General features: G+C 72.8%; 40 protein-coding genes, 1 tRNA gene and 1 pseudogene. 23 read left to right on the plus strand and 19 right to left on the minus strand.

Features of this window, described 5'->3' with window-relative positions:
• Positions 1-135 precede the first annotated feature (135 nt).
• The 3 genes from ACIQWR_RS35290 to ACIQWR_RS35300 form a co-directional block, all read right to left on the minus strand.
• Positions 136-1638 (minus strand): serine/threonine-protein kinase, encoded by a 1503-nt coding sequence (locus ACIQWR_RS35290; protein WP_404018297.1) that lies wholly within the window; start codon positions 1636-1638, stop codon positions 136-138.
• The gene (locus ACIQWR_RS35295) at positions 1635-2252 is read right to left on the minus strand and encodes a hypothetical protein (protein WP_404018299.1); all 618 of its coding nucleotides are present in this window, start codon (positions 2250-2252) and stop codon (positions 1635-1637) included. The genes ACIQWR_RS35290 and ACIQWR_RS35295 overlap by 4 nt, the downstream gene beginning before the upstream one ends.
• A gap of 100 nt (positions 2253-2352) precedes the next feature.
• Positions 2353-4407 carry an N-6 DNA methylase gene (locus tag ACIQWR_RS35300; RefSeq protein WP_404018302.1) on the minus strand — a complete coding sequence of 685 codons (2055 nt, stop codon included), beginning with the start codon at positions 4405-4407 and terminating at the stop codon, positions 2353-2355.
• A gap of 163 nt (positions 4408-4570) precedes the next feature.
• On the opposite strand from ACIQWR_RS35300, the gene ACIQWR_RS35305 reads away from it, so the two are divergent.
• The 3 genes from ACIQWR_RS35305 (at position 4571) to ACIQWR_RS35315 (ending at position 6374) form a co-directional block, all read left to right on the plus strand.
• The gene (locus ACIQWR_RS35305) at positions 4571-5269 is read left to right on the plus strand and encodes a hypothetical protein (protein ID WP_404018304.1); all 699 of its coding nucleotides are present in this window, start codon (positions 4571-4573) and stop codon (positions 5267-5269) included.
• A gap of 64 nt (positions 5270-5333) precedes the next feature.
• Complete coding sequence (locus ACIQWR_RS35310; RefSeq protein WP_404018306.1) at positions 5334-6059, plus strand: hypothetical protein; 726 nt, start codon at positions 5334-5336, stop codon at positions 6057-6059.
• A gap of 141 nt (positions 6060-6200) precedes the next feature.
• Entirely contained in the window at positions 6201-6374 is a 174-nt protein-coding gene (locus ACIQWR_RS35315; RefSeq protein ID WP_404018308.1) for an Rv0909 family putative TA system antitoxin, read from the plus strand.
• 54 nt (positions 6375-6428) lie between these two features.
• Here ACIQWR_RS35315 and ACIQWR_RS35320 read toward each other — a convergent pair whose 3' ends face one another.
• Positions 6429-6674, minus strand: coding sequence for a DUF397 domain-containing protein (locus tag ACIQWR_RS35320; RefSeq protein WP_404018311.1), 246 nt, complete (start codon positions 6672-6674; stop codon positions 6429-6431).
• On the minus strand, positions 6671-7540 hold the full coding sequence (locus ACIQWR_RS35325; protein WP_404018313.1) for a Scr1 family TA system antitoxin-like transcriptional regulator: 870 nt from the start codon (positions 7538-7540) through the stop codon (positions 6671-6673). The genes ACIQWR_RS35320 and ACIQWR_RS35325 overlap by 4 nt, the downstream gene beginning before the upstream one ends.
• Positions 7541-7658: 118 nt before the next feature.
• Between ACIQWR_RS35325 and ACIQWR_RS35330 the strand changes: the two genes are divergently transcribed.
• From ACIQWR_RS35330 to ACIQWR_RS35340, 3 genes are all read left to right on the plus strand, one after another.
• The gene (locus tag ACIQWR_RS35330; protein ID WP_404018316.1) at positions 7659-8084 is read left to right on the plus strand and encodes an ATP-binding protein; all 426 of its coding nucleotides are present in this window, start codon (positions 7659-7661) and stop codon (positions 8082-8084) included.
• A 129-nt stretch (positions 8085-8213) separates the two neighbouring features.
• Positions 8214-9128 carry a phosphatidylinositol-specific phospholipase C gene (locus tag ACIQWR_RS35335; RefSeq protein WP_404018319.1) on the plus strand — a complete coding sequence of 305 codons (915 nt, stop codon included), beginning with the start codon at positions 8214-8216 and terminating at the stop codon, positions 9126-9128.
• 383 nt (positions 9129-9511) lie between these two features.
• A complete protein-coding gene (locus ACIQWR_RS35340) occupies positions 9512-9742 on the plus strand; it encodes a hypothetical protein (protein WP_404018322.1) in 231 nt (76 codons plus the stop codon).
• 40 nt (positions 9743-9782) lie between these two features.
• Here ACIQWR_RS35340 and mfd read toward each other — a convergent pair whose 3' ends face one another.
• Positions 9783-13346, minus strand: a complete 3564-nt coding sequence (gene mfd, locus ACIQWR_RS35345; protein WP_404018323.1) for a transcription-repair coupling factor — start codon at positions 13344-13346, stop codon at positions 9783-9785.
• Positions 13347-13563: 217 nt separating this feature from the next.
• On the opposite strand from mfd, the gene ACIQWR_RS35350 reads away from it, so the two are divergent.
• From ACIQWR_RS35350 to ACIQWR_RS35360, 3 genes are read left to right on the plus strand one after another with little or no spacing between them, the layout of a single operon-like run.
• Positions 13564-14052 carry a SigE family RNA polymerase sigma factor gene (locus tag ACIQWR_RS35350; protein ID WP_404018326.1) on the plus strand — a complete coding sequence of 163 codons (489 nt, stop codon included), beginning with the start codon at positions 13564-13566 and terminating at the stop codon, positions 14050-14052.
• A complete protein-coding gene (locus tag ACIQWR_RS35355; protein ID WP_404018329.1) occupies positions 14045-14668 on the plus strand; it encodes a hypothetical protein in 624 nt (207 codons plus the stop codon). Before ACIQWR_RS35350 ends, ACIQWR_RS35355 begins: the two co-directional genes overlap by 8 nt.
• Positions 14665-16158, plus strand: a complete 1494-nt coding sequence (locus ACIQWR_RS35360; RefSeq protein WP_404018331.1) for a DUF2079 domain-containing protein — start codon at positions 14665-14667, stop codon at positions 16156-16158. The genes ACIQWR_RS35355 and ACIQWR_RS35360 overlap by 4 nt, the downstream gene beginning before the upstream one ends.
• A 144-nt stretch (positions 16159-16302) precedes the next feature.
• On the opposite strand, the gene ACIQWR_RS35365 is transcribed toward ACIQWR_RS35360, so the two are convergent.
• Positions 16303-18879, minus strand: coding sequence for an ABC transporter permease (locus tag ACIQWR_RS35365; protein WP_404018333.1), 2577 nt, complete (start codon positions 18877-18879; stop codon positions 16303-16305).
• Positions 18876-19664 (minus strand): ABC transporter ATP-binding protein, encoded by a 789-nt coding sequence (locus ACIQWR_RS35370; protein WP_404018336.1) that lies wholly within the window; start codon positions 19662-19664, stop codon positions 18876-18878. The genes ACIQWR_RS35365 and ACIQWR_RS35370 overlap by 4 nt, the downstream gene beginning before the upstream one ends.
• Positions 19665-20005: 341 nt before the next feature.
• Here ACIQWR_RS35370 and ACIQWR_RS35375 point away from each other — a divergent pair, with 341 nt between their 5' ends.
• Complete coding sequence (locus ACIQWR_RS35375; RefSeq protein ID WP_404018338.1) at positions 20006-21631, plus strand: MDR family MFS transporter; 1626 nt, start codon at positions 20006-20008, stop codon at positions 21629-21631.
• 105 nt (positions 21632-21736) lie between these two features.
• Positions 21737-22732, plus strand: a complete 996-nt coding sequence (locus ACIQWR_RS35380; protein ID WP_404018339.1) for a hypothetical protein — start codon at positions 21737-21739, stop codon at positions 22730-22732.
• Positions 22733-22818: 86 nt separating this feature from the next.
• Here the strand turns inward: ACIQWR_RS35380 and ACIQWR_RS35385 are convergent.
• Positions 22819-23150, minus strand: a pseudogene (locus ACIQWR_RS35385) (MerR family DNA-binding transcriptional regulator).
• A gap of 101 nt (positions 23151-23251) precedes the next feature.
• Between ACIQWR_RS35385 and ACIQWR_RS35390 the strand changes: the two are divergent.
• Positions 23252-23962 carry an SDR family oxidoreductase gene (locus ACIQWR_RS35390; RefSeq protein ID WP_404018342.1) on the plus strand — a complete coding sequence of 237 codons (711 nt, stop codon included), beginning with the start codon at positions 23252-23254 and terminating at the stop codon, positions 23960-23962.
• Between the two features lie 43 nt (positions 23963-24005).
• On the opposite strand, the gene ACIQWR_RS35395 is transcribed toward ACIQWR_RS35390, so the two are convergent.
• Positions 24006-24572, minus strand: coding sequence for a CGNR zinc finger domain-containing protein (locus ACIQWR_RS35395; protein WP_404018345.1), 567 nt, complete (start codon positions 24570-24572; stop codon positions 24006-24008).
• Positions 24573-24667: 95 nt separating this feature from the next.
• Here ACIQWR_RS35395 and ACIQWR_RS35400 point away from each other — a divergent pair, with 95 nt between their 5' ends.
• Complete coding sequence (locus ACIQWR_RS35400; protein ID WP_404018347.1) at positions 24668-25597, plus strand: alpha/beta fold hydrolase; 930 nt, start codon at positions 24668-24670, stop codon at positions 25595-25597.
• A 30-nt stretch (positions 25598-25627) separates the two neighbouring features.
• Here ACIQWR_RS35400 and ACIQWR_RS35405 read toward each other — a convergent pair whose 3' ends face one another.
• From ACIQWR_RS35405 to ACIQWR_RS35415, 3 genes are all read right to left on the minus strand, one after another.
• Entirely contained in the window at positions 25628-26509 is an 882-nt protein-coding gene (locus ACIQWR_RS35405; protein ID WP_404018349.1) for a cellulose-binding protein, read from the minus strand.
• 249 nt (positions 26510-26758) lie between these two features.
• The gene (locus tag ACIQWR_RS35410; RefSeq protein ID WP_404018351.1) at positions 26759-29119 is read right to left on the minus strand and encodes an SUKH-4 family immunity protein; all 2361 of its coding nucleotides are present in this window, start codon (positions 29117-29119) and stop codon (positions 26759-26761) included.
• 7 nt (positions 29120-29126) lie between these two features.
• Entirely contained in the window at positions 29127-30110 is a 984-nt protein-coding gene (locus tag ACIQWR_RS35415; RefSeq protein WP_404018354.1) for an SMI1/KNR4 family protein, read from the minus strand.
• A gap of 252 nt (positions 30111-30362) precedes the next feature.
• Between ACIQWR_RS35415 and ACIQWR_RS35420 the strand changes: the two genes are divergently transcribed.
• Positions 30363-30950, plus strand: a complete 588-nt coding sequence (locus tag ACIQWR_RS35420) for a YwqJ-related putative deaminase (RefSeq protein WP_404018356.1) — start codon at positions 30363-30365, stop codon at positions 30948-30950.
• Between the two features lie 10 nt (positions 30951-30960).
• Positions 30961-31467 (plus strand): SUKH-3 domain-containing protein, encoded by a 507-nt coding sequence (locus ACIQWR_RS35425; protein ID WP_404018358.1) that lies wholly within the window; start codon positions 30961-30963, stop codon positions 31465-31467.
• Between the two features lie 5 nt (positions 31468-31472).
• Here the strand turns inward: ACIQWR_RS35425 and ACIQWR_RS35430 are convergent, their stop codons facing one another.
• Both ACIQWR_RS35430 and ACIQWR_RS35435 read right to left on the minus strand, forming a co-directional pair.
• The gene (locus ACIQWR_RS35430) at positions 31473-32012 is read right to left on the minus strand and encodes a hypothetical protein (RefSeq protein WP_404018361.1); all 540 of its coding nucleotides are present in this window, start codon (positions 32010-32012) and stop codon (positions 31473-31475) included.
• A complete protein-coding gene (locus tag ACIQWR_RS35435) occupies positions 32009-33322 on the minus strand; it encodes a sensor histidine kinase (RefSeq protein WP_404018363.1) in 1314 nt (437 codons plus the stop codon). Before ACIQWR_RS35435 ends, ACIQWR_RS35430 begins: the two co-directional genes overlap by 4 nt.
• A 205-nt stretch (positions 33323-33527) precedes the next feature.
• On the opposite strand from ACIQWR_RS35435, the gene ACIQWR_RS35440 reads away from it, so the two are divergent.
• The 5 genes from ACIQWR_RS35440 (at position 33528) to pth (ending at position 37785) form a co-directional block, all read left to right on the plus strand.
• Positions 33528-33599: transfer RNA gene (locus ACIQWR_RS35440), tRNA-Gln, on the plus strand.
• Positions 33600-33710: 111 nt separating this feature from the next.
• Positions 33711-35159, plus strand: coding sequence for a bifunctional UDP-N-acetylglucosamine diphosphorylase/glucosamine-1-phosphate N-acetyltransferase GlmU (glmU, locus tag ACIQWR_RS35445; protein WP_404018365.1), 1449 nt, complete (start codon positions 33711-33713; stop codon positions 35157-35159).
• Between the two features lie 135 nt (positions 35160-35294).
• The gene (locus ACIQWR_RS35450; RefSeq protein ID WP_112451977.1) at positions 35295-36272 is read left to right on the plus strand and encodes a ribose-phosphate diphosphokinase; all 978 of its coding nucleotides are present in this window, start codon (positions 35295-35297) and stop codon (positions 36270-36272) included.
• A 224-nt stretch (positions 36273-36496) separates the two neighbouring features.
• The gene (locus ACIQWR_RS35455) at positions 36497-37069 is read left to right on the plus strand and encodes a 50S ribosomal protein L25/general stress protein Ctc (RefSeq protein WP_404018368.1); all 573 of its coding nucleotides are present in this window, start codon (positions 36497-36499) and stop codon (positions 37067-37069) included.
• A gap of 125 nt (positions 37070-37194) precedes the next feature.
• A complete protein-coding gene (gene pth, locus ACIQWR_RS35460) occupies positions 37195-37785 on the plus strand; it encodes an aminoacyl-tRNA hydrolase (protein WP_404018371.1) in 591 nt (196 codons plus the stop codon).
• 75 nt (positions 37786-37860) lie between these two features.
• Here pth and ppc read toward each other — a convergent pair whose 3' ends face one another.
• Positions 37861-40623, minus strand: coding sequence for a phosphoenolpyruvate carboxylase (gene ppc, locus ACIQWR_RS35465; protein WP_404018374.1), 2763 nt, complete (start codon positions 40621-40623; stop codon positions 37861-37863).
• Positions 40624-40957: 334 nt separating this feature from the next.
• Here ppc and ACIQWR_RS35470 point away from each other — a divergent pair, with 334 nt between their 5' ends.
• Both ACIQWR_RS35470 and ACIQWR_RS35475 read left to right on the plus strand, forming a co-directional pair.
• On the plus strand, positions 40958-41941 hold the full coding sequence (locus ACIQWR_RS35470) for an acyl-CoA desaturase (RefSeq protein WP_404018376.1): 984 nt from the start codon (positions 40958-40960) through the stop codon (positions 41939-41941).
• A complete protein-coding gene (locus tag ACIQWR_RS35475; protein WP_404018404.1) occupies positions 41941-42612 on the plus strand; it encodes a TetR family transcriptional regulator in 672 nt (223 codons plus the stop codon). The genes ACIQWR_RS35470 and ACIQWR_RS35475 overlap by 1 nt, the downstream gene beginning before the upstream one ends.
• Positions 42613-42719: 107 nt before the next feature.
• On the opposite strand, the gene ACIQWR_RS35480 is transcribed toward ACIQWR_RS35475, so the two are convergent.
• Both ACIQWR_RS35480 and ACIQWR_RS35485 read right to left on the minus strand, forming a co-directional pair.
• Positions 42720-43088, minus strand: coding sequence for a VOC family protein (locus ACIQWR_RS35480; RefSeq protein ID WP_404018379.1), 369 nt, complete (start codon positions 43086-43088; stop codon positions 42720-42722).
• 4 nt (positions 43089-43092) lie between these two features.
• Positions 43093-43935 (minus strand): trans-aconitate 2-methyltransferase, encoded by an 843-nt coding sequence (locus ACIQWR_RS35485; RefSeq protein WP_404018381.1) that lies wholly within the window; start codon positions 43933-43935, stop codon positions 43093-43095.
• Between the two features lie 174 nt (positions 43936-44109).
• Between ACIQWR_RS35485 and ACIQWR_RS35490 the strand changes: the two genes are divergently transcribed.
• Complete coding sequence (locus tag ACIQWR_RS35490; protein ID WP_330330854.1) at positions 44110-44607, plus strand: MarR family transcriptional regulator; 498 nt, start codon at positions 44110-44112, stop codon at positions 44605-44607.
• Here ACIQWR_RS35490 and ACIQWR_RS35495 read toward each other — a convergent pair.
• Positions 44566-45348, minus strand: a complete 783-nt coding sequence (locus ACIQWR_RS35495) for a LuxR C-terminal-related transcriptional regulator (RefSeq protein WP_404018382.1) — start codon at positions 45346-45348, stop codon at positions 44566-44568. The two genes, ACIQWR_RS35490 and ACIQWR_RS35495, sit on opposite strands and share 42 nt — an antisense overlap.
• Between the last annotated feature and the right edge of the window lie 763 nt (positions 45349-46111).

Here is a 46111-nt window from a genome sequence, read left to right on the forward strand (position 1 = left end):
CAGGGCCGGGTCGGGCTGTGGTGGATGGGGCGGGGGGGGGGCGGCGGGGGGTTGGCCCGGGCCCCGCGCCTCAAACGCCGGCGAGGCTGACTTTGGCTCCGGGCGAGGCTGAAGCGGGGCAGGGGGCCCGGGGGCTCAGCGGACCTGGCTCAGCCACTGGAGGGTGCGGCGCACCTCCGTGGGGAAGGGGTGGGCCGGCCCGTGCAACTGCTCCGCGTCGAAGAGCAGCCGGGCCAGCGTGTCGTGGGCGGCGGCCCGGTCGCCGAGGGAGAGCAGCAGGTGCGCCATCCGCCGGCGCACCTCCAGCGGCAGGCCCGGGTCCGGGTTGGCGTAGTGGTTCTCGAAGAAGGGGAGCAGCGCCCGGTACTCGGCCAGGGCCGCGGCGGCTTCGCCGAGCTGCTCCAGGCACTGGGCGGCGTCGTAGCGAAAACGCAGGGACTGCGGGTCGCCCGCCGGGAACTCCTCGGCCAGTCGGCGCAGTTCGGGCAGGGCCCGGCGGTACTGGCCGTCGTCCATCAGCGTGGCCGCGTACTGCTTGCGCAGCGAGCGGACCACCGGCGAGTGCTCCCCGTGCTGCGCGACGGCGGCCGGCAGGATCTCGCCGAGGACGTCCACGGCCTGGGTGAGCCGGCCCTCGTCCAGCAGCGCCCGGACCTCGTCGACGGCCCCCGGGATGTCCCGGCGCGGGGCGACCGTCGGCGGGACCTCGGGCCGCGGCGGGGCACTGACCCGGTCGGGCCAGGGGGCCATCGGCCGCAGGAAGGGACGGGTGGGGTCCAAGGGGCCCGCGGGGGCGCCGTGCGAGGGCAGCAGCGGGACCAGCGCCTCGTACACCTCCTGCGCGGAGCCGGGCCGGTCCTGCGGGTCCTTGGCCAGCAGGCGCAGCAGCACCGCTTCGAGCTCGGGCGGCACCTCGGGGCGCAGCTGGCGCACCGGGAGCGGGGGCTCGTAGAGGTGCCGGTGGAGCACGCCGAGGGCGGTGGACCCGACGAAGGGGACGTTCCCGCTGAGGAGTTCGTAGAGCAGCACGCCGAGCGCGTAGAGGTCGGTGTACGGGCCGACGGCCCCGCCCATCGCCTGCTCGGGGGCCATGTAGGCGGGGCTGCCGATGGGTGAGCCGGTGTGGGTGAGGCGGGTGGTGTCGGTGTCCATGACGGAGGCGACGCCGAGGTCGAGGACGGTGATCGTGCCGTCCGGGCGGACCATCACGTTGCGCGGCTTCAGGTCCCGGTGCACGATCGGCACCGCGTGCACGGCGGACAGCACCGAGCACAGCTGCGCGACCACCGAGACCGCCCACGGCCAGGGGTACGGGTCGTGCTCGGCCAGGTGGTCGGCGAGGTCGGCGCCCTCGACGTACTGCATGACCAGGTACAGCTCGTCGCCGTCGCTGCCCGCGTCGTGGACGGTGACCAGCCCCGGGTGGTCGACCTGGGCCGTGACCCGGCATTCGCGCACGAAGCGGCGGCGCAGCTCCTCGGCGACGGTGCCGGGGCCCGCGACCTTGTCGGGACGCAGCAGCTTGACGGCCACGCGGCGGTCGAGCCGCCGGTCGTACGCCGTCCAGACCTGGCCCATGCCGCCTTGGCCCAGGACGGTGGCGAGCTGGTAGCGCTCGCCGATGGTGCGTTCGGTCACCGGCCGTGCCCCTGGCCGTCGGCGCCGCCGCCGTAGCCGCCGCCGTTGCCGTTGCCGTTGCTGTCGCCCTGCTTGCGCAGCAGCTCGCTCAGCTCGTCGAGTTCGGCGCGCACCTGCCCGATCCGCGGCGGCCGCGGGCTGTGCGGGGGCTGGGGCAGCGGCGCGGCGGGCGCGGCGGGCTGCGGCGGGTAGCCGTAGCCGTAGGGCTGGGCGTGCGGTTGCGCTTGCGGGGGCAGCGGCGGCGGGTACCAGGCGGTGACCGGGGGCCGCTGGTGGTGGCGCAGGTCGGCGTAGAGGAAGTAGGCCAGGCTGGCCACGCCGGTCGCGAGCGCCAGCACCATCCCGATGTCGGTCCGGGTGCCCTTGGCGTCGGGAACCGGGTCGGAGCCGACCAGCCAGAGCCCGAGCAGGCCGCAGGTCGCGGAGAGCACGAACAGCGCCCAGTCCTTGCCCGCCCGGGTGACGATCGCGAGCCGCAGCATGCTCGCCCAGGCCAGGAACCCCCAGCTGAACAGCGGTACCAGCGTGAAGATCACACGCAGGGCGATCACGTAGCTCTGGCTGCGCTGGTTTGCGTACCGCTCACGCGGCGGCGGGAGGCCGGGGCCGTGCATCGCTGCTCCTGACGGCGGAAATTCGGATGTGCTCGGGTGCGAGCGTATACACCGGCCCGCCCGCCCGGTCAGGGGATGTGCACAACCGTTGCGGTCCGGCTCACTCCGCGCGGACCGTGCCGTCCGCGAGACCGTCGTAGAGCCCCTGCACCAGCTGCTCGCCGAGCCGGCCCGCGAGCCGCAGCGCGTCCTCGAACTCGGCGAGCGCGCGGAAGCGTTCGCCGTAGCGGCGCTGGTCCTCCAGCGGCAGCCGGGGCAGCTGGAGGCGGCGCACGTCGAGCCGGGTGGCGGTGGAGGCGTAGCTGGAGGCCTGCCGGTTGTTGGCGGTGCCGCGCAGGAATCCGGCCAGGAACCAGGGGTCGATGGCGGCCGGGTCGGGGCGCAGCAGTTGGAGGTTGCGGCCGAGGGCCGCGCCCGCGTCGGCGGGGCCGACGACCCGGGCGACGGCGGCGGCTCCGACGACGGGGACGACGATGTCGCCGGTCTCGGTCAGCACGGGCTCGTCCGCGGAGTCGACCAGGGTGCCGGAGGGCGCGGTCCCGGCGTACACGTCGTGTTCGGTCAGGACGGGGATGTCACCGGCGCCGCTGCCGGTGCCGCTGCGCAGCAGCAGGGCGCCCGCGCGGGCGAGTTCGCCGATGGTGGTGCTGGGCAGCCGGGCGGGCCCCTCCGCCGGTTCGGCCGGGGGCGGGGTGAGCCGGGCGGCGCGCTGAAGGGTCTCGTCGAGGCGCGCGCGTACGGCGCCCAGCTCGGCCGCGCCGCCGCCCGCGGTGGCGGGCGGCAGGTGCCGGGCGGGGGTGAGGTCCACGTCGTCGTCGAGGAGTTCGATGACGGGCACGCAGCGGCTCAGGCCCGGCGCGTCGGGGACCTCGGCCGCGCCGGTGGCGCCATCGTACGCCGTCCAGGCGGCCAGTACCGCGTCGTGCACGGCGGGCCAGGCGGCCCGCTCGCGCCCCTCACCGCCGCCGAGTTCGGCGGTGTCGACGAGCAGCAGCCCGGGCGGGGCCGGGGCGTGCGCGGCGGGCTTGCGCAGCACCCACAGGTGCAGGGGGATCCCGTACGGGGGCGCGGCGCCGGCCGGGAGCGCGACGACGGCCCGCAGCGCGCCCCGGCGCAGCAGGTCGGCGCGGATGCGGCGGCCGGAGCGGCGGCCGGCGACGGCCGGAGGCATCAGCAGGACGGCGGTGCCGCCCTCGCGCAGGTGCGCCAGGGCGTGCTGGACCCAGGCCAGTTCGGATTCGGTGCGGGCGGGGAAGCCGTACTCCCAGCGCGGGTCGTAGGCGAGCTCCTCGTGACCCCAGTTCCGCTCGTTGAACGGCGGGTGGCAGAGCACGGCGTCGACGGCGGGCCGGGGGAAGGCGTCGGCGCGCAGGCTGTCGGCGGCGGCGGTGCGCACCTCGGCGACGCCGTGCAGGGCGAGCCGCAGCGCGGTCAGGGCGGCGAGTTCGGGCGCGCAGTCCTGGCCGTACAGGGCGACGGGCGCGGCGACGGCGCGCAGCAGGCTGCCGGTCCCGCAGGCGGGGTCGAGGACGCTGCGCGCGCCGGACCCGGCCAGCGCGGCCATCAGCTCGGCGGGGCCGGCCGGGGTCAGCGTGTACTGCCGCGGGTTCGCGTCGAGGTGGCGGCCCAGCAGGAACTCGAAGGCGTTGCGGGCGCCGAGGCCCGCGGCGAGCTCGGCGGCGGCGCGCAGCAGCGGCATGGACGCGGGCGCGGCCGTCGTGGCCCTCGCGGCCGTCGCTTCGGTCAGGGCGTGGCCGGGGCCGAGCCGGGCGGTGAGCACCTGGGAGAGGACGGGCCGCAGCAGCGCGGCCATCCGCTCGTCGGAGACGGCGCTCAGCTCCAGCCAGTCGGTGGGCCGGTCGTGGACGACGAGCAGCGCGCAGCCCGCCTCGACGAGCCCGGCGACGGCGCCGGCGGGGTGGGCGGTGATCTGCTGCCAGACGCGCTCGCGCGGCGGGACCTCGGCGAGCTTGCCCTGGGCGCGCAGCCATTCCTCGACCTCGGGGAGGGCGAAGGAGGGGCTGGTCTCGCTCCCGCCGACGGGCTTCGGGAAATCGGCGTGGCGGCGCCGCCAGTTGCTCACCGCCGCGCGTCCGACCCCGGCGAGGCGGGCGATCTCGGCTGCGGTCACCTCAGTGGGGGGGGTCTCCGACATGCGCAGAGCATACCGATACACACGCGAGAGATCGCTTCACAGTGTGAACGAGATCATTTCCTTGTTTCGTGTTGACTCGGTTCACAGTCTCTGTTGTGATTACTCCCGTCACACCAACCGGGCCGGTTCCGGCCGGACAGCGAGAGACGAGAGAGGCATTCCCATGTCGCACCACGCCCCGCGCACCAGCTGGACCGCCGCCCGACGCCAGGTGCTGGCCGGAAGCGGAGCCGTGCTCGCCCTCGCACTGGCCACCGCCTGCGGCCCGGTCGAGGACACCAAGGGAGCGACCGGCAAGACGGACCCCAAGCCCGCCGCGAGCAGCAGCGGCAAGGAGCAGCCCAAGCAGGACGAGGCCAAGAAGGTCGCCATCAAGGGCGACGGCACCGTCCAGGTCGGCAAGGACGCCCAGCCCGGCACCTACCGCACGAGCGGCAACACCAAGTCCCGCTGCTACTGGGAGCGACTCAAGGACACCAAGGGCGAGATGGACTCGATCATCGCCAACGACAACGTGACGGGCTCCAGTTACGTGACCCTGGCGGCCGGCGAGTACTTCAAGTCCTCCGGCTGCAAGGGCTGGGAGGCCGTCGCGAAGGACGCTACGGGCACCCCGAAGGCGGAGATCGCCGGCGATGGTGGCATGCTCCGCGTCGGCGCGGACATCGCGCCCGGCACTTACACGTCCGAGGGCCGCGCCAAGGGCAGCCTCAACTGCTACTGGGAGCGCACCAAGGACGCCGAGCACGGTCTCGACTCGATCGCCGCCAACGACAACCCGACGGGCGCGGCGATCGTGACGATCGACGCCGAGGACGCGTACTTCAAGTCCTCGGGCTGCGCCGACTGGAAGAAGTCCTGACCCGCCGCGCCACCGCTCGCACCACCAGCCCCACCCCTCCCCCTTACCCGTAAAGAGAGTCCCCGTGCGCCCTGCCCGCCTCACCGCCGCCGCGATCGTCGCGACCACCGCCCTGTTCACCCTCACCGGCTGCTTCCCCTTCTCGGGCGGCGACACCGAGAGCGGCCCCTTCCCCGGCGAGTCCGGGTCGAAGGTGGCGAACAAGTCGCTCGACAGCCTGCGCGGCGCCAACTCGCTGACCATCACGGGCACCGTCCGGGACAAGGGCAAGCCGATGAAGATCGACATGGCGATCAGCAAGTCCGGTGACTGCAAGGGGTCGATGGCGGTCGAGGGCGACGGCTCCTTCGAGCTGATCCGCAACTCCGAGTTCGTCTTCCTCAAGGCCGACGCCGCCTTCTACCGCACCCAGCTCAAGGACCTCCCGAAGGAGCAGGCCGACGCGGCGCTCGCGCAGTTGGCCGGGCACTGGGTCAAGACGAAGGCCTCGTCGCCGGACTCCAAGGAGCTCTCGGCCCTGTGCGACCTGGACGACCTGCTCAAGGAGTTCGACAAGAGCCAGGGCGCCAAGAAGGACGGGGTCGTGCAGGTGAACGGCGAGAGCGCCCAGAAGGTGACCACCAGGACCACGGACGGGACCGAGGACCTCTACATCGCCACCAAGGGCGAGCCCTTCCTCCTCAAGGCCGTGGAAACCGGCAAGGACCCTTCCGACGTCTCCTTCTCCGGTTTCAACCTGCCGGTCGACGCCGCGTCGCCGACCAAGGACGTCGTCGAGACCGACGGCTGAGGCCCGACCCGCTCCCGTCGCGCCCGGTAGCCGCCTCGCAGGGGAGGGCGGCTCCTGGGCGCGGCGGGTCCCACGGCCTCGGCGCGCGGACGGGATCAAAGGCGCGTACCGTCTCAAACGGGATGACGGAAGGAGCCCCGCATGGGGATTTTCGACAAGTTCCGGGACCAGGCCAAGTCCAAGGGCAAGGAGATCTCGGACAACCTCGAACAAGAGGTCAACGAGAAGACCGGCAACAAGTACGCGGACCAGGTCGACAAGGCCCAACAGCAGATGGAACAACGCACGGGCATCGACGACGACCCGAACAAGTAGCACCGCACCGGCCGCGGCGGGCGGACCCCAAGGTCCCCCACCGCGGCCGTCGCGCTATGCGGAGACGACTCCGTCGAGGAACGTGACCCAGGCCCCGGGAGCGACGGCCAGCTGAGGACCGGCCGGGACCTTGGAGTCCCGGACGTGGACGGCCGTGCCGCATCCCGCGACCTCGACGCACTCGCCACCCTCGCCGTCGCTGTAGCTGGACTTGCGCCAGTCGAAGGCGACTTCGAGGCACTCGCCGCCCTCGCCACCGCTGTAGCTGCTCTTGAACCAGGCCAGGTCTGTGGTGTTCATAGTTCTCCCAGCAACTTCTCGATCAGGGCCAGTGACTCGTGGGGCGTGAGTGCCTGTGCCCGGATGATCCCATAGCGCTCGGCGTAGATCCGTACCCGTTCCGGGTCCGTGATGAGGTTGGGGTGGCCATAGCTCTCGGTGTAGGCGACCTGCGCACGCCCCTTCGGGTTGAGAAGGGTGAACGATCCGCCCATTGCCGCGTGTTCACCGCGGTCGAAGGGCATCACTTGAAGTTCCACGGTCCGCAGCCGCCCGATCGAGACGAAGCGGCGCAACTGGTCTTTATGGACCTCGTCTCCGCCCACCGGACGCAACAACAGGCTGTGGTCAAGGACAAAGCTGAAGGTGGGGGACGGCCACCGGTCAAAGACCAGCTGTCGGGCCAGTCGGTCCGCCACTCGCTTCTCGATCGTTGCTTCGTCCAGCAGAGGGCGTCGCTTCGCGAAGACGGCCCGTGCATGGCTCTCTGTCTGAAGCATCCCCGGCACACCCTGATAGCCGAAGTAGTGGAGTGCATTGGCGCTGGCCTCCGCCTGGGCGTAGTCCCGGAACCAATCCGGGTGCCGCGTCCGCGCCCGCTTCAACGCCTCCTTCACGTCCGGGATCGCCGCCAGCAGCACCCCGGCCGCCCCCATCGCCCGGTCCGCGTTCTCCAGGAAGTCCGGCTGCGGGGTCCGTACGCCCCGCTCGATGGCGGAGACCAGGTCCTCCCCCACGTGCACGAGTGCGGCGAGTTCCTTCTGCTGGAGCCCCGCCCGTTCCCGTAGCACCTTGATGATCTTGCCGAGTGCCCGGAAGAGGTGGGCCGTGCCGTCGACCTCCACGGGCCGCTCCGGCTCCTCTTCGCGTTCCGACAGGTCGTTCATCCGATGAACCGCCCTCGCCCGTACCGCACGTACACGCAACCGCGGCCGGCCCTACGGGAGTTCTCCGTAGCGCCGTCGCTCCTGGAAAGCGTACGGCGGCCCCGCCACGCTCGGTGAGGTGACGACCGAAAAGAGTGACATGGCACCGGAGTTCCGGCAGCTCCTCTCCGCCACCCCCCGCGGCGCTCGCCTCGCCCGGTACCTCGCCGGGGCGCAGCTCGCCGCCTGGGGCGTTCCGCCGGGCTGTGCGCTGATGGAGGACGTGGAGCTGGTGGTCGGGGAGCTGGCCGCGAACGCCGTGCTGCACGGGCGGGTGCCGGGGCGGGACTTCGAGGTCCGGCTCGGTTTCGACGGCCTGCGCATCCGGGTCGAGGTGAGCGACGCCCGGGGCGACGCGCCCCTGCGCGAGGTGCTCCCCGAGGCGGACCCCTGCTGGGCGGAGAACGGGCGAGGGCTGGCGCTCGTAGCGGCCGTGTCCCGGGAGTGGGGCGTACGCCCGCGCGGCACGGGTGCGCCTGGCAAAACGGTGTGGGCCCGGCTGTGAACCCGGCGCCCGGGGCGCTGACGGCGGGCTCCCGCGCACGTCAGCGGCGCGGCAGCGGAACGTTAGCGGCGGTGCCTAGCGTCGGCCCCCGCGGTGACCCGACCACCACCGCAGAATGGGAGACCAGCCATGAACCCCACCCGTCGTGACGTCTTGAAATGGGGAGTCGGCGCGGGCGCCGCGGCGGCGGCCACGCTCGCCCTGCCCGGCACCGCCCAGGCCGCCGGCTTCTACGCGTTCGACTGGATGGGCAAGCTGCCCGGCAGCACGCCCCTCATCCGTCTGACGATCCCTGGAACGCACGACTCTTGGTGCACCGACCCCGCCAACGGCACCAAGTGGGCCCAGACCCAGAACTGGGGCGTTCCCGAGCAGCTGGAGCGCGGGATCCGCTTCCTCGACATCCGGCTGAACGGCCTCCAGGGCGCGCCGAACGAATTCGGCCTCTATCACGGCTCCGCCTACCAGGGACACCGCTTCCAGGACGTCCTGGAAGCCTGCCGAAACCACTTCAAGAAGTACCCGGGTGAAACCGTCATCATGCGGGTGAAGAACGAGAACTCGGGCGGGCAGGCCCTCTCGGACGAAGAGTTCCGGCGCCGCTTCAACTACTACCTGGACACCATGGGCTACCGGAGTCTGGTGTGGACCGCACCGTCCTGGCCCACGCTGGGCCAGGTGCGCAGCAAGATCGTCATCGCGGCGGACTTCGCGAACGACTGGGGCATCCTCAGCTGGGACAGCAACAAGGCCTTCAACATCCAGGACGACTGGAACACCACCAACTTCACGAAGTCCGCCACCATCATCAAGCAGTTCGACAACGCCTGGTGGAACCAGGACTCCTCGCAGATGTTCGTGAACTTCACGAGCTACTCCGGCGGGAACTGGCCCCAGCAGAACGCGAAGCTCACGCTTCCGGACGTCCTCAAGTACGTGGACGCCCGGAAGACCGAGAAGATCCATTTCGGCATCGTGCCGATGGACTTCCCGGACTTCTACCCGGACATCGTGCGCCTGCTGGTCCAGAAGAACTTCCTCTAGGCCGACGGGCCCGCCGGGGTGACCAGGACCAGGGGGATCTTCCGGGTCGTCGCGGTGCGGTAGGCCGCGTACGAGGGCATCGCGGCCACCACGACCGGCCACAGGCGGGCGGACTCGGCAGCAGGCCGGACCTGCGGCCCCGGGTGGTCAGCAGGAGGTCGGCCACCCCGGGGCGGGGGTGGCCGCCGGTCTCCTCGAAGCGGCGGATGTGGTCGGCGATCCAAGGGGTCGGGCTGTCGTGGACCACGCTGGTCGTGTCGCCCATGCGGCGGACACCCCCGCGTGGGTCCCGAAGATGATGATCCTGCCGCTGTTCGTCTCCATGGGCGGGAGCGTAGGTCGGGAGCTGGCTTCCGATCGGATACCGACCTACGGTGTGGATCATGACGAAGCCGCCGCCGCAGTGCGTCCACTGCGGACAGGACTGGGTGCGGCGCTATCGGCGCAAGGATTGCGGCCAGGTCTTCTTCATGTGCCCGGAGTGCGAATCCCTCTGGCTGGACGAGGCAGACGTCCACGACGGGACGGACCTGTACCTGAGCGAGTTCCTGCTCACCGGGGACTCCGCCGCGGACTGGGCAGCGATCGAACCCTGCGCCGGACCCACGCCCTGAGGTGACGTGACGGGGTCCGGCTTCGCGCGCGGCGACGGCGTCAGGACCCCAGGATCGTGGTGAGGAACTCCCCCGTCCAGGCCAGGAGTTCCCGCCCGACCAGCGGCTTGCCGCCGACCCGGGCGGTCTTCGGGCGCGGCACCAGCACCTGCGAGGTGGCCGGCTTGAGGACCGTTCCCGGGTAGAGCCGCTTGAGCCGCAGCTCCTGCGATTCGCGCAGCTCCACCGGGCCGAAGCGGATGTTGGTGCCCGCCAGGGTGATGTCGCCGACCCCGCAGGCGCGCGCCAGCATCCGCAGGCCCGCCACGAGCAGCAGGTTCTCCACGGGCTCGGGCAGCTTGCCGTAGCGGTCGGTCAGCTCCTCGCGCACGGCCTTGACGTCCGCTTCCGAGGAGGCGGCCGCGATCGAGCGGTAGGCCTGGAGGCGCAGGCCCTCGCCCGGCGCGTAGTCGTGCGGGACGTGCGCGTCGACCGGCAGCTCGATCTTCACGTCCAGCGGCGCCTCCTCCTGCTCGCCGCCCTCGACGGCGGACCGGTAGTCGGCCACGGCCTCGCCGACCATCCGGATGTAGAGGTCGAAGCCGACGCCCGCGATGTGACCGGACTGCTCGCCGCCGAGCAGGTTGCCCGCGCCGCGGATCTCCAGGTCCTTCATGGCGACGTACATGCCCGCGCCCATCTCGGTGTGCTGGGCGATCGTCGCGAGCCGCTCGTGCGCGGTCTCGGTCAGCGGCTTCTCCGGCGGGTAGAGGAAGTAGGAGTAGCCGCGCTCGCGGCCGCGGCCCACGCGGCCGCGCAGCTGGTGCAGCTGCGAGAGGCCGAAGGTGTCGCCGCGCTCCACGATCAGGGTGTTGGCGTTGGAGATGTCGATGCCGGACTCGACGATGGTCGTGGAGACCAGGACGTCGAACTTCTTCTCCCAGAAGTCGACGACGACCTGCTCCAGCTGGCTCTCGCCCATCTGACCGTGCGCGGTCGCGATCCGCGCCTCGGGCACGATCTCGCGCAGCTTGGCGGCCGCCCGGTCGATGGATTCGACCCGGTTGTGGATGTAGAAGACCTGGCCCTCGCGCAGCAGTTCGCGCCGGATCGCCGCGCCGATCTGCTTCTCCTCGTAGGGACCGACGAAGGTCAGCACCGGGTGCCGCTCCTCCGGCGGGGTGGTGATCGTCGACATCTCGCGGATGCCGGTGACCGCCATCTCCAGGGTGCGCGGGATCGGGGTCGCGGACATCGTCAGGACGTCGACGTTCGCGCGGAGCTTCTTGAGCTGCTCCTTGTGCTCCACGCCGAAGCGCTGCTCCTCGTCGACGATGACCAGGCCCAGGTCCTTGAACCTGGTCTCCTGCGAGAAGAGCCGGTGGGTGCCGATGACGATGTCCACCGAGCCCTCCTTGAGGCCCTCCAGGGTGGCCTTCGACTCGGTGTCCGTCTGGAAGCGGGACAGCGCCCGCACCTTGACGGGGAACTGCGCGTAGCGCTCGGAGAAGGTGCCGAAGTGCTGCTGGACGAGGAGCGTGGTCGGGACCAGGACCGCGACCTGCTTGCCGTCCTGGACCGCCTTGAAGGCGGCGCGCACGGCGATCTCGGTCTTGCCGTAGCCGACGTCGCCGCAGATCAGCCGGTCCATCGGGACCGACTTCTCCATGTCCTCCTTGACCTCGGCGATCGTGGTCAGCTGGTCGGGCGTCTCGGCGTACGGGAAGGCGTCCTCCAGCTCCCGCTGCCAGGGGGTGTCCGGGCCGAAGGTGTGGCCGGGGGCCGCCATGCGGGCGCTGTAGAGCTTGATGAGGTCGGCGGCGATCTCCTTGACCGCCTTCTTCGCCTTCGCCTTGGTCTTGGTCCAGTCGGCGCCGCCGAGCCGGTGCAGGGTGGGGGCCTCGCCGCCGACGTACTTGGTGACCTGCTCCAGCTGGTCGGTGGGGATGTAGAGGCGGTCGCCGGGCTGGCCGCGCTTGGCGGGGGCGTACTCGACGAGCAGGTACTCGCGGGTGGCGCCCTGCACGGTGCGCTGGACCATCTCGACGTAGCGGCCGACGCCGTGCTGCTCGTGCACGATGTAGTCGCCGGCCTGGAGGGTCAGCGGGTCGATGGTCTTGCGGCGCCGGGTCGGCATCCGGCCGAGGTCCTTGGTGGCGGTGCGCTGCCCTGTCAGGTCGGTCTCGGTGAGGACGGCGATCTTGAGGTGCGGGTCGACGAACCCGTTGTCCAGGGAGCCGCAGGCGACGTGGACCAGGGAGGGCTCCAGCACCGCGAGGTCGGCCTCCAGCCGGGCCGCGATGCCCTCGCCGCCGAGCACCTCGACGGTGCGGGCGGCCGGGCCGTGGCCCTCGGTGACGTAGACGGTGTGCCAGCCGTCGGCGATCCAGCCCTTGGTGTCGGCCAGGGCGCGGGCGGTGTCGCCGCGGTAGGCCTCGGGGGCGTGCATGCCGAGCGTGAGCGTGTCCTCGCCCCCCGCCGCGGCAGCGGCATCTGTCAGCGTCGCGTCCGCGGCGAAGGGCGAGACGGACCACCACATGGTGCCGAGCTCCCGGGCCCGGTCGCGGACGTCCGCGATCCCCCACAGCGAGGCCGCGTTCAGGTCGATCGGGGCCTCGCCGCCGCCGGCGGTGGCCGCCCAGGACGCCTGGAGGAACTCCTGGCTGGTGGCGACCAGGTCGGCGGCCCGGGTGCGGACCCGCTCGGGGTCGCAGACCACGGCCATCGCCCCGGCGGGCAGCACGTCCAGCAGCAGCTCCATGTCGTCGACCAGGACCGGGGCGAGGGACTCCATGCCCTCGACGGCGATCCCCTCGGCGATCTTGTGCAGCAGCTCGCCCAGCTCCGGGTGCTCCACGGCCAGCGCGGCGGCGCGCTCGCGCACCTCGTCGGTGAGCAGCAGCTCGCGGCACGGCGGGGCCCACAGCCCGTGCTCGGCGATCTCCAGGGACCGCTGGTCGGCGACCTTGAAGTAGCGGATCTCCTCGACGTCGTCGCCCCAGAACTCCACCCGCAGGGGGTGCTCCTCGGTGGGCGGGAAGACGTCGAGGATGCCACCGCGGACGGCGAACTCGCCGCGCTTCTCCACCAGCTCCACCCGGGCGTACGCCGCCGCGGCGAGCGCCTCGGTGATCTCGCCGAGGTCGGCGCTCTCGCCGCCGCGCAGGGCCACCGGGACGAGGTCGCCCAGGCCCTTGACCTGCGGCTGGAGCACGGAGCGGATCGGCGCGACGACGATGGAGATCGGACCTGCGGCCGGGTCGTCCTTGCTCGGGTGGGAGAGCCGGCGCAGCACCGCGAGGCGGCGGCCGACGGTGTCGCTGCGGGGCGAGAGGCGCTCGTGCGGCAGGGTCTCCCAGGACGGGAAGTCCACGACGGCGGCGGCCTGCTCCGGCGGCATCAGCGAGCGCAGCGCGGCCGCCAGGTCCTCGGCCTCCCGCCCGGTCGCGGTGACCGCGAGCACGGTCCGCTCGGTCCGCCGGGCCAGCGCCGCGATGGCGAAGGGCCGCGCCGCCGCCGGACCGACCAGGTCCAGCTGCATCCGGTTCCCGTCCGCGGCCGCCTTGACCGCCTCGGTGAGCGCGGGGTCCCGGGTGACGGCGTCGAGCAGTCCGTACAGGCTCATGAAGGCGGCTTTCCGTCCGGTGAGGGGGCAACGCGAAGGGCCCGACACGTCAGACGGGCCGGGGTTCCCCACCTTACGGCGCACCCCGACACCGCGCGCGGGGGATTGCCGCCCGGGGACCGGCCCGGCCTGCGCCGAAGATCTTGGTGCGCGACGTCAACCTGGACGGGGGGCCGGGGCGTATACCCATCGAAATCTGTCCAGCACCGGGAGCCGCATGACCGTCGAGGAGTTCGAGGAGTTCTACGCGCACTCCGTGAAACACCTGGTGGGACAGGTCTATCTGATGATCGGCGACCTGCACGAGGCGCAGGACGTGGTGCAGGAGGCCTTCGTACGGGCCTGGGCCAGGAGGTCCCGGCTCTCCCGGGACGCCGGGCCCGAGGCCTGGATCCGCACGGTGGCCTGGCGGCTCGCCGTGAGCCGCTGGCGCCGGCGCGGGCGGGCCGCCGAGGCCTGGCGGCGCCACGGCGCCCCGGCACCGGCCGCCTCCGATTCACCCGATCCCGCGACGGTGGCGCTCGTCGGCGCCCTGCGCACGCTGCCCGAGCGGCAGCGGCGGGTGGCCGTCCTCTTCTACGTCTGCGACCTGTCCGTGCAGCAGGTGGCCGCCGAGACCGGCATCGCGGAGGGCACCGTCAAGACCCACCTGTCCCGGGCGCGCGCCGCGCTCCGGCCGCACTTCGAGGAGGCGCGCGGTGAGTGATTCCCCGGAGCCCCAGGAACCGCTCGGCTACGAGGGCCCGCCCGGCTACGAGGACCCGCTCGGCTACGACGACCTGCTCGGCGACGCGTTCAAGCGGGCCGCCGGGGAGGGCGGTGGCCGGGTGCTGCCCGCCCCGGTCGCACTGGTCGAGGAGCGCGGGACCCGGCGCAGACGGCGCCGGCTGGCGGCCGTGTCCGCCTGCGCGGTGTGCCTGCTGGGCGCGGGCGGCGCCTTCGCCGCCGTCGGCCTCGGTACGGGCCCCGGGCAGCGGGAGGTGCCGCCGGCCGCGCCCTCCGCGCCCCGGATCAGCGGGCCGCACGCCGACCGGTCCGGGCCGCAGGGCCTGACCCCGTCGACCGCGGTCGGGTCGGTGTTCCCCTCGGGCCCGCCCTGGAGCGGCGGCCCGGGATCCGGGTCCGCCCTCCCCGGCACCGCTCCCGGCACCGGCGACGGGGCGGGGATCACCGTGACCCCCTCGGCCCCGGACCCGGGAACCAGCGCCTCCGGGGACCAGGGGATCACCCCGAGCCCCGGACCCGGGCGCTCGGGCTCCCCCGGGCCCTCCAGGTCACCGGGTGGCTCCGGCGGCCCGGTCAGCGAAAGCCCGCGCCGGTGACCGCGCTGTACGCCCCGGGCCGGGCCCGGGGCGACGCCGTACTGACGCCCCCCGCGCCGCCCGCTCCCGCTCCCGCGCCCGCGCCCGGCGGCGCTGCGGGAGCGGGTCCCGGGTCGGCGCACCGGCCGCCGGGGCACTGGGCCCCGTACCTCCTGGCCGCGGTCCTCTTCGCCCTCTACGCGCTGCTCTCGGTGCTGCGCTTCGAGCGCCTGGAGACCATGTCCTGGGACCTCGGGATATTCGAGCAGGCGGTCCGCTCCTACGCGCACCTGCGCGCGCCCGTCGTCGACCTCAAGGGGCCGGGCACCAACGTCCTGGGCGACCACTTCAGCCCGGTCACCGCGCTGCTGGCGCCCTTCTACCGGCTCTTCCCGACCCCGGTCACCCTGCTCGTCGCGCAGGCCGCGCTCTTCGCCCTCTCGGCCGTGCCCGTCGCCCGGGCCGGGGTCCGGCTGCTGGGGCGGGCGCGCGGGCTCGCCGTCGGGGCGGCGTACGGCCTGTCCTGGGGGATGCAGCGGGCCGTCGAATTCGACTTCCACGAGATCTGCTTCGCGGTCCCGCTGATCGCCTTCGCCCTGGAGGCGCTGCTGCGGCGGCGCTGGCGGGCGGCCCTGCTGTGGGGGCTGCCTCTGGTGCTGGTCAAGGAGGACCTCGGGTTCACCCTCGCCGCGCTGGCCTGCGTGGTGGGTTGGCGGGCCCGGGCGGCGGGCGATGCGCGCGCGGTCCGGCTCGCCGCCCTCACCGCCGCCTTCGGGACCGCCGCGAGCGTCCTGGTCTTCACCGTGGTCATCCCCGCCTTCAACACGGCCGGCGGCTACGACTACTGGGCCAAGATGACCGCCGGGACCCCCGAGGCGGCCCTGACGGACGGCCTCGGCGTCAAACTCGCCACCCTGGCCTGGCTGCTGGTCCCCACCACCGGGCTGCTCGCGCCGCGCTCACCGTTGCTGCTGGTGGCCGTGCCCACCCTCGGCTGGCGGTTCCTCTCCGGTGAGCCGCACTACTGGTCCACCGACTGGCACTACAGCGCCGTCCTGATGCCGGTCCTCGCGCTGGCCCTCGCCGACGCGGTGGACCGCGCCCGGCGCTCGCCGCGGCCGTGGCTGCGGGCGTACGCCCTGCAACTGCCCTCCGCCGTGCTGGCCACCGCCCTCGCGCTCAGCGTGACCACGCTGCCGCTGGCCCGGCTCGCCGAGCCGGGGACGTACCGGATCCCGGACCGGGTCGCGGCGGCCGAGCGGCTGTTCGCGGGGATCCCGGACGGGGCGAGCGTGGAGGCGGACGTCGCGCCGATCGCCCGACTGACCTCGCGCTGCCGGGTCTTCTGGATCGGCGGCACCCGTGGGCTCGTGCCCGACTGGATCGTCTTCGCGGACGCGCCCGGTAACACCGGCGACCCCCGCGCCGAGGCCCACCGCCTGCACCCGGGCGCGGAGTTCGTCCGCACGGACGAGGCGGGCGGCTTCGTCCTGCTGCGGCGGGTCCGGTAGCCCTCCGGGGGCGCCTCAAACGCCGGCGGGGCTGGATTTTCCAGCCTCGCCCGGGGGCCCCTCCCAGCGGTAGCTGGGGGAGTTTGAGGCGCGGGGTCTGGGGCGGAGCCCCAGGGGCCGGACCCCGAACCGGCCGCTACGCGGTCACTCGCTGCCGATCGCGTTCAGGACGTTCATCCGGCCCGCCCGGAAGGCCGGGACCAGCGCGGCGAACAGGCCCACGAAGGCCGATCCGGCGAAGACGCCCAGGATCGTCGGCCACGGGATCTCCAGGACCTTCAGGCCCTGGAGCGCCAGCAGTTGCTGACCGGCGATGCCCCAACCCATGCCCAGGCCGAGGCCGAGCAGGGCGCCGAAGAGGGCGATGACCACCGACTCCAGCCGGATCATGCGGCGCAACTGGCGGCGGGAGAGGCCGATGGCGCGCATCAGGCCGATCTCGCGGGTCCGCTCGACCACCGAGAGGGCCAGGGTGTTCACCACGCCCAGCACCGCCACGATGATCGCGAGGGCGAGCAGGCCGTAGACGATGTTGAGCAGCTGGCCGACCTGGTCCTTGAGGCTCTTCTTGTAGTCGGCCTGGTTGCGCACGTCGTACTGCGGGTACGCGGCCATCGCGTCCTTCATGGCGCTGTAGGCGGCGTCCTGCTTGCCGTCCTCGGCCTTGGCGAACATGATCAGGTTCTGCGGCATCTTGTCGGCCGGCACGTACTGGGCGGCCGTCGTGATGCTGGTGTACATCGCGCCCCGGTCGATGCTGCCCTCGTCCGAGGTGATGGCCCCGACCTTGAGCTTGGCGCTCGATCCGGCCTTGAAGGCGACCGTCAGCTCGTCACCGAGCTTCAGACCGTGTTCCTTCGCGTAGCCCTCGCCGACCGACAGGGCGTTCTTGGCGTACGCGCCCGCCAGCTCGCCGGAGACGGTCTTCTTGCGCACGTCCTGGGCGTAGGTCGGGTCGGCGGCGGACAGCGTCTTGTCCTCGGCCTTGCCGTCCGGCGTGGTGATCTTCGCGTCGAGGACCTTGTACGCGGTGACGTGGTCGATGTCGGGGACGGAGCGCAGCGCCTGGTCGGCCTGCGGGAGCACCGGCTGGCCGTTCTGCGACTGGATGATGAAGTCCGCCCCGACCGAGCGGTCGAGCTCGTCGGTGGCGGAGGCCACCATCGAGGAGCCGACCACCGACAGGCAGGCCACCAGGGCCAGGCCGATCATCAGCGCGGCGGCGGTGGCGCCCGTACGGCGCGGATTGCGCAGCGCGTTGCGCTCGGCGAGCCGGCCGACCGAACCGAAGGGCCGCAGCACCGCGCCGGCCAGCACCTTGACCACGCCGCCGGCCAGCAGCGGGCCGATCACGATGAAGCCGATCAGGGTGAGGACCACGCCCAGGCCCAGCCACAGCGATCCGGTGGTCGCCTTGGTGGCGCCCGCGGCGGCGAACAGGGCGGCGCCGCCGGTGCCGGTGAGGACGAGGCCGATGACCGCGCGGACCACGCCCGCCTTGCGGTCGCCGGGGGTGCCGGCGTCGCGCAGGGCGGCCATCGGGGAGACCTTGCCGGCCCGCCGGGCCGGGAGGTAGGCGGAGACGACGGTGACGATGACCCCGAGCAGGATGCCGAGGACCGGGGTGGTCCACAGCACGGTCAGGTCGTCGGTGGACAGGTGCATCCCCATCTGACCCATGAGCTTCATCAGCCCCACGGCCAGGCCGACGCCCGCGCCGACGCCGAGCACCGAGCCGACCACGCCGAGCAGCAGGGCCTCGACCAGGACGGAGCGGTTGACCTGCCCGCGGTCGGCGCCGATGGCGCGCATCAGGCCGATCTCCCGGGTGCGCTGGGCGACCAGCATCGAGAAGGTGTTGAAGATCAGGAAGATGCCGACGAGGAAGGCGATCCCGGCGAAGGCGAGCATCGCGTACTTCATGACGTCGAGGAAGGAACCGACGTCCTTGCGGCCCGCGTCCGCGGACTCCTTGGCGGTCTGCAGCTTGTAGGTGCCCGCGCCGGTGGCGGCGGCGATGTTCTTCTTCAGCTGGTCGTCGCTCACGCCGTCCTTGGCGACGACGTTGACGTGGGTGAAGGAGCCGGGGGCACCGAGCAGGACCTGCTGGGCGGTGGGGGTGTCGAAGTAGACGACGGCCGCACCCGGGTTGGTCACCGTGAAGGTGGCGATGCCGGTGATCTTCGCGCGCAGGTCACCGGTGAGGGCGATCGTGCGCAGCTCGTCCCCGAGCGCGAGGTGGTGCTTCTTCGCCGTGTCGGCGTCGACCATCACCTCGGTGGGCCCGCGCGGCGCGTGCCCGGAGCTGATCTTCATGGACTTGAGCTCGTTGTCGTTCCAGCTGCCCGCGATGGTCGGGGCGCCGGTCGTCGAGCCCATGTTCTCGTTCTTGGCGTTGACCACGGTCACGGCCATCGAGATGACGCCGCCCTCGGCGGACTTGACGCCCTCGACCTTCTTGACCTGGTCGACGACCGAACCGGCGAGCGCGTCGGGGCGGCCGCGCTGCTGGGTCTCGCCCTCGTCCGCGGCCTCCTTGGGGGTGACCGTGACATCGGCGCTGGTGACCCCGAACAGCTTGTCGAAGGTCGCGTTCATCGTGTCGGTGAAGACGAGCGTGCCGCAGACGAAGGCGACGGAGAGCAGCACGGCTATCGCCGAGAGCGCCATCCGGCCCTTGTGCGCGGCGAAGTTGCGCAGCGAGGTCTTCATGACGGTCATGACGTCCGCCCGCGCGCGTCGAAGTCCTTCATGCGGTCCAGCACCGACTCGGCGGTCGGGTCGAACATCTCGTCCACGATCCGGCCGTCGGCGAGGTAGAGCACCCGGTCCGCGTAGGACGCGGCGACCGGGTCGTGGGTGACCATGACGATCGTCTGGCCCAGGTCGTCGACCGAGCGGCGCAGGAAGCCGAGGACCTCGGCGCCCGCCCGCGAGTCCAGGTTGCCGGTCGGCTCGTCGCCGAAGATGATCTCGGGGCGGGCGGCCAGGGCGCGCGCCACGGCCACGCGCTGCTGCTGGCCGCCGGACAGCTGGGTCGGGCGGTGCTTGAGGCGCCCGGCCAGACCCACGGTCTCCACGACCCGGTTCAGCCACTCCGCGTCGGGCTTGCGGCCCGCGATGTCCATCGGGAGCGTGATGTTCTCCAGCGCGTTCAGCGTCGGGAGCAGGTTGAACGCCTGGAAGATGAAGCCGATCCGGTCCCGGCGCAGCTGGGTGAGCTTCTTGTCCTTCAGCCCGGTGATCTCGGTGTCGGCGAGGTGGATCTGCCCGCTGCTCACGGTGTCGAGACCGGCCAGGCAGTGCATCAGCGTCGACTTGCCGGAGCCCGACGGACCCATGATGGCGGTGAAGCGGCTGCGGTGGATGTCCACGTCGACGCCGTCGAGGGCGACGACCCGGGTCTCGCCCGTGCCGTAGGCCTTGACGACCTGCCGAGCTCGCGCCGCGACGGCCACATGCCCTCCAGCTCCCCCGTGCCGGGTATCGGTCAGTGCGGTTGTCACGGCGTTCTCCTTGATTTCCGGACCGGTTCCCGGCCCGCGTCGAAGTCTGTGCGGCGGTGGCGGGCGGCGCCCTGGTGCCAGTGGCCGAATGCTTACGGGGGCCAGCCCCACCCCCGTGGGAGCGGCCCCGTGCGGGCCGCCCCCCGCGGCCCGTAGGAACCAGTTAAGAAGCCGGGGGGACTTTCGGCCTCCTCCGTCGGGACGAAAGGCCTCTGCTCCTTACTGGGGAGCAGCCCCTAGGGGATGTCCACCCTGCGGGCGAGGGGCCCTGGGGGATACCGCCGGTAGGACCGCGGTGAGATGGTGTTCTCCGCCGATGCGTGCACAGTGAAGGGATCTTGGTGACTACGGGGGAAGCGGGAACCGGGGCGGAAGCGGCCACCAGCGCGGACACGGGCGGGACGGACGGCGCGCGCGCCCGACCCCGTACCGCCGTGGTCGCCGCACTGATGCTGACGATGGGTCTGGTCGCCCTCGACAGCACGATCGTGGCCACCGCCGTCCCGCAGATCGTCGGCGACCTCGGCGGCTTCTCCGTCTTCTCCTGGCTCTTCTCCGGCTACCTGCTCGCCGTCACCGTCTCGCTGCCCGTGTACGGGAAGCTGTCCGACACCTTCGGCCGCAAGCCCGTGCTGCTCTTCGGCGTGGCCCTCTTCCTGATCGGCTCGCTGCTGTGCGCGGCCGCCTGGAACATGGCCGCGCTGATCGCCTTCCGCATCGTCCAGGGGCTGGGCGGCGGCGCCCTCCAGGGCACGGTGCAGACCCTGGCCGCCGACCTGTACCCGCTCAAGGAGCGGCCGCGGATCCAGTCCCGGATGTCCACCGTGTGGGCCACCTCCTCCGTCGCCGGCCCCGCGGTCGGCGGGCTGCTCGCCGCCTACGCGGACTGGCGCTGGATCTTCCTGATCAACCTGCCGCTCGGCGGGCTGGCGCTGTGGCTGATCGTCCGGCACCTGGCCGAGCCGGTACGGACCGCGGGCGCCCGGGGCCGGATCGACTGGGCGGGCGCGCTGGCCGTGTTCGCCTGCGGCGGGCTGCTGCTCTTCGCACTGGTCCAGGGCGGGGTCGCCTGGCCCTGGCTGTCCGCGCCCTCGCTGGGCCTGCTGGCCGGGAGCGCGGCGCTGGCCGCGGTGGTGGTCTGGGTGGAGCGCAGGGCCGAGGAACCGATACTGCCGGGGTGGGTGTGGCGCCGGCGCACCATCGCCGCCGTCAATCTCGCCATGGCCGCGCTGGGGCTGCTGATGGTGGCCCCGATGGTGTTCATGCCGACGTACGCGCAGTCCGTCCTCGGCCTCGGGCCCATCGGCGCCGGGTTCGTCATGTCGGCGATGACGCTGAGCTGGCCGATATCCGCCGCCTTCAGCCAGCACGTCTACCGGCGCATCGGCTTCCGCGACAGCGCCGTCATCGGCATGTCCCTGGCCGCCGCCGTCCTCTTCTCCTTCACCCTGCTCCCGGTGCACGCCCGGCCCTGGCAGCCCGCGCTGGTGATGCTGGCGCTGGGCTGCGCGCTCGGGCTGTTCCAGCTGCCGCTGATGATCGGCGTGCAGTCCACGGTGGGCTGGGCCGAGCGCGGCACCACCACCGCCTCCGTCCTCTTCTCCCGACAGGTCGGCCAGAGCATCGGCGCGGCGCTGCTGGGCGCCGTCGCCAACGCCACCATCGCGGCCCGGCTGGCCGACGCCCCGATGATCGGGCTGCCGGCCCACCTGGACGACGTGTCCAAGGCCCTGGCGGAGCCGGGCGCGCTGCCCGCCGGGGCCGCCGACTACCTGCGGGGCGCGGTGGCCACCGCCGTGGACCACATCTACCTGGGGGCGACCGCGGCCGCGGTGGCCGCGGTACTGGTCCTGCTCCTGCTCGCGCCGCGCCGGTTCCCGGTGCTGACGGAGGCCCAGGAGCGGGCGGACCGGGCGGACCGGATGGACCGGACGGACCGGACGGACCCGGCGGACCCGCAGGGCTGACGGACCGACGATCCGACGATCCGACGCCCCGACGGCGTGGCGCACTTGTCATGGACCCGGCTACGCGGTACACCACGGACGGGGACCGAACTGGGGGAAACGACGATGGCCTGGCTACCCGCTCTACTCACGCTCCTGGCCGCGCTCTGCCTGGCCTACTGGGCCCTGCGCGCCCACCCCGGCCTGGTCACCGGCCGCGACGGCAGGCTGTCCACGTCCAAGACGCTCGCCGCCGCGTGGACCGGGCTGCTCGTGTGGATGCTGATCGTCCTGCTCGGCTACGGGCTCACCCAGGGCATCGGCTGGTTCCGCAGCCCCGAGAACCCCTTCGGCCCCCTGACCGACGTCTACCTGCCGCTGCTCGGGGGCCCGTACCTGGCCCTCATCGGGGCCAAGGGCGTGGTCGGCCTGCGCGTGCAGAACGGGCGGCTCTTCAAGCCGGAGAAGCAGCCCGCCCCCGGTACCCCGGACCCCGGACCCGCCGCGCCCGCGCAGCCGCTGCCGATGGGCGAGCTCGTCTCCAACGACTCCGGCCAGACCGATCTGATGGACCTCCAGTACGTCGCCTTCAGCATCGTCACGATGCTCTACGTCGCCGCCTTCTTCGTGGCCGACGTGGGCGCGGGCCTGCCGAAGCTGCCGTCGGAGATCTGGGCGCTCACCGGCGCCCCGGCCGCGGCCTACCTGCTCAACAAGGTGGCCACCCGCCCCAATCCGGTCATCACCCGCGTCACGCGCGCGGGCGACCTCCTGCGCATCGAGGGCGGCGGCTTCGGCGACGACGCGATGCACGGCCGGGCCAAGGTCACCATCGGCGCGGAGCCCCAGCAGGACGCCGACCTGGGCGCCGACGGCTCACTGACCCTGCTCCGCCCGGCTCCCACCACCGGCCCCGAGGCCCCCTTCACGGTCTACGTGACGGCCCGCGGCCTGCGCAGCGACCCCTACGCCTACGAGCCCCCGGCCCCGACCCCGTTGCCGCCGCCCCCGGCAGCGGACCCGGCAGCGGCCCCGGCCCCGGCGCCCGAGCAGATCGCGACCCCGGCACAGGTCGTGGCCCAGCGCCCCGCCCCGACCGACCGACCGGAGCCGCGGCCTTAGTACGGTCCGGAGACGGACCTGGTGCCCGTGCCGTCTTCGGCGGTACGGGGCAAAATCCTCGGGCTCCAACCCGAGGAGCAGGTGAATCAACGGGGACAGGGCCGGCCCGCGTTCCTGGCCGTGGCAGCCGTAGCAGCCGTGGCAGCCGTGGCAGCCGTGGTGATGATGGCGTCGAGCCGGTCCCGGGTCTTCATCAGCGTGCTGACCTGGGTGTCGATGCGGCCCCGTTCGGCACCCCCGCGGCGTACAGCTGCTGATTCAGTTGGACGCGGTCGACCGCGCTGTCCTGGTACTGCCGCCGGCCGCTGGGGCCGCGCACCGAGGCCAGCAGATGCTGCTCCTCGTAGTAGCGCAGTGCCCGCACGCTCGCGCCCGCCCTGGCGGCCGGCTCACCGATGCGCCTCAACGCCTCCTCCATGACCTGGATCACGTTCCTTGCCTCTCACGTCGACGTCAGGTTTTAGCTTGGGCCGTGAACAGCCCGGACAGGGCTCACCCCACCACCGCCAGGAGACCTCCATGAAGATCAACGGTTCCGTCGCCCTCGTCACCGGCGCCAACCGCGGCATCGGCAGGCACTTCGCCCAACAACTCCTGCAGCGGGGCGCCACCAAGGTCTACGCGACCGCGCGCACCCCCCAGCTCGTCGACCTCCCCGGCCTGGAGGTGCTGAGGCTCGACATCACCGATCCGAAGTCGGTCGCCGAAGCGGCGGCCGCGGCCTCGGACGTCACTCTCCTGATCAACAATGCCGGCGTCTCCACCCGGCAGAACCTCGTCACCGGGGACCCCGAGAAGATCCGACTGGAGATGGAAACCAACTACTTCGGCACCCTCAACGTGGTCCGGGCGTTCGCCCCCGTTCTGGCCGCCAACGGCGGCGGGGCGGTTCTCAACGTCCTGTCGGCGATGTCCTGGCTCTCCTACGACGGGGCCAACGCCTACAGCGCGTCGAAGGCGGCGGCGTGGAGCCTCACCAACGGCATCCGCCTCGAACTCGCGGGCCAGGGGACCACGGTGACGGGCCTGCACATGGCCAGCACCGACACGGACATGATGGCCGGGTGGGACGTGGAGAAGAACGACCCCGCCGACGTCGTACGCACCGCCCTCGACGGCATCGAGGCCGGGAGGATGGAGATCCTCGCCGACGACGACTCCGCCCAGCTCAAGGCCGCCCTGTCCGTCGACCCGAGCGTGCTCTACCCGCAGACGGTCCCCGCCGCCTGACCGCTCAGCGGCCGCCCGACCGCCGCCGAAGGACGTCCGGCGCCTACGCCTCGTCCTTGGCGTGCCGGGCGTAGTAGCGGGCCACCCGGGCCCGGTTGCCGCAGATCCCGGCCACGCACCAGCGCCGCCGCGGGTTCGCGGGGAGGAAGAGCAGCGCGCACTCGGCGCCCTCGCAGCCGCGGACGTCCGCCACCCGGGGGTCGGTCAGCAGGTCCGCCACCGCCCCGGCCAGCTCCGCGGCGAGCCGGCGCGCGGGATCGGCGGCCCGCAGGTGCACGGCCGCGGTGAGCCCCTCCCCCGGCGTCCAGTCGAGTGCGCGGTGGGCCGGGGCCGCGGCCAGGGCCCCGTTCAGGACCCGCAGCGCGCCGGCCGGCGGCCGCTCGTCGTGGCGGACCGCCTCCAGCGCCTCCCGCGCGGCTTCCCGGACCGCGTGGACGGCGCTCGGCTCGGCACCGGTCACCCGGGCGAGCGGGGTCAGCCGTCCCGGCTGCGCCTCCACCCAAGCGGCGAGGGCGGCCGGGTCGGCGATCAGGTCGCCCATGGCCGGGGAGCTGGTGTTGAGGAGGTCCAGGGCGAGCGGCTCGCCGAGGAGCGGGAAGGTCGCGGTCATGCCCCCACCCTACCGCGCTAATGGATGAGATGCCTCTTGACCCATTAGACCCTCGTGGGCAAGACTAATGCCACCAAGCCACGGGGAGGCATGTGATGAGCACTCCGCTCAGCGTTTCGGTTCCGCAGGTGCAGCAGACCCAGCAGACCCAGCAAGCCCAGCAGGTGCAGCAGGTCCGCCACGGGCACGTCGACGTCGAGGGCGTCCGCGTCTTCTACCGCGAGACCGGCCCCGCCGACGGCCCGGTCCTCCTGCTGCTGCACGGCTTCCCGACCGCCTCGCACCAGTTCCGCCGGCTGATGGACGCGCTCGGCACCTCCCACCGCCTGATCGCCCCGGACTACCCCGGCTTCGGGCACACCGAGGCCCCCGAGGGGTTCACCTACACCTTCGACCGGCTCGCCGACATCGTCGAGGGCTTCACCGTGGCCCTCGGCCTCGACCGCTTCGCCCTCTACGTCTTCGACTTCGGCGCCCCGGTCGGCCTGCGGCTCGCCACCCGCGCCCCCGAGCGGATCACCGGCCTCATCGTCCAGAACGGCAACGCCTACGAGGACGGGCTCTCCGACATGGCCCGCGAGTTCTCCGGGCTGCGCCGCGAAGTGCCGGGCAACGAGGAGCAGGTCCGCGGGCTGTTCACGCTCGACGGCACCCGCTTCCAGTACGAGGCGGGCGTCGCCGACACCGCCCTGCTCTCCCCCGACAGCTGGACCCTGGACCAGCACTTCCTGGACCTGCCCGGCCGCGCCGACGCCCAGGCCGACCTCGCCTTCGACTACGGCGACAACATCACCCTGTACCCGGCCTGGCAGGAGTGGCTGCGCACACACCGGCCGCCCACCCTCGTGCTGTGGGGCGCCGGCGACCCCTTCTTCCTGCCGGCGGGCGCCAAGGCGTACGCCCGCGACCTCCCGGACGCCGAGGTCCACGTCTTCGACGGCGCCGGGCACTTCGCCCTGGAGACCCACCTGCCCGAGATCGCCCCGCTGATCGACGGCTTCCTGACCGCCCTGCGGGCCGGCTGACCCCAGCGAACGAGGCCTCCGGCGCGGGCGTCAGCCCTCCGCCGGGGCCCGGCCCGTCAGGGCCGCCAGGCTGGAGCGGACGTGGTTCATGTGGGCCCGCATCTCCTCCTGCGCCGCCTCGTGCTCCCGCAGGATCCGCTCCGTCTCGCGCACCGTGCGCTCCTCCTTCACCCGCGCCCCGCTCAGCAGCTCCGCCGCCCGCGCCTCCGCGTCCTCCTGCCCGTGCCGGGCGGCCTCCTCCTGCTCCGCGGACTCCCGCCGGGCGTCCGCCAGCCGCGCCTGCGCGTACCGCTCCAACTCGGCGTGCCGGGCCTCCAGCTCGGCCTCCCGCGCCGCCAGCTCCCGCTCCGCGGCGTCCCGGCGCTCCACGTGGTCCTGCCCCTGGTCCGCCAGCAGCGCCTCGCAGCGCCGTCGGGTCTGCGTCAGGGTCGCGTGCGCCTGGGTCCGCAGGGCCGTCGCGTCCTGGCGGGCCTCCGCCCGGGCCTCGTCCGCCTCGCGCTGGGCGCGCGCCAGGCCCTGGGTGGCCCGTACCTCCGTCTGGTCCCGCACCGCGTCCGCGTCGTGGCGGGCCAGCTCCGCCGCGCGGTCCGCGTGCGCCTCGGCGGCGCCCTGGATCGCCGACACGTCCGCCCGCGCGTCCGCCCGTACGCTGTCGGCCTCCTCCTGCACCAGTGCCAGGATCCGCCGCGCCCGCTCGCTCAGGTCGTCGTACGTCTGGGGCGCCAGCGAGGCCACCGCCGCGGCCAGTCGCTGCGACTCCTCCTCCAACTGGCGCGCGAGCACCGTCAGCCGGGCCACCCGTTCCCACGCCTCGTCACGGCCGCCGGAGAGCCGGGCGAGGTAGCGGTCCACCTCGTCCGTCCGATAGGCGCGGCCGCGCACGGTCGCGAAGCCCTGAGGTCGCGGTGACATGGGTGCACTCATCCTGAAAGCGCCTCTCTCGCGTGGCGTGCGGCTTGTGGCCGATGCGCGTTGGTTCCTGTCAAGGATGCGTCATTTACGTACAGAAGCGGCAATGGCCGGGCCGGGACCCCGTTCGGGGGTCCCGGCCCGGCCACGCACAAGAGATGCCCACCCGATCTTCGGATCAACCGAGGATCGGTCGATCCTTCGATCGGGTCGTCGGATCGAGCCGTCGGAGCGGGTCGTCGGATCCGTTCGTCAGAGCAAGCCGTCCCACATCTGCTCCAGCAGCACGGACCACCAGTTCTCCGGCGAGGCCAGCGCCGCGCTGTCCAGCGCCGCCAGCTTCATCTGGAAGTCGCTGGTCCAGCGCCCCGCCTGGTCGGGCGTCAGGTGCATGCGCAACCGCCACATGTACCCCAGCATCGCCAGCGAGCGCGCGAACTGCGGCAGGCTCGAATTCACGAACTGCGGCGCCACCGTGCCACCGCCCGGACCCGCCTCGACGGGAACCGCCACGATGTGCGCCGTCCCGTACTGCACGCAGATCGCCTTGCCGAAGTCGCTGCCGACGACCAGGTACGAACCGGCGTCCGGAGCCGGCTGCACCTGCCGCTGCGCGGCCATCTCCGCCAGCGTCGGCACCGGCTGGCCCGGCACCGCCTGCGCCCAGAAGAACGGACCGAAGTCCACCGGCAGGCCCGACCACACCAGCGTCTGCGCCACGATCTCCGGCACGCCCTGACGGGACACCGCGCGCTGCTCGAAGCGGAAGACGCCCTGCGGGCCGAAGGCCTGCGTCAGCTCCGACGCGATCGCCTCCAGCGGGATCGCGGGCTCCAACGGCACCTGCGGCAGCGGCGCGCGCACCGGCGCGGGACGCGCCGGACCGTCCGCCACCTGGTGCAGCTCGCCCTGGTGGGTGAGCAGGTGGCGCATGCCCTGCTGACGGCCCGCGTGGTCCGTGCCGTACGGCGCCACGCTCGTGATCCGCACCTGCGGCCAGGTCTCGCGGATCATCCGTGCGCAGTAACCGCCGGGCAGCTCACAGGACTCCAGCTCGGTGTGCAGCTCCAGGACCTGCTGCGGGGGCACGCCCATCGCGCGCAGCTCGTGCAGGATCTGCCACTCCGGGTGCGGGGTGCCGGGCGCCGAGCGGCGGATGAGCTGCTGCTCGGAGCCGTCCTGGCCGCGGTAGCGCAGGACGGCCTGGTAGCCGGGGCCGACCGTGGGCACCCCGGGCTGCTGCGGCGCGTGCGACTGCGCCTGCGGCGGCTGGGGCGCCTGCGGAACGGGCCCGGGCGGCGCCGGCGGCCGACCCGCGGCGCCCGGACCGGCCAGCATCGTCGCGGCGTGCTGGGCCGCGCCGGCGCCGCCACCGGGCGCACCGGGCGGACCCGGCGGCGCGGGCGGCTGGCTCACGGCAGGACCGGCGAGCATCGTGGCGGCGTGCTGCACCGCGCCGCCGCCCGGGGCGCCGGGCGGACCGGGCGGCGTGGGCGGCTGACCGGCGCCGGGCGCACCCGGAGCACCGGGCGGGCCGGGCGGCGCCGGCGGCTGGCTCACGGCCGGACCGGCCAACATCGTGGCGGCGTACTGGGCCTGGCCTCCCCCACTGCCACCCGGAGCGCCGGGAGCACCGGGCGGGCCGGGCGGCGCGGGCGGCTGGCTCACGGCCGGGCCCGCCAGCATGGTCGCGGCGTACTGCGCCGACCCGCCGGGGGCACCGGGCGGACCAGGCGGCGCGGGCGGCTGACCGGCGCCGGGCGCACCCGGAACGCCGGGCGGACCCGGCGGCACCGACGGCGAGGGCCGGTTCACCCGGGCCTTGCTCGTCGGCGCGTCGGCGATGTCGCTCCCGGGCACGGAGGACGCGGGAGCGGGAGCGGCGGGAACGGGAGCGGGAGCGGGCGGCGCGGCCGGAGCCGCACCCGAGCCCGGCCGCGGACCCGCGCCCAGCGCCGGGGCGATCGCGGTCGCCGGGAGCTGGCTGCCACCCGAGAGGAGCTGCGTCCTCGCCTCCGCCGAGACGGCGGGCACCGGAGCACCCTCCAGGTCCGTCCCGGACAGCGGCGGCGCGAACACCGTCGCGGGCAGCGGCACGGACACGTCGTCCGACCCCGCGTTCACGTCCGTACCGGCCCACGGCGTCTCCCCGACGGGCCGCACGGCGGGCGCGGCCGGCGCCGCGGGGACAACAGGAGCAACAGGAACAGCCGGTGCGGCGGGCGCCTCGGCCCGCGGCGCGATCCCCGCCCGGTCCGCCGCCTCCTGCAACCACTCCGGCGGGCTCAGGATGAAGGACGTCTGCTCCGCGTCGATCCGCTGCGGCGGCACCGACGGTTCCGGCGCCGCCGCCGACACCCCGTACTCCTCCTCGTAGCGCCGGATCACCTCGCCCACCGGCAGTCCCGGCCACAGCGTCGCCTCACCGCTGTCCCGCGCGATCACCAGCCGCTGCCGGCCGCCGGCCGACACCGGGCCGCCCGCCCGGTCCTCGGCCCACACCACGAAGCCGAGGCCGAACTCCCGTACCCGCACCTCGCGCTGCTGGTATCCGGGCACGTCCCCGTTGATCCATTCCTCGGCGCGCTCCTGCGCCTGCGCAAACGTCACCACCGCGCCGTCACCCCTCCACCGTTGCCGGAACCGAACGCGCGAATCCGCCGTCCACCATCAGACCGGCCACCGTCTCCAGCTCCGGCGGGTTGCCCGCCAATCGTTCGAGAAAGGCGTCGAAATCGGTACCGCACGGCAGCAACAGACGCTCCACGCGCTCCTGGACCGACCAGCCGTCCCGGTCGCGCGCGTCGTCGTACGGGGAGAACCACACCGAACCGAGCGCCTCGCCCTTGACCTTCACCGCGATCAGACCGCCCTGTGCGAAGGCCACGCACAGGTAGTCCTTCGTCAGGTGGTCCCGCAGACACTTGTTGACGTACACCAGGTCATTGACCGCCGCCTCCTCGCGCACCGTGAAGAACGGCTGGTCCACCAGCAGCCCCAGGTCCACGTCCAGCCCGGCCCCGACCGGCGCGCAGCCGCCCGCCGCCTTGAGGAACGAGCGGTACGCCTCCGGCAGCCGGTAGCCGAGGTCCTCCTCGACGCCCTGCACCTGCGCCTCGGACACCGACACCACCGACTTCGGCAGCCCCAGGTGCACCGGGCGGACCTCCTGGAGCGCCCGCGTCCCGCGCTTGTCGTGGTCCACCGGCGCCGTCGCCAGACCGGCGTGGTGCCGCAGCAGCGCCTTCACCTCGACCGGGACCAGCTCCAGGCGCCGCGAACGGGCCACGTGGTGCCAGGTCCAGCCGTGCGGGGTCGCCACCGGTCCCACGGTGTCCCACAGCGCGTGCCCCGCCGCGTGCATGGCGGCGTTCGCGGACACGTAGTCCGTCAGCCGCAGCTCGTCCACGCCGAAGCCCTCCGGCGGTTCGGCGATCTCCACCGCCGCCCGCGCGTACCGCGCGAAGTCGGGATGACCGTCCCCACCGATCCGCACTCCCTGGGGATGGCGCGCGGCCCGGACCGGGTCCGGGAAGTGCACGACCTGCCCGGAGTACGCGGCGTTGGGTGGCGCGGCCTGCTGCCCGAGCCGACCTGTCGTCATGGCGGTAGCCCCCTGCTGGATCTGGCTGGTTCAGCACAGCCTAAGCGGTGCGGCAAGACCGGCACCCTCCCCAGGCCGGGCCCCTGAGGGCCGCCCGGGGCCCCCGACCGGGAACATCCGAATTGATACGAATATTCGACCCCGCTTCCGCACCACAGGGGACATTTGACAGGCTGTCCCCGCAGCACGGGGGCGTGCGCGACAGCGGCCCGACAGCGGTCGGCGCCGCGGCCACGGGAGGGAAAGCGCCAGATGCGGAACACGATTGCCAGCACACCGGCCCGCGCGGACCGGCAGAACGGCCCGGCGGGAGACGCACCCGACGGCGCCACCGCCCACGCCACCGGCACCGCGGGCGACCCCAGACTGCGGTGGAGCAGCACCGACGGCCCCGCCGTCCCGGTGCTGCGCTTCCGTCGCGACGGCATCCTCCCCACCATCGCCGCCGCCCTCTCCGTCCGCGGCGAGACCCTGACGGGCACCGCGGGCAAGGGCGACCAGCCACCCGTGCTGCACCCCCTCGTCCAGGACTTCCTCGACACCCTCACGAGTGGCCAGCGCGAACGTTTCACCGGCCGGTGCCCGGAGGCGATCCTGCTCTCGCGCCACCTCGCGGCCGTCGAGGACGGTCGCAGCCGCCGCGCCTCCCGCAAGCCGCTGACCCCGAACGAGGCCCGCCGCTCGCTCAAGCACGCCAGGATCACCGCCAGCCGCATCCGCGAAGCGGGCGACCCCCTGCACGGCAGCTACGCACCCCCGTGCCGCTCCTGCGACGCGATGCTCGCCCACTTCGGCGTCCGGGCCGTCGACCTCACCGCACCCGCCCCCGAGAAGGCCTGACCCCACGCCGATGACCACCTCAGCCTCCTACGACCGCTCCTCGGCGACCCGCTTCCCGCAGGCCGTCGACACCGCGCTGCGCACCGCCGGGTGGCAGCCCGGCCGCTGGGACATCAAACAGGCCGAGTACTGGGCCGACTCCCTGCGCGACCACACCACCCCCGCCGGCCACCGGCACACGGTCTTCCCCGCCGCCGTCGAGGCCTGGGCCGAGTTCGGCGGGCTCACCGTCACCGCCCCCGGGCCCGGCCGGCAGATAGCCCCGACGACCGTCCGCGTCGACCCCCTCACCGGGCTGCACCTCGCCCGCACCTTCGCCGACCTGGGCCGCGCCCTGTCCACCCGGCTCTGCCCCCTCGGCACCGAAGCCGACGGGGCCTCGCACCTCGCCGTCGACTCCGAGGGCCGCGTCTACTGCGTCGACCACACCGGCGACTGGTACCTCGGCGCGACCATCGACGAGGCCCTCACCGCCCTCCTCACCGGCCTCCAACCGACCCGCCTCACGACGGGCTGACGGCCCTAGGGGGTGAGCCCCGGCAGCCGCTCCCCGGCCCGGGGGTAGCGCCCCTCCTCCAGCCGGAAGAGGTAGGCGCGCAGGTCATCGGCCAGCGCCCCGGCGAGGTACGCCCGCGCCCGGGCCACTCCGGCGGCGGCGTCGGCGTTCTGCTCGTCGGTCGCCCGCGCGAAGGCGGCCAGCGAAGCGGTGAGGTCCGCCTCGACCCGCCCCCGGTCCGCCCACCAGCCCCGCACCAGCGCGGGCGTCCACCACCGGTCGCCGTCCCACCCGTACCCGCCGGTGACCTCGACGTCGGCGGCCCGGGCCAGGTCCCGCACCTCGTGCGGGTTCCGCGGCTGCCGGAAGACGTACTCCTCGAAGTACGCGCCCCCGTACATCACGCTCATGGGCGCCTCGATCCGCCCGGTCCAGCAGTTGTCGTTCGTCCGCGTGTAGAACGGCCCCGGCACGTTCAGCGGCACCAGCTCCGCCCAGTGGGCGGCCCCGCTCCCGAAGGACCGCCGCTCGTCCGCCGTCAGCTCCGCCGCCGGATCCCAGCTCATCGCGCCGCCCCCGTCCCCGCGCCGGCCCCCGTGGCCGTGCCGCCCGACCCGCCCGGCAGTACCGCCGACACCCGGAACCCGCCGCCGTCCAGCGGGCCCGAGACGAAGACCCCGCCCAGCGCGAGCACCCGCTCCCGCATCCCCACCAGCCCGTTCCCGCCGCTGGGCAGCCCCGGCTCGGCGGCCTCGCCGTCGCACGGGCCGTTCTCCACCTGCATGGCCACCTCGCCCGCCCGGTGCGCGAGGCGTACGACGACCCGCGCGCCCGGCGCGTGCTTGTGGCAGTTGGTCAGCGCCTCCTGCACCACCCGGTACGCCGTCTGCTCCACCTCGGCCGCGTACCCCGCGGCCGCCCCCGCCGGCTCCCCGTGCACCTCGAAGGCCACCACCATCCCGGCCGCCCGGGACTGCCCGACCAGCGCCTCCAGCTCGCCGAGCGAGGGCCCGTCCTCCGCCGTCCCGGCCGTGGCCAGGACGGTCCGGGCCGGCGCCGGCGCGGTCGAGGAGGCCCGGAGCACCCCGAGCATCTCCCGCAGCTCCGTCAACGCCTGGCGCCCCATGTCACCCACCAGCGCGGCGTTGCGCACCGCCTTCGCCGGGTCCTTCACCGCCACCGCCTCCAGCGCCGCCGCGTGCACCACCATCAGCGACACCCGGTGGGCCACCACGTCGTGCATCTCGCGCGCGATCCGGGTGCGCTCCTCCGTACGCGCCCACTCGGCCCGCTCCTCCGCCCGGTCCGCCAGCAGCGACAGCTCCCGCTCCAGCGAGTCCGCCCGCTCCTGGAGGCTCTCCATCAGCCGCCGCCGGGCCCCCAGGTACAGGCCGAACAGCACCGGCGGCACGGTCAGGGCCACCGCCATGAACACCGACAGCACGACGACGAGGAACCCCTCGCCCTCGACGTCCCCGCGCGTGCGCACATAGGTGACGACGAAGGTCCCCGCCAGCGACATCGACCCCAGTACGACGGTCACCCGGCGCGGCGCCTCGGAGGCCGCCAGCGTGTACAGGCCCACCACGCCCAACAGGAACCCCATCGCCGCCGGTGTGATCGCGATCGCGAGCACCACCACGGCCACGGGCCAGCGCCGGCGCGCCACCAGCGCGCCACCGACCAGGACCCCCAGCAGCACCCCGAGCACCGGGGGCGTCCCGGTCTCGCGCGCGAAGGCGATCCCCTCGAACCCGCACTCGGCGGCGGACAGCACGCCGAGCCCCACGTCCAGCGCGGCCTCCCGTGGCCGCTCCCACCACCACAACGGCCCGTCCCGCCCGGCGCCGCCCCGCTCTTCCCCCGTCAAGGTCATGCGGCCAGCCTACGCACGGGCCCCCGCGCGCACCCGCGCAAATCCCTTCGGGCCCTCCCCGCCGGGTCAGGGGCTCGGGCCCCGGTGCGAACCGGGCTCGAAGTGCTGCCATTTACCGTCGCACGCAGGGCGTCCGGTGCGGCATAGTGGGGGCGGCGCAGATCGGGGCCAAAGCAGGAATGTCCAGGTTTGGGTTGATTAACCATCCCCTGTGGTGTAATTGGCAGCACTGAGGCTTTTGGTGCCTTATGTCCGGGTTCGAGTCCTGGCGGGGGAGCCGCACACGTACGGGTCCTGACCTCCTCGGTCGGGACCCGCGTTCGTTTGGGGCCTCCCACCCCCCGCTATCCTTCGTCGGGTCCAGCACCCGAAGCCGAAGGGCCCATCCGTGAGCGCCAATCGCCCGGCAGCCGTCGTCGTACTCGCAGCGGGGGAAGGCACCCGCATGAAGTCCGCGACCCCCAAGGTTCTGCACGAGATCTGCGGGCGGACCCTCGTCGGTCACGTCGTCGCCGCCTCGCGCGAGCTGGACCCCGCGCACCTGGTCGTGGTCGTCGGCCACGCCCGCGAGCAGGTCACCGCCCACCTCGCCACCGTCGACGCCGCCGTCCGCACCGCCGTCCAGCACGAGCAGAACGGCACCGGGCACGCCGTCCGCATGGGCCTCGAAGAGCTCGGCGGCGAGATCACCGGCACGGTCGTCGTCGTCTGCGGCGACACCCCGCTGCTGACCGGCGAGACCCTGGCCCGGCTGACCGCCACGCACGAGGCCGACGGCAACGCCGTCACCGTGCTGACGGCCGAGGTCCCCGACTCCACCGGCTACGGGCGGATCATCCGCGACGCGGCCACCGGCGCCGTCACCGCCATCGTCGAGCACAAGGACGCCACCGACGCCCAGCGCGCGATCCTGGAGATCAACTCCGGGGTCTTCGCCTTCGACGGGGCGCTGCTCAGCGACGCGCTCGGCAAGGTCCGCACGGACAACAGCCAGGGCGAGGAGTACCTCACCGACGTCCTGGAGATCCTGCGCACGGGCGGGCACCGCGTCGGCGCGGCCATCGGCCCGGACCACCGCGAGATCCTCGGGATCAACAACCGGGTCCAGCTGGCCGAGGCCCGCGCCCTGCTCAACGCACGCCTGCTGGAGCGGGCCATGCTCGCGGGCGTGACGGTGATCGACCCGACCTCCACCTTCGTCGACGTGACCGTGAGCTTCGGCCAGGACGCGATCGTGCACCCGGGAACCCAGCTCCTCGGTGCCACGCACCTCGCGGAGGGCGCCGAGGTCGGCCCGAACACCCGCCTGAAGGACACCACGGTGGGCGCGGGCGCCCGCGTGGACAACACGGTGGCGGACACGGCCGTGATCGGGGCCGCCGCCTCGGTGGGGCCGTTCGCGTACCTGCGTCCGGGCACGAACCTCGGGTTCAAGTCCAAGGCCGGCACGTACGTCGAGATGAAGAACGCCACGATCGGCGAGGGCACCAAGGTGCCGCACCTCTCCTACGTCGGCGACGCGACCATCGGCGAGTACACGAACATCGGCGCCGCGAGCGTCTTCGTGAACTACGACGGCGAACACAAGCACCACACGGTCGTCGGCTCACACTGCAAGACGGGCTCCGACAACATGTTTGTGGCTCCCGTCACCATCGGGGACGGCGCCTACACGGCGGCCGGATCGGTGATCACGAAGGACGTTCCGCCCGGCGCACTGGCCGTGGCCCGTGGCCAGCAGCGGAATATCGAGGGCTGGGTGGCCCGCAAGCGTCCGGGAAGCGCCGCGGCTCAGGCGGCAACGTCGGGGGCCCAGGAGGGCTCCGACAAGGCCTGAGGGTGAACTGACCGGAAACAGGTGCGCCCGTGACGGCGTACCGTGATAGGTGCACGCAATTCGGCTGGCTCACCGTGTGCGGGACGGACGCACATGGGGGCGAGCAGCTTTCAACACGTCTGAGGAGACTGTGCTGTGACCGGGATCAAGACGACCGGCGAGAAGAAGCTGATGCTCTTCTCCGGCCGCGCCCACCCCGAGCTGGCCGAGGAGGTCGCGCACCAGCTCGGTGTCGGTCTCGTGCCGACCAAGGCTTTCGACTTCGCGAACGGCGAGATCTACGTCCGCTTCCAGGAGTCGGCTCGTGGCGCGGACTGCTTCCTGATCCAGAGCCACACGGCTCCGATCAACAAGTGGATCATGGAGCAGCTGATCATGATCGACGCGCTGAAGCGCGCGTCGGCCCGCTCGATCACCGTGATCGTGCCGTCCTACGGCTACGCCCGTCAGGACAAGAAGCACAAGGGCCGCGAGCCGATCTCGGCCCGCCTGGTCGCGGACCTGCTGAAGACCGCGGGCGCCGACCGGATCCTCACGGTCGACCTGCACACCGACCAGATCCAGGGCTTCTTCGACGGCCCGGTCGACCATCTCTCCGCCCTGTCGGTCCTCGCGGACTACGTCGGCGCCAAGGTGGACCGTTCCAAGCTGACGATCGTCTCGCCGGACGCCGGCCGCGTGCGCGTCGCCGACCGCTGGTGCGACCGCCTCGACGCGCCGCTGGCGATCGTGCACAAGCGCCGCGACAAGGACGTCGCCAACCAGGTGACCGTCCACGAGGTCGTCGGTGAGGTCAAGGGCCGCGTCTGCGTCCTGGTCGACGACATGATCGACACCGGTGGCACCATCTGCGCCGCCGCCGACGCGCTCTTCGCGCACGGCGCGGAGGACGTCATCGTGACGGCCACGCACGGCATCCTGTCGGGCCCGGCCGCGGACCGTCTGAAGAACTCGAAGGTCAGCGAGTTCGTGTTCACGAACACGCTGCCGGACCCCTCGGACCTGGAGCTGGACAAGATCACGGTGCTGTCCATCGCCCCGATGATCGCCCGCGCCGTGCGCGAGGTCTTCGAGGACGGCTCGGTCACCAGCCTGTTCGAAGAGCAGCAGTAAGCAGCAGCGGTACGGAGCAGCGGTAGGCGGCAACAGTCGCCGCAGCTGATCCTTTTGGGTCACGGCCTCCCCGCCGGGTACACTCTCCGAGTTGCTCGGCGAGGGAGGCCGTACCTGTTTCCGAACGGGTTCCGGTGCTCCGTTATCGACGCGCTCTTCGTAGCAGGCCGTGTTTCGGCCGGGTGACGTTCGAGTCCAATTCCGTCATCCCACGAGGAGTGAACATGGCTGAGATCAAGCTTGCCGCCAAGACCCGTACCGACTTCGGCAAGGGTGCTTCCCGCCAGGCCCGTCGCGACGGCTTCGTCCCCGGCGTCATCTACGGCCACGGCACCGAGCCGAAGCACGTCGACGTCGAGGCGCACAGCCTGCAGCTGGCGCTGCGCACCGCGAACGTCCTGCTCTCCCTGGACATCGCGGGCGGCGGCTCCGAGCTGGTCATCCCGAAGGCCGTGCAGAAGCACCCGCTGAAGCGCTCGATCTCCCACGTCGACTACCTGATCGTCAAGAAGGGCGAGAAGGTCACCGTCGACGTCGCGATCGTGACCGAGGGCGACCTGGCCGCCGGTGGCAACATGCTGGAGACCCTCCAGAACACCATCTCGGTCGAGGCCGAGGCCACCCACATCCCGACCGAGGTCACCGTCTCCATCGCGGGCCTCGAGGCCGGCGCCACCATCCACGCCAAGGACCTCGTCCTGCCGGCCGGCACCACGCTGGCCGTCGACGGTGACATCGCCGTCCTGCAGGTCGTCGCCCCGCAGGCCGAGGAGCCGGCCGCCGGCGCCGAGGCCTGAGCCTCACCGCACATCAGTTGCTGACCGACCGCCGTCCGGCTCCACTGGAGCGGGACGGCGGTCGTTTCGTTGCGGGACCCCTGTAACCCCCTGTAGGACCCTGTAGGACCTCGAAGGAGCTTTTGATGTCGGACGACACGGCGCCCTGGCTGATCGTGGGTCTGGGCAACCCGGGCGCCGAGTACGCGGGCAACCGGCACAACATCGGGTTCATGGTGGTCGACCTGCTCGCGGAGCGGATGCGCGGCAAGTTCAAGGCGCACAAGGCGCGGGCGCAGGTCGTGGAGGGCCGGATCGGCCCGCCGGGGCCGCTGAACCGGCGCGTGGTGCTGGCGAAGCCGATGTCCTTCATGAACCTGTCGGGCGGGCCGGTGACGGCGCTGCGCGACTTCTACAAGGTGCCGCTGGACCGGATCGTGGCGGTCCACGACGAGCTGGACATCGACTACCCGACGCTGCGGCTCAAGCTGGGCGGCGGGGACAACGGGCACAACGGCCTGAAGTCGATGACGAAGTCGATGGGCCCGGACTACCACCGGGTGCGCTGCGGCATCGGTCGTCCGCCGGGCCGGATGCAGGTGGCCGACTTCGTGCTGAAGGACTTCTCCTCCACCGAGCGCAAGGAGCTGGACTGGTTCGTGGACCGGTCGGCGGACGCGGTGGAGTGCCTGCTCCAGGAGGGCCTGGAGCGCGCGCAGTCGACGTACAACTCCTGACGCCAGGACGCGTACGGGCAGAGCCCCCCGCCGGACCGGGTCCGGCGGGGGGCTCTGTCGTGCGTACGGGCGTGCTCAGCCGGTGTTGCGCAGGCCGGCGGCGACGCCGTTGACCGTGAGCAGCAGGGCCCGGGCGAGCAGCGGGTCGGCTTCCTCGCCGCGCTCGGCCGCCGCGCGCTGGCGGGCCAGCAGCGAGACCTGGAGGTAGGAGATCGGGTCCAGGTAGGCGTCGCGGACCTCGAAGGTCTGCTGGAGCACCGGCTGGGAGGCGAGCAGCGTGTCGCCGCCGGTGACCCGCAGGACCTCGCGGACGGTCAGCTCGTGCTCGGCCTCGATGCGGGCGAAGACGTGCTTGAGGTGCTCGGGGACGAGCGTGTCGACGTAGTGGCGGGCGATCCGCAGGTCCGTCTTGGCCAGCGTCATCTCGACGTTGGAGAGGAAGTTGCGGAAGAAGTGCCACTTCTGGCCCATCTCCGCGAGCACGTCGTCCTGGCCGGCCTCGCGCAGCGCCTTGAGGCCGGAGCCGACGCCGTACCAACCGGGGACGATCTGGCGGGACTGGGTCCAGCCGAAGACCCACGGGATGGCGCGCAGCCCGTCCAGGCCCGCTCCGGAGTCGGGGCGGCGCGAGGGCCGGGAGCCGAGGTGGAGGTCGGCGAGCTGGTCGACGGGGGTGGCCGCGAAGAAGTACGACGGCAGGTCGGGGTCCTCGACCAGGGCGCGGTAGGCGCCGTGGGCGGCGTCGGAGACCGTGTCCATGGCCGCGTCCCAGCGGGCGAGGGCCTCGTCGGACTGGCGCGGCGCGGTGTGCAGGGCGGAGGCCTGCAGGGTCGCGGCGACGGTCAGTTCGAGGTTCTCGCGGGCCAGCGAGGGGACGAGGTACTTGTCGGAGATGACCTCGCCCTGCTCGGTCACCTTGATCTCGCCCTCCAGCGTGCCCCAGGGCTGGGCCAGGATCGCGTCGTGCGAGGGGCCGCCGCCACGGCCGACGGTGCCGCCGCGGCCGTGGAAGAGGCGCAGCCGGACGCCGTAGCGGTGGGCGACGTCGCGCAGCCGGCGCTGGGCGCGGTGGATCTCCCACTGGCTGGTGGTGATGCCGCCGAACTTGGAGGAGTCGGAGTAGCCGAGCATGACCTCCTGGACCTCGCCGCGCAGCGAGACGAGCCGCCGGTAGGAGGGGTCGGCGAGCATCTCGTCGAGGATGACGTCGGCGGCGCGCAGCTCGTCGGTGGTCTCCAGCAGCGGGACGATGCCGATCTTGGCCCAGCCCGCGTGCAGGTCGATGAGGCCGGCTTCGCGGGCCAGGACGGCCGCGGCGAAGACGTCGTCGGCGCCCTGGCACATCGAGATGATGTAGGACTCGATGACCTCGGGGCCGAACTTCTCGAAGGCGTCCTTGATCGCGCCGAAGACCCCGAGGGTCTTGTGCCCGGCGGCGTCCAGGGGCGCCGGGGTGGGCGCCAGCGGGCGCCGCGAGCGGAGCTCCTTGGCGAGGAGCTTCTGCCGGTAGTCGCGGGGCATGTCCGCGTAGCGCCACGACTCCTCGCCGAGGCGGTCGAAGAGCTGACCGAGGGCGTGGTGGTGGGCGTCGGCGTGCTCGCGCACGTCCATGGTGGCCAGCTGGAGCCCGAAGGCGGCCAGCGTGCGGATCGTGCGGTCCATGCGGCCGTCGGCGAAGAGCGCCCCGCGGTGCTGGCGCAGCGAGGTCTGGATCAGCGTGAGGTCGGTGAGCAGCTCGGCGGTGCCGAGGTAGTCGCGGCCGTCCTCGTGCGCGGTGCCCTTGGCGAGGCGCTCGCGGGTGTTGACCAGCTTCTGCCGGATGCAGGTGGCCTTGAGCCGGTAGGGCTCCTCGGCGTTGAGGCGCTTGTAGCGGGGGCTGATCTCCGGCAGGCGTTCGAGGTCGGCCTGGAGCGAGGTCAGCAGTTCCTCGGTGGCTCCGGTGTAGCGGATGGAGTTGGAGAGGAGACCGCGCAGGAAGTCGACCAGTTCGAGGGCGTCGGTGATGCCGTGCTCGTGCTGGAGGATCAGCACGTCGCGGGTGACCTCGGGGGTGACGTTGGGGTTGCCGTCGCGGTCACCGCCGATCCAGGTGCCGAAGGTGAGCGGCCGGGTGCCCGGGGGGAGCTCGACGCCGACGCGGTCGAGTTCGGCGGCGAGGTCCTCCAGGACGTCACCGACGGCTCCGGCGTGGAGTTCGTCGAGGTAGTAGATCGCGTTGCGGGCCTCGTCGGCGGGCTCGGGGCGCACCACGCGCAGCTCGTCGGTCTGCCAGACGAGGTCGATGTTCTCGGCGAGGCGCAGGTCGTGGCGGCGCCGGTCACCGGCGCCGGTGACGGGCTCCTCCAGCAGGGCGGCGATGCGGCGCAGCTTGTTGAGGACGCTGCGGCGCGCGGCTTCGGTGGGGTGCGCGGTGAAGACGGGGCGCACGTTGAGGTTCTTGACCGTCTCGCGCAGGTGCTCGGGGTCGGCGTCCTTGAGCATGTCCGCGGTACGGGCCAGGAGGCTGCCCTCGGCGGCGCGGTGGGCGCGCAGTTCCTTGCCGCGGTGCACCTGCTCGGTGACGTTGGCGAGGTGGAAGTAGGTGGAGAAGGCGCGCACCAGCTTGGCGGCGGTCTCCAGGTCGATGTCGCCGAGGAGGGAGGCGGCGGCTTCGCCGTCCGTGCGGGTGAGGGCACGGACGCGTTCGACCAGGTCGAGGAGGTCCTGACCCTCCTGGCGTACGAGGGTTTCGCCGAGGAGGTCGCCGAGGCGGCGGATGTCCGCGCGCAGCTCCGCGTTGGCCATGTCTGCTGTTGTAACCGTGGCCGGGGTGACGGGGGCCTGGTCAGCACTGCTCACAGGTGCGGCTCCTTGCAGTGTTTCGAGCGCTACTGGGGCGGGGGCCGCCGGAGTGCGCACGGCGGCGCGTGCCCGGACGGCAGTCCGGGGGTACCCCTGCCTGTCGCGCAGCTCGGCTGCCCGTGCGGACCGCGCTGTCCGACGACACCAGGATAGGTGTCCGGGCCAGGTGTCCGGCGCGCCGCTCGACTCCGTCTCGCGATCCGGTCCCGTCGCGGGGGGCCGCTGGGGCGCCGCTCTTGCCGCGGGGCGGAGCTTTGCCATACTTACGTTGCCGTAGGTTACGGGTCCGTAGCCGGGCTCCTGCCGACTCCTTCACCCCCCAGGGGACCCCATGACCGTAAGCCCCGATCTGATCGAGGACGCCTCGGCGGACTCCGGATCACCCCGTCCTTCCGCCACGCTCGGCGGCGAGAGCAAGAGGTCCGTCGAACAGATCGCGCTGCTGCTCTTCATCGCCGTGCCCTTCGTGGCGGTGCTGGCGGCGATCCCGCTGGCCTTCGCCTGGGGCGGGGTGAGCTGGTTGGACCTGGGCCTGATGGTGTTCATGTACTTCCTGGCCTGCCACGGGATCACCATCGGTTTCCACCGCTACTTCACGCACGGTTCCTTCAAGGCGAAGCGACCGCTGCGGATCGCGCTGGCCGTCATGGGCTCGATGGCGGTGGAGGGGCCGCTGGTGCGCTGGGTGGCCGACCACCGCAAGCACCACAAGTACTCCGACCACGAGGGCGACCCGCACTCGCCGTGGCGCTTCGGCGAGACGCTCCCGGCCCTGATGAAGGGCCTGTGGTGGGCCCACATCGGCTGGCTCTTCGACGAGGAGCAGACCAACCAGGAGAAGTACGCACCGGACCTGATCAAGGACCCGGCGATCCGGCGGATCTCGCGCGACTTCATCTACTGGACGATGTTCTCGCTGGCGATCCCGCCGCTGGTGGGCGGCCTGGTCACGATGTCCTGGTGGGGCGCCTTCACCGCGTTCTTCTGGGGCTCGCTGGTCCGGGTGGCGCTGCTGCACCACGTGACGTGGTCCATCAACTCGATCTGCCACGCGGTGGGCAAGCGCCCCTTCAAGTCCCGCGACCGTTCGGGCAACGTCTGGTGGCTGGCCGTCCTGTCCTGCGGCGAGTCCTGGCACAACCTGCACCACGCCGACCCGACGTCGGCGCGGCACGGCGTGCTGCGCGGGCAGGTCGACTCCAGCGCCCGGCTGATCCGTTGGTTCGAGCTGGCCGGCTGGGCGAGTGACGTCCGCTGGCCGTCGGCGTCCCGCATCGATGGTCGGCGCAAGGAAAAGGCGTCGAGCGCGGCATGATGGGTGACGTGGCGATCGACGGCGGTACCCCCAGCAGCGACAAACCCCGGCGGAGCCGTCGGGTCCGGATGACGGGCGCCGAGCGGCGTCAGCAACTGCTGGAAATCGGTCGCACGCTGTTCGCGGAGAAGGGCTTCGAAGGCACGTCGGTGGAGGAGATCGCGGCCAAGGCCGGGGTGTCCAAGCCGGTGGTCTACGAGCACTTCGGCGGCAAGGAGGGCCTGTACGCGGTCGTCGTGGACCGCGAGATGCGCCAGCTGCTGGACGGGGTGACGGGCGCGCTGACGGCCGGGCACCCGCGGGAGCTGCTGGAGCAGGCCGCCTTCGCGCTGCTGGACTACATCGAGTCGTACACGGACGGCTTCCGGATCCTGGTCCGCGATTCGCCGGTGGCCCAGTCGACGGGCACCTTCGCCTCGCTGATCAGCGACATCGCGACGCAGGTCGAGGACATCCTGGGCCTGGAGTTCAAGGCGCGCGGCTTCGATCCCAAGCTGGCGCCGCTGTACGCGCAGGCGCTGGTCGGGATGGTCGCGCTGACCGGGCAGTGGTGGCTGGACGTCCGCAAGCCGAAGAAGGCGGAGGTCGCGGCGCACCTGGTGAACCTGGCCTGGCACGGCCTGGACCGGCTGGAGTCGAAGCCGCGCCTGGTGGGCCACCGCAAGAGCTGACGACCCGCGACGCACGCGAGGCGGCGCCCCGCCACCGGGATCACCGGTGGCGGGGCGCCGCTGCGTGTCGTGGGGGCCTTACGGGCGTCCGCGCGGGCCCGGGGCGGTCAGTGCGCCGGGTCGGGCTCCAGGAACTCCAGCCGGTTGCCGACGGGGTCCTCGGAGTAGAAGCGCCGGTGCCCGGGCAGGTCGTCGTCCCAGACGACGGTGGCGCCGCGGTCGGCGAGCTGCTGCGCGTAGGCCGCTATGCCGGTGACGCGCAGTCCCGGATGGGCCTTGCGGGCCGGGCGGAAGTCCTCCTCGACGCCCAGGTGGAGCTGGACGGGGCCGGCTGCGAACCAGCAGCCGCCGCGCGCCGCGAGGACGGGCGGCTTGGGGATCTCGGTCATGCCGAGCACGTGCCCGTAGTACGCGCGCAGCGCGTCCTCGGAGCCGGGCGGTGCGGCGAGCTGGACGTGGTCGACGGCGCTGAGCACGGGGTCAGTTCTCCTTGCGGGCGATGGCGAAGATGCGGCGGAACGGGAAGACGGTGCCGCGCGGACCGGCCGGGTAGGCCGCGCGCAGCAGGTCGCGGTAGGCGGCGAGGAACTCCTCCACGGCCACCCGGTCGTCGCCCAGCGCGGTCAGGACGGGCCGCAGCGCGGTCCCCTTGACCCAGTCGAGGACCGGGTCGGGGCCGGTGAGGAGCTGGTAGTACGTGGTCTCCCAGACGTCGACGGCGCAGCCGAGCCCGGTGAAGCGCTCCAGGTACTCGGCGGGTTCGAGGACGTGGCTGTGGCCGGCGCCGAGCCCGGAGAGCCGGGAGCGCCAGCGCGGGGTGTCGCACAGGGCGTGCAGCAGGGCGTGGCTGGGCGCGGTGAAGTTGCCGGGGACCTGGAAGGCGAAGGTGCCGCCGGGGCGCAGTCCGTTGATCCAGGCGGCGAGCGAGCCGGGGTGGCCGGGCACCCATTGCAGGGCGGCGTTGGAGACGATTAGGTCGTACGCCTGTTCGGGGAGCCAGTCCGTCAGGTCGGCGGGGGCGAAGTCGAGGGAGCCGCCGCCGGGGGTGGGGCCCGCGTACTCCTCGGTGGCGCGCCGGAGCATCTCCGGGGAGAGGTCGAAGCCGGTGATCGCGGCGTCGGGCCAGCGATCGGCGAGCAGGGCGGTGACGTTGCCGGGGCCGCAGCCGAGGTCGGCGATGCGGGCGGGTGCGGTGGGGAGCGCCTGGATGCGGCCGAGCAGGTCCAGGAAGGGGCGGGCGCGGTGGTCCGCGTGGCGCAGGTACTGCTGCGGATCCCACGTCGGGGCGGGTGCGGCGCCCTTGGCCGCGGTGTCGGAATGCATGTTCGAGCCTCCCTGCGGATGGTGCGGGTGGAAGCATCTGGGTTCCGGCCGCTCCCTTCCCCATGGTCACGCCGAATATATCTTGATGTCAAGAGACTTGATGACGAGAAACTCCTCATCGAGAGACTTAATGTCAAGAGACTTCACGTCGACATACCCCTTACACTGATCGGCATGGAGGACGAGGTCGACCGATTGGTCGCGGCATGGCGGCGCGAACGCCCTGACCTCGACGTGGAACCGCTCGAAGTGCTCAGCCGCGTGAGCCGGCTCGCGCGCCACCTGGACCGGGCCCGCAGGCTCGCCTTCGCCGAGCACAGCCTGGAGCCGTGGGAGTTCGACGTCCTGACGTCGCTGCGCCGGGCCGGCGCGCCCTACCAGCTCTCCCCCGGGCAGCTGCTGACGCAGACCCTGGTCACCTCGGGCACCATGACCAACCGGATCGACCGGCTCGCGAAGAAGGGCCTGGTCGAGCGACTGCCCGACCCCAACGACCGGCGCGGCGTCCTGGTCCGACTGACCCCCGAGGGGCGCGACCGCGCCGACCAGGCACTCGCCGGGCTGCTCGCCCAGGAGCGGGCGATCCTGGCCCAGCTGTCCCGGTCCGAGCGCGGCGACCTGGCCTCGCTGCTACGCCAGTTGACCGCTCCGTTCGACAACATCCCCGGCTAGGTCCGCGGGACGCACGCCCGCGCGCCGGGCCAGCGCCACGGCCGCCAGCGTGGAGTGCACCCCGAGCTTGCCCAGCACGTTCTGCATGTGGGTGCGCACCGTGTGCGGGGACAGGAACAGCCGCGCCGCGACGTCCTTGCGGCCCAGGCCGGCCACCATGCAGCGCAGCACCTCGTGTTCGCGCGGGGTCAAGGACTCCACCAGGCGCTCGCTGTCGGTGCGGTGCTTGCGGGCCTGGGTCAACTCCCGCAGCACGCCGGTGAGCAGGGCGGGCGGCAGGTGGGTCTCCTCGCGCAGGACACCCCGGACCACGGCGAGCAGCCGCGACAGCGAGCAGTCCTTCGCCACCCAGCCGGACGCCCCGGCCTGCAGGGCGTGGGCGGCCCGGCGCGGTTCGTCGCGCTCGGCGAGTACGACCGTACGGACCCCCGGATGCGCCGTGCGCACGGCCGCGACCAGCGCGAGCCCGTCGCCCGGCGGCGCACCGGAGCCGTGCTCCCGCTGCGCGGGGAACGCCCCGGTGGCGCCGGCCGGGCCGCCGGTGGCCCCACTGAGATCGGCGTCGACGAGCAACACGTCGAAGCGGCGCCCCTCGCTGACGCCCCGTTCGAGGCAGCGCAGCGCGGCGGGGCCGCTACCGGCCGCGGACACGTCCACGTCCGGCTCGGCCGCGAGCGCGGCGGCGAGCGACTCGGCGAAGATGCGGTGATCGTCCACCACGAGAACCCGGATACGAACCACAGAACCCCCAAGGGTCGGGGAACGGACAACTGCGGGTACGGCGCCCGGACCGGGTGATCCGCAGCTGCCGCGGCCGCCGCCGTGACACCTCTGCACTACCCCGGAGCGGACGTCGTACCCGACTCGTCTCGACCCCTGAATCAACACCGGCCCCCACCGGTGTCACGCATCAGCGTAGGGCCGGGGGCCGCTCGTGGTTGGCCGAATAGCAGAAGTTTTTCGAGGCATTTTCCGGTGCGGCGGCCTGTGGAGAGCCTGTGCATGGCTTGATATCGCCCGTCGCTCCGGGCCGGAATCCCGTTTCCGCTTCTGCCCTTGCCACGGGCAGGTGCACGGGGGCATTTCACGCAGCGCGCGCACGCCGGGCGCCCGCGCACAGCGCCCCACCCCGGCGCGCGGCGCCACCCTCCGCGCCCCCGCGCTCCCGGGCCGCGCCGGAGCCGAAGCCCGCCCCGCCGGGGCCGAAGCTCGCCTCACCGGAGCCGAAGCCCGCCCCGCCGGGGCCAAACCCAGCCCGGCCGGGGCCGAAGTCCGCCTCGCCGGAGCCAAACCCAGCCTCGCCGGCGTTTGAGGCGCGGGTCCGGGCGGAGCCCCCGGGCCCCTTCCAGTCGGGCCTGGCCCACTCCAGCCCCGCCGGCGTTTGAGGCTTCGGCCCGGCGGAGCCACTCCAGCCTCGCCGGCGTTTGAGGCGTGGGGTCTGGGGCGGAGCCCCAGGAGCCCCGCAGGGGACAACGGCCCTGGCGGGCCGCCCCGGGCTCCGCCC

It is taken from the genome of Streptomyces sp. NPDC098789, from assembly GCF_044759975.1.
GTDB lineage: Bacteria > Actinomycetota > Actinomycetes > Streptomycetales > Streptomycetaceae > Streptomyces.

What these genes read in the sequence shown, in the direction of transcription:
- ACIQWR_RS35295 (WP_404018299.1), bottom strand. Translation starts at nt 2,252, where the DNA reads ATGCACGGCCCCGGCCTCCCGCCGCCGCGTGAGCGGTACGCAAACCAG.
- ACIQWR_RS35300 (WP_404018302.1), bottom strand. Translation starts at nt 4,407, where the DNA reads ATGTCGGAGACCCCCCCCACTGAGGTGACCGCAGCCGAGATCGCCCGC.
- ACIQWR_RS35305 (WP_404018304.1), top strand. Translation starts at nt 4,571, where the DNA reads ATGTCGCACCACGCCCCGCGCACCAGCTGGACCGCCGCCCGACGCCAG.
- ACIQWR_RS35315 (WP_404018308.1), top strand. Translation starts at nt 6,201, where the DNA reads ATGGGGATTTTCGACAAGTTCCGGGACCAGGCCAAGTCCAAGGGCAAG.
- ACIQWR_RS35320 (WP_404018311.1), bottom strand. Translation starts at nt 6,674, where the DNA reads ATGAACACCACAGACCTGGCCTGGTTCAAGAGCAGCTACAGCGGTGGC.
- ACIQWR_RS35325 (WP_404018313.1), bottom strand. Translation starts at nt 7,540, where the DNA reads ATGAACGACCTGTCGGAACGCGAAGAGGAGCCGGAGCGGCCCGTGGAG.
- ACIQWR_RS35335 (WP_404018319.1), top strand. Translation starts at nt 8,214, where the DNA reads ATGAACCCCACCCGTCGTGACGTCTTGAAATGGGGAGTCGGCGCGGGC.
- ACIQWR_RS35340 (WP_404018322.1), top strand. Translation starts at nt 9,512, where the DNA reads ATGACGAAGCCGCCGCCGCAGTGCGTCCACTGCGGACAGGACTGGGTG.
- mfd (WP_404018323.1), bottom strand. Translation starts at nt 13,346, where the DNA reads ATGAGCCTGTACGGACTGCTCGACGCCGTCACCCGGGACCCCGCGCTC.
- ACIQWR_RS35350 (WP_404018326.1), top strand. Translation starts at nt 13,564, where the DNA reads ATGACCGTCGAGGAGTTCGAGGAGTTCTACGCGCACTCCGTGAAACAC.
- ACIQWR_RS35365 (WP_404018333.1), bottom strand. Translation starts at nt 18,879, where the DNA reads ATGACCGTCATGAAGACCTCGCTGCGCAACTTCGCCGCGCACAAGGGC.
- ACIQWR_RS35380 (WP_404018339.1), top strand. Translation starts at nt 21,737, where the DNA reads ATGGCCTGGCTACCCGCTCTACTCACGCTCCTGGCCGCGCTCTGCCTG.
- ACIQWR_RS35390 (WP_404018342.1), top strand. Translation starts at nt 23,252, where the DNA reads ATGAAGATCAACGGTTCCGTCGCCCTCGTCACCGGCGCCAACCGCGGC.
- ACIQWR_RS35395 (WP_404018345.1), bottom strand. Translation starts at nt 24,572, where the DNA reads ATGACCGCGACCTTCCCGCTCCTCGGCGAGCCGCTCGCCCTGGACCTC.
- ACIQWR_RS35400 (WP_404018347.1), top strand. Translation starts at nt 24,668, where the DNA reads ATGAGCACTCCGCTCAGCGTTTCGGTTCCGCAGGTGCAGCAGACCCAG.
- ACIQWR_RS35405 (WP_404018349.1), bottom strand. Translation starts at nt 26,509, where the DNA reads ATGTCACCGCGACCTCAGGGCTTCGCGACCGTGCGCGGCCGCGCCTAT.
- ACIQWR_RS35415 (WP_404018354.1), bottom strand. Translation starts at nt 30,110, where the DNA reads ATGACGACAGGTCGGCTCGGGCAGCAGGCCGCGCCACCCAACGCCGCG.
- ACIQWR_RS35420 (WP_404018356.1), top strand. Translation starts at nt 30,363, where the DNA reads ATGCGGAACACGATTGCCAGCACACCGGCCCGCGCGGACCGGCAGAAC.
- ACIQWR_RS35425 (WP_404018358.1), top strand. Translation starts at nt 30,961, where the DNA reads ATGACCACCTCAGCCTCCTACGACCGCTCCTCGGCGACCCGCTTCCCG.
- ACIQWR_RS35430 (WP_404018361.1), bottom strand. Translation starts at nt 32,012, where the DNA reads ATGAGCTGGGATCCGGCGGCGGAGCTGACGGCGGACGAGCGGCGGTCC.
- ACIQWR_RS35435 (WP_404018363.1), bottom strand. Translation starts at nt 33,322, where the DNA reads ATGACCTTGACGGGGGAAGAGCGGGGCGGCGCCGGGCGGGACGGGCCG.
- ACIQWR_RS35455 (WP_404018368.1), top strand. Translation starts at nt 36,497, where the DNA reads ATGGCTGAGATCAAGCTTGCCGCCAAGACCCGTACCGACTTCGGCAAG.
- pth (WP_404018371.1), top strand. Translation starts at nt 37,195, where the DNA reads ATGTCGGACGACACGGCGCCCTGGCTGATCGTGGGTCTGGGCAACCCG.
- ACIQWR_RS35470 (WP_404018376.1), top strand. Translation starts at nt 40,958, where the DNA reads ATGACCGTAAGCCCCGATCTGATCGAGGACGCCTCGGCGGACTCCGGA.
- ACIQWR_RS35475 (WP_404018404.1), top strand. Translation starts at nt 41,941, where the DNA reads ATGGGTGACGTGGCGATCGACGGCGGTACCCCCAGCAGCGACAAACCC.
- ACIQWR_RS35485 (WP_404018381.1), bottom strand. Translation starts at nt 43,935, where the DNA reads ATGCATTCCGACACCGCGGCCAAGGGCGCCGCACCCGCCCCGACGTGG.
- ACIQWR_RS35490 (WP_330330854.1), top strand. Translation starts at nt 44,110, where the DNA reads ATGGAGGACGAGGTCGACCGATTGGTCGCGGCATGGCGGCGCGAACGC.